Raw genomic sequence first — 46,101 nt, forward strand, 5'->3', positions numbered from 1 at the left:
ACCAGCTGATCACCGAACCGGGCACAGTCCTCCTGAAACGACATGATCGCCGCAACCTCTCATCGAGAGTGTTGCGACGATCATGTGAACCCGCCGTACCGTCAGGGGCCCTACGTATTTCCGCGACTCCGGTCTTGCATCGCCTGGCTCCTCGCCGTGCGGCTCCACAAAGGACGATTCTGCACGCCGAAGTGGCAGGGAGGGACGTATGGCTCGCGTCGATCACTACCGCGACCCAGCAGCGCCACCGGCCAACAGCATCGTTGTCGCGGCGACCGCCTTCGTGCTCGACGAGCACGGGCGGGTGCTGATGATCCGACGTACCGACAACAACCTCTACGCGATCCCCGGCGGAGGACAAGACATCGGCGAAACCATCTCGCAGACGGTCATCCGAGAGGTTCGCGAGGAGACCGGTATCGAGGTTGAGGTCGCTGGCGTGATCGGCATCTACAGCGACCCGGAACATGTCATCGCCTTCACCGACGGCGAGGTGCGCCAGGAGTTCTCCATCTGCTTCCGTGCCCACCCGACTGGCGGAAACCTGCGCACCAGCAGCGAAAGCAAGGAAGTCCACTGGATCGAGCCAGTGAAACTCGACGAGTTGAACATTCACCCATCGATCCGGCTGCGCATCACACACGGCCTCGAGCAACGTGCCGACCCGTTCTTCGCCTAGCCGCTCTGCTCCAGAACGCGGCGCACGGGCTGGTGCTCACGCGGTACCGGGTTCGATGACGACCTTACCGAGGGCGGCTCGTTCATCCAGCTGTGCGACGGCTTCCCCGGTCCGCGCGAGTGGGTACCGAGCGCTGATCGGCGGGTCGATGGCACCCGAGTCGAGGTAGGGGAGGAGCCTGTCCCACTCCTCGCGCAGATAACCAGGGCGAGGCATGGCATAGGCGCCCCAGCCGACACCCCGCACGTCAATATTGTTCAACAGCAACCGGTTCACCTTCACGGTCGGGATATCGCCAGCGGTGAAGCCAATGACCAGCAGGCGCCCCAACGGCGCCAAGCTACGCAACGAGTCGGTGAAGCGGTCACCGCCGACCGGATCGACGACCATATCGACGCCCTTGCCATCGGTCAGCTCCGCCACCCGATCCTTGAAGCCTTCGGCGAGCACGGTGTCCTGTGAACCAATCGATTTGACGAACTTCGCCTTGTCCTCAGTGGACACAACAGAGATCGTTCGTGCGCCCATGGCATTCGCCAACTGGATCGTCGCAGTGCCGATACCCCCGGCAGCGCCCTGCACGAGTACCGTTTCGCCGTGTTCCAGTTGCCCACGGGTTTGCAGCGCGAAGGTCATCGTCAGATAGTTCATCGGCAGCCCGGCGCCTGCCGCGAACTCCATCGAATCCGGTAGTGGGAAAACGCTCTGCGCGGGTACCGCGACCAGCTCGGCGAAGGCACCCGTAACACTGCTCGCCGCTACTCGATCTCCGGGCGAGAACTCCGAGTCCGATGGCGCGGCCACGACGACACCAGCGAGCTCGCCGCCAAGCGTGAACGGCGGATCCGGCTTGTACTGGTACATCCCCTTGGTGAGTAGCAGATCAGGAAAGTTCACCCCCGCCGCTTTCACCTCGATCAGCACATCACCGAGCGCTGGCACCGGATCCGGTACTTCCTGGACTTCCACCGATGCTGGCCCATCGGTCCGGGTGACCATCGCTGCGTGCATGATGTGGCTCCCTTCGGGGTTCCTAACCCGGCGCATCAGCTACGACGGATTCGGGACACCCTACCGGGCCTTGCCTGGTCTGGATGTGACCTCGGTTACCCTTCGTCGGTTGCCGACGTATGGCGGGCGACCCCGGCCTGCGGGTCACCCAGCTGCTCGAAGGCCGCGGCCGCGGCCTGCCGGTGTTTCTCCGCCTCAGCGGCATCTTCGGCTCGTCCCGTGCAGGTCAACGCATCGGCGAGCCTGGACTGGATCCTGGCGGTAGCCCGATGATCGCCGAACCGTGTGCTCAGGTCCATCGCTTCGCGGTAGTACCCGGTCGCCTCACTGTACTGCCCCTCGTCCTGGTGAATATCGCCAAGGCTGGCCAAGGTGTAGCGCAGTCCATTGTGGTCCTCCTGGCGGCGCTGCAGCTCCTGAGCGACCGCGAGGTGTTCGGCCGCGCGGCTCGGGTTGTTCAGCCTCCGTTGTGTATCGCCAAGGTTGTTCAGGCAGATGCCTTCGCCATACACGTCTTCGCAGTTCCGGAACAACGGCAACGCTTGCTGGAAGGTGTCGTCGGCCTCGTCCAGCCTGTTCAGATCTACCAGCACGACACCCAGATTGTTGAGGTTCCAGGCCATCCCGTGCTGGTCCGCGCGTTCGGTGAAGATCTCCTGTGCTTGTTCATGGCAGCGGATCGATTCGTCGAACTCCTGAAGATCACTGTGCAGTACGCCGAGCCCACGCAGGATCACCGCCTCGCCGTGCGGATCGGCCAGGCTGCGGGCCGCGGCGAGTGCGCTACGGTGCGTTACCCGCCAATCTTCCCAGTGACTGCGCAGGTAGTAGAAGCTGAGCAGCAACGCGGGCAGCTGCCAGGCAGCCGGAACCCCCATATCGGCCGACGCCCTGGTGCTGGCGACCAGGTTGTCCCGCTCCGCCTCACACCATGCCAGCGCTTCGTGGTGTGCGGTGAAGTACACCGGAGCGGTGCCATCACCGATCGGGCTACGCAATCGTGGTGCGAGCAGTCCGCGCGCGGCCCCGGCGCGTTCGATGTAGTGTGCGAACAACCGTTCCAGCGCCTCCTGGCGCTGCTCGGCATCATCCTCCGCATGTGTACTGCTGCGCGCGTATGGCTTGATCAAGTCGTGGAAGGAGTAGCGACCCGGGGTGAGGTGTTGCAGCAGATGCTCGTCGGCGAGATCTTCCAGGTAGGTCTCCGCCTCCGCGAAACCGATGCCGGCCAGCGCGGACGCGGCGTCCGCCGTGAAGTCCTTGCCGGGGTAGAGGCTCAGCAGCCGGAAGAGTCGACGGTGCTGCTCCGGCAAGGCAAGGTACGACAGGTCGAAGACCGCCCGTAGGCTTCGCGCCCCTGCCGACAACCGGTCCAGCCGCCGGTCCGCGTTGTCCAGCTGTTCCACCAGGTCCCGCGCCGTCCAGGTCGGATTGGCCCGCAACCGGCGCCCGGTTAGCGCCACGGCGAGTGGCAGATCGCCGCAAAGCTCGGCGATCCGGTCGGCGACCGTCGGGTCCTGGCCTATCTGCTCACCGGCGATCGTGCCAAGTAGCCCAATCGCCTGCTCGCGGTCGAACTCACTGAGCCGGACGACATGGGCACCGGTCAGCCCGACGAGGCTCCGCCTACTGGTAACCAGCACCAGACAGCCCGGTGTGGCCGGGATCAGTGGCCGAATCTGCGCTTCGTTCGCGGCGTTGTCCAACAGCAACAGCGCGCTCTTGCCGGCCAGCCGGTCGCGAAACAAGGCGCCGCGGGACTCCTCGTCGGTCGGAATCTCAGCGGCTGGCACGCCAAGGAACCGCAGGCATCGTTCCAGCGCCTCCGCCGGAGTCACTGGCTCGTGATCGGAGTCGAAACCACGGAGGTCCAGCCACAACTGCGCGTCGGTGAATTCACCATCCCGCAAGAAAGAATGCGCGCCATGCACGGCGAGCCGAGTTTTACCCACCCCAGCCATACCGGTAATCACGGCGACCGCCGTCGCCGTGCCATCCCGCTGATCGGCCACGAGCCGGCGCAGGCCGTCCAGTTCCTCGCGCCGACCGGTGAACTCTGCGATATCGGTCGGAAGTTGCGCCAGCGCGCGAACTCCCTCCACGTGCTGGCCGAGTGGTTGCTGGCCCTGTGTGAGGTCCTGTTCCGCCAGAACCTGTTGATGTACCTGGCGCAACTGTTCACCTGGCTCGACGCCCAGCTCGTTGACCAGCTGACGCCGCGTTCGTCGGTAGACCTCGAGCGCCTCGGATCGCCTGCCCGCCCGCTGCAGGGCGGACATCCACAGCGCCACCAAGCGTTCCCGCAACGGATAACGGGGAGTGAATTCTGCCAGTGCCGGAAGAATTCGCTCGTGCTCGCCGAGGCTCAGCGAGGCGGCGGCGTGGTTCTCCACGGCAAGTAGGTACTGCTCCTCGAACGCTGGGCCAACGTCCCGCGCGATCGGCAGATCGTCGAGTCCGGTGAACAGTGGCCCCCGCCGCAGCCCAAGCGCGTTGGTCAGGTGCGCTTTGACTGCCCGAGGGTCGCTAGTCCGTCCAGCGAGCGCGATCGAACGCTGGAACCGATGGAGATCAACGGCTTCGTGCGGGACACGCAGCAGGTAGCCTTCGGGCGCGGTCTGCACCAGGCCCGAATCGAGTGCCGTACGCAACCGCCGGACATAGTTGCGCAGCGTCGCGCGGGCGGTGGGTGGCGCCTCCGCGCCCCACAGATGTGAAATCAACCGTTCCGCGGTGACCACTTCACCTGGGCGTAGCAACAACGAGACCAGCACCGCGCGGAGCATTCGAGCGGCTAGCTCCACCTGTCGGCCGTTGCGACGAATCGCCAACGGGCCCAAGACGTCGAATTCCCAGTTATCCGGGTCGGCCGACCCCATTGTCGTCACTCGCTGCCACCCACTAGTACTGAATCGTAAAGGCGGCTTGACGTTACCCCCGGGACGCAACTCGCTCGGCCGACCTGGCGACCGTGACCTGGGCGGAATCCTGGTCGAACAGCCGTTTCCTCACCCGTTTGTGTGAAGGAAAGCGTCCGATGGTTCCCATCACCGATCGTGCCCGAAGTAGACAGTCTTCGACCAACTGTAAAACTCGGTCGCGGTTGGCCCCTGCTCGCGGAAGGTGTTCGTCGACGAGTCCTTGACTCCGCCGAACGGCACGTTCAGATCCAGCCCGGTCGTCGGCCGGTTCACCTTCACCACACCGACGTGGGTAGCTGCCGCGAAATGATGCGCGGCGGCCAGATCTCGCGTGCAGATACCGGCGGCCAGTCCATACGGTGAATCGTTCACCCTGGCGAGGCCCTCGTCGAGGTCGGCCACCGGGAGCACCGCCAACACCGGACCAAACACCTCCTGCCGGACGACGTCCGCGTCCTGCGCCATATCGGTCAACACCGTCGGCTCGAACCGCAGCCCGTCCGGATCCGCGCCGCCCGTAACCACGGTTGCCCCGTTATCAATAGCGGTTCGCACCGCGCCGACGTCGGTGGCCAACTGCTGCTCGCTGATGACCGGACCCATCGCGGTCCCCGTCGCCAAGCCGTCCCCCGGCTGGTAGCGCTTTGCCTCCGTGGCCAGCGCCGCGCTGAACTCCGCCCGCACACCAGGTGTGCAGTACACCCGTGAGGTGGCGGTGCAGGCCTGACCAGTAAGCCCGAACGCGCCGGCAGCCACCACCCGAGCCGCCGCCTCCGGTGCGGCGTCATCGAGCACCAGGTAGGCGTTCTTCCCGCCCATCTCGAGTTGGACCCGTCCGCGCCGCTCGGTCACGGTCCGCTGAATTCGCATGCCAACGTCGGTGGAGCCGGTGAACGACACGGCAGCCACCCGGTCGTCCTCGACAAGGGTCTTGCCGGCCACTTCTCCCGCACCGTGCACGACGTTGAGGACACCGTCCGGCAGGCCGGCGGCCAGCAGCGCGCGGGCGAGGTGGTCGGCGGAGGCGGGAGTGAATTCGGCTGGTTTCAGCACGACCGCGTTCCCGGCGATCAGCGCGGGGGCGAGTTTCCACGCCGGGATCGCGATCGGGAAGTTCCACGGGGTGATCAGGCCGACTACCCCCAGCGGTTCCTGCCGAGTGAGGACCGTGGTGTCCGCGGAAGCGCTGGGGAACACGCTGCCGTCCTGGTGCCAACCCCGGGCGCCGAAGTACCGGAGCACATCGATCGCGCGGCGGACCTCACCGGTCGCTTCGGCAAGTGTCTTTCCTTCCTCCCGCACCAGATCCCTGGCGATCTCGGAATGCTTGGTGCGCAACAGCTCTGCCGCATCCAGCAGGATGGCGCCGCGTGCCGGCGCCGGAGTCGACGCCCAGCCGGACGCGGCCTGCTCGGCCGCGGAGATGGCGTCATGCACGGTGCCCGCGTCCGCCGATGGCGAAGTGTTCACCACTTCCGTTTGATTGGCGGGATTTCGCCTGGCACGGTCTTCTTGACCACGCCAGGCGCCATCGATCAGGTGCTGTACCAACGTCACCATGTGCTCCTCGTTCTCGAGATCTCGACGATTGACTGTGCTATTCGGACAGCCATCCGGGCAGCGCGGACAGGTGTGTTGCCAGTTGCGCGCGCAGTGATTCCGGCAGCGACACGGCCGGCGGTCGCACCCACGATTCGGCGATCAAACCGCGCGACCGCAGGCACTCCTTGCGGATCGCCAGCGCGATGCCCGCCTGCTGTTCGAAGTTCACCAGCGGCAGGTACGGCAGCAGCGCCTCCCGTGCTGGCTGATATCCACCCCGGTGCCAAGCCCCGGTACAGGACAGCAACGCTTCCGGAAAGGAGAAGCCAGTCATGGCGCCGGCAGCACCCGCCGCGAGTTCGTCGAGCAGCCAGAGTCCGCCAAGACCGCCGAACACCGGCACACCCGATGCGCGCAGCGCGGCAACCGCGACCGGCGTCGGAGGCGCCTCGGCCTTGATCGCCACCACCCCGGGTACGACCGCCGCCGCCAGCTGTTCCTTCGCGATCGACACACCGCTGACCAGTGGGTAGTCCTGCACGACGAGATCGGCGCCGGTGGCCTCCCGTATCGCGGTCAGATGGGCGGCAAGCACCTCGGCACTGGCGGAGTTCGCCTGCACCATCACCGCGGCCAGCCGATCGCCGGCGAGCGATCGCGCCTGGTGCACTTCCTCGATCACCGGCGCCGTGCCCAGCGAACTCGCCCCGACCACCAGCGGCAGGTCGACCGAATCCAGCACTGTACGTAGCACGGTTGCCCGCTCGGCCATGGACAGCTGCGCGGCTTCGCCGAACACGCCGAGTACCGTGAGGCCGGTGACGCCGATATCCGCATAATGCCGCACCAGCCTGGCCAGGCTCGCGGTGTCCACATCCAATCCTGTCCCGCTGAACGGGGTCGCGACCACGCCCCACACGCCGGATGGCAATCCGTTCATCGACCCACCCACACCGGAGCTCGCTTCTCCTGAAACGCACGTACCCCTTCCGCGCTGTCCGCGCTGTCCAGCGCTTCGATCACCGCCGGCAGCCGGGCCGACTGTGCCTCGCGCGCGGAGAGTTTCGCCGTGTGTTGCACGAGATGTTTGATGGCGCGCAGCGAGCTTGGAGCGCAGGCAAGGAGGTCGGCCACCCAGCGCTCGACGGTCTCGTCCAGCTTGGCCGCCGGCACGACCTCGTTCACCAGCCCCATCCGGTGTAGTTCCGCCGCGGCCGCTTTGCGGCCGGTGAGCAGTAAACCCATCGCTTGGGTATGCGGGATACGGCGCACCAGCTGGGCGATACCACCGTCCAACGGCATGCGTCCCACGCGTGGTTCGGTCAACCCGAACTTCGCGGTGTCGGCCGCGATGACGATATCGCAGCCGAGCACCATTTCCATGCCGCCGCCGAGCGCGTAGCCGTTCACCCTGGCGATTACCGGCACATCGAGGGTATCCCGAAGGCTCAGCCCACCGAAGCCGTTCGGATCGCACTGGGCCCAGTACTGCAGCCCGGTTTGCTCCACGGCCGAGGCCGACATATCCGCGCCGACGCAGAATGCCCGCTGCCCACCGCCGGTCAGTACGACGGCGCGAACATCCCGATCCGTCTCGATCCTTGCCCAGATCTCGGTGAGCCGGGTATGCGTTCGGGCATCCACCGCGTTCAGCACGTTCGGCCGATCGATCGTTACCCAGGCGACGTGGTCGCTGATCTCACAACGCACCTCGTCGGTTGGTGTGGAATCAGTCATCCCAGCACCCCGTTTCGTCGCAGGGTCGCGATCTGCTCCTCGGTATAGCCGTGCTCGGCCAGTACCTCGGTGGCATGTTCACCCAGTCTTGGCGGCACTCGGCGAATACTCGCCGGTGTGTTCGACAGCCCGATCGGCGCGTTCAGCACCCGCACCGTGCCGGCGGTTGGGTGCTCCATCCGCACCACCATCTGGTTGACCAGTGTTTGCTTATCATCCAGTGCGGTCTCCAGACTGTGCACTGGCGCGCACAGCACGTCCCGGTCCTCCAGCCGTTTCACCCAGTACTCGGTGGTGTTGCTGGCGAAGCGCTCCCGGAAGATCCCCTGCAGCACCGGTCGCGCTTCGAACTGCTTGTCCAAGGTGCTGAACTCGGCCCGTTCGGACAGATCCTCGTCCAGCTCCAGCGCCACCGAGATATCCCGCAACGGGTTCTCCTTGAAGGCGCCCACCATGACCACGGCGCCATCGGTGGTGGTGAAGACGCCGGACAGTGGCATCGCTGCCCAGTTGATCTCCCGGCCCCGGTTGAGCTGCATACACGCTTCCTGCATCTGCATATGCAGCATCGAGTCGTACATGGTGACATCGACGCGCTGGCCGGTTCCGGTTCGCTCGCGGGCAAGTAACGCCAGCAGGATGCCCTGCATCAGATGCATCCCGGTGGTGTAGTCGCAGAGCGTCGTCGGATACACGTTCAGTGGAATATCCTCGGATTCCCTTCGCCACATCACGCCGGAATACGCCTGCGCGATCACATCCTGGCCGCCCTTGTGCCGGTACGGACCCCGATCACCGAAACCGGTACCGGATGCCCAGATGATGCGTGGGTTGTGTTCCCGAAGCTGGTCGTAACCGAAGCCGAGCCGCTCCATCACCCCGGATCGGAAATTGCTCACCACCACATCCGCCCTGGCGACCAGGTCATGGATCACCTGTTTGCCGTCGGCCGATCTGGTGTCCACCGTGATGCTTCGCTTGTTCCGGTTGATGGAAAGGAACACCGGATTGTCCATACCAGACTCGTCGGTGATCGAATTGCGGGAAAGGTCGCCGACCTTCGGTCGCTCAACCTTGATCACATCAGCGCCGTAGTCGCCGAGCAGCTGAGTGCAACTCGGCCCCATGTACACCTGAGTGAAGTCGATAACCGTGACACCAGCCAACGGCAGCGTGGTCATGCCGGTACCTCCGTGAGCTCGTCGATCGTCGCGTTGGCCGATGGCACGTCGCCAGGATCGGCACCCTGCGCCCGCATCTGCTGTTGTATCTGCGCGATCGGCACCTCCCGTACGAGCTCGTCGCGCCGCACGGCCAGCGCCGCCGCCGTCCCCGCAGCCTGGCCCATCGCCATGCACGGCGGGATCTCCCGCGATACGCGTTGCGCGTCCGGGGTGGCCGAGTAGTGGCGTCCGGCCACGAGTAACTGGTCCACCTGCCGTGGCAGCAGGGCACGGTAGGGCGTGTAGTAGTCCCGACCCCGGCATACCGAGTCCGCGAAATACCGGCGCTGGGTGATGTCGTCCTTGGTCACTACATACTCGCCGCGGAGCAGCCTGGTCTGCCGGACGCCCATCTGCTGTGCGACGTCGAGTAGATAACAGTTCTCGAAACCGGGGAGGTGTTCCCTGATGTAGTCGAGGACGGCGGCGATCCGGTCGCGGGCTTCGAACTCCGCCGCGGTGAGCGATTCGGGATCCGCGCCGTCGTATCCCGTCAGATGTGGACAGTTGCACCAGACGACGCCCGGTGAAGGGGTTTTCAGCCACCACAGCTCCCAAGCTCCGCCGAGTAGCCGTTTGACCTTCCGGTTGATGGCCCGCGCGGCGCGGGGATCTTCCTGCTCGAAGCGCTCAGCGGCCGCGGTATCCACTCCCGCTAGCCGGAATACCAGGGTTACCAGGTACTTGTCGTGTTCATAGGCGGCGCCGGACCGGGAAGCCACGTCGATATCGCCGGTGGTATCGATGACCACGTCACCGAGTACCGCCTGTGGGCCGGCCTTCGTCTCGCAGACGACGCCTTTCAACACACCGTCATCCACGATCGGTCGGGAGAACCAGCTGTGCAGCCGCAGGTGCACCCCGCTCTCGCGGATCAGTTCGTTCGACACTCGCTTCCAACCGTCGGGGTCGAACGCGACCGAATAGCAGATCGGCTTCAGCTTGTCGTGCGAGTGGATATCGTAAGCTCCCCAGCGGCCCCACCGGTTCCACATCTGTTGCGAGGCGAATCGATCCTCCGGCGGCGGATACACCGCCTGCCCGTCCTTGGCCAGACGGCTGACGTACTCGTCCACGATCCCGCCCACCGTGATCTCGTCCCCATTGCACATATCGTCGAGGACCAGCACCATGCCACCGGAGGCCAAACCGCCGAGCGCGGAGTACCTTTCCACGAGCGTCACCGAGGTCCCGGCGCGCGCGGCGGCGACCGCGGCGCTCACACCGGCCGGACCACCCCCGATCACGACGACGTCACTGCGGCGCACCACTGGCGCGGACAGCTCCGAGCTGTCGATCCGCAAGTCCTTCGTATCCAATTTGCACCCTCCTTATTCGCCCGCGTACAGGCCGGTCGTGCGTTTGGCTAGCAGGTAGAGCACCACGCTGATCAGCGACAGCGCGGCCAGATACACCGGGAACAGCCAGTCGATTCCCTGTTGCTGCAACCAGATCAGTAGGTACGAGGCGGTTCCACCGAAGAGCGCCACGGCGATCCCGTAGCCGAGCCCGACCCCGGTCGCGCGGCAGGTCTGTGGCATCAGCGAGGTGCTGATCACGTTGTACAGCGTCATGTTTGTCACCAGTACGAGCCCGCCGACCAGGAGCACGATGCTGAACCCGCCGATACCCGGTCCGGCGTAGGCGAGCATCAGGAAAGCGGCAGGCACCACGAGCAGCCGGGTCGCGACGAAGGTCCTGGACAGCTTGCGCCGATCCGCGAGCATGCCGACCAATGGCGAACCGACGAGCAGGATCAGGCCAAGCAAGGTGGTCAGCGCGAACACCGACGTGGAGTCCTCGCCGAAACCATTCGCCAGGTTCGGCAGGCCGACGTTCCACGCGTAGTTGTAGGCCTGCGCCGCGCCAACGACGAAGATAATCGCCAGCAGCGCCAACCAGTGCCGCCCTACCTGCCGCCACACCGGTGGTGGCGCCTGCGGCCCCGTGCCAGTAGCCGCCGGCAGCGACTCCGGCAGGTTGCGCCGCAGGTAGATCACCACTACGCCGAGTGCCGCGCCAACGAACATCGGAACGCGCCATCCGCCATCGGCCATGGCCGCGTCGTCAATCAACGCGCTCGTCGCGAAGCTCACCAGCGAGGCTCCGAGGATGCCAAGGTTCACGAACATGCTGAGCACACCGGCGGCGCGGCCTTCGCGCCCGGCGGGGGAGAGTTCGACCGCGTACGCCGTGGACAGCGGTGCCTCGATGCCGGCCGAGATGCCCTGGAAGACCCGGCAGACGAAGAGCAGTAGGCCGGCGAACACGCCAATGTCCTGATATGTCGGGCTGATGGCGATCACCAGGGTGCTGACAGCCATCATCGTGATGGAAAGCAGCAGCACCTTGCGACGACCGATCCGGTCCGCGAGGCGCCCGAGCAGTACCCCACCGAGTGGGCGGAAGGCAAAGCCGACCGCGAATACCGACAGGGCGCTCAGTGTCGACGAGACAGGGTCGGCGTTCGGAAAGAAGTTCGGCCCGATAAAGGCGGCCAATAGGCCAAATATCTGCCAATCGTACCATTCCAAGGTATTTCCGAGTCCGATGGCGGTCAGTGTCTTGGAATTCTTGGAATGATGAGGATCCTGCTTTTTGGTAGACATGGGTAAGGAAGCCACAACCATTACCTCCGATAGCACCGGAGTAATACGCCAGAAGTGAATACGGTCTTGATCGTCGGTTCTGGCGCGAATGGGATTCGTTTACGGCGTGCTAGCCGTGATCAACGCCTACCAGGTTGGCGGCGTGATCACCCAGATTGAATGACAGTCGACATCGCCGGGGTTCGCGTACCAATGCGGGATTGTGGACGAGTACCGAATGGAGTCGCCGGCCTCCAGACGGTGCCGCACGCCGTCTATAAACACATCCTTGCATCCGGAAAGCACAATGCCGAACTCTTCGCCATTGTGCCGGTACGGTGTTCCGCTCGTATCGTAACCGGGTGGGGTCTGCACCCAGGTGGCCTCGAGTGCGCCATTCAGATCCGGCGTGAGTAGTTCGAATGTCGCGCCGTCGTCGGATTCGAGGCCGTGCACATCGAGCCTGCGCCGATCCTTCTTGCGTACTACCGGCGAGGCCTGCTCGGTCACATGAAACAGCCTGCCGACCGGAATGTTGAGGCCATGACTCAGCTGGGCCAGTGTGGTGAACGATGGATTTGCCTTGCCTCGTTCGACCTGACTGACGATGCCGACGCTGACCCCGGAGAGCTCGCTGAGGCGTTCGATCGTGAGTCCGCGTTCCTTGCGCAGAGCTCGGATTCGCTCGCCAACCGCGCCGAGCAAGGAAGAAATCTCCTGCCCGTCATCCGTCCACTCGGCGGCGGCTTCGTTCAACGCTCTCACCTCGTTCCCGCGACGAGATTCAGCATAATGATGTTCTTCATTATGTCAACGGTTGCCTGCTGCTGGCCCGAGCCGCGTACGGCTCAGTCGGCGAGTTCCGCTTCGCGGGTTTCACCCAGGGACAGCCGAGTGACCTGGCCGCATGTCAAGCCGTCTGGTTTGGACACGGCCAGCTCCGCCGCACGGCCGGCGATGTGCACTGTCGCGACCGCGTTGTGGAAGTACGGCCCGCGCAGTCGGGTCCAGGACACCTCGGGCAAGGGCGCTCGCGCCAACCGGCGGAGCCAACGCGTCAGCGTGATCGCCGGCCGGGACCAGCCGATGCGTAGTACCGCCCGGAACGGCCCGGGTAACGCCTGATGTATCGGCGAGCAGACCAGCTGGTAGACGCTGGCATCCGGTACGACGCCGGGGAACTCGGCGCGCACGGCGTAACTGTGGTGCACATCCCCGGAGAGCACGCTGACGGTCGCCGGAGCGTCCGGGTCGGTCGCGATGTCGCGCAGCAGTGCGGTAAACCGGGCAAAGGAACGCTGAAATGCCGCCCAATGCTCAAGATCGGCCAGCTGTCTGGCTCGCTCGGCGAGCCCTGCGACCAGTCGGTTCCGCGATCCGCAGTACCTTTCATTCGCCGCTTGCGCATGATCGATCGCCGGTGGCAGCAGCCAGGGCAGCGAGCTTCCCACCAGCACGTGGTCGACATCGGCCAGATCCTCGCCCGCGCTGCGTTCCAGCCAGGCGAACTCGGTCTCGTCCAGCATCGAGCGGTGTCCCTCGGTGAGTACCCGTGCCGCCCGGGTATCAACCATGATCAGGCGCGTGCGGTCGAGGTCCCACCGGAAGCTCCAGCGGACGGCGTATGGGTTGCTCGCGGCGAGGTCGGCGGCCTCCGCGAGGATCGGCCACGTATCGCCGGTTGCCTCGCGGACTCGGGTCCACGTCGGGTCGGCGGCGCGTTCGTCCGGGGCGAGATTGCCGATGTGCTGGTAGATCCAGTACGAGACCAGTGCGGCTCGTAACCGTGTTTCCCACCAGGACTGCCGTCGAATATTGGCTAACCAGGCCTGCGAGGTGTTCCAGTCATCGCGCACATCGTGATCATCGAAGATCATCGCGGTCGGCGTGGTGGACAGCAGCCAGCGCAACTCGGAATCCTGCCAGGATTCGGTATACAACCGAGCGTACTCCGCGAAATCCGCGACTTCCTGCCACGGTGGTCGACGCACATCGCGCCGGGTGGCCAACCAGCGCCGGACCTGCGGTGTGGGATTGTCCGCGTAGACCTGATCGCCGAGCAGCAGTAGTGCATCCGGCGGGCGCGACGCGGGGTCGGCGGACAGCTCGGCCGCGTAGGCGTCGAGCGCGTCGCTGCCCAGCGCCCGGACGCGTTTGGGTTCGTCGGGCTTCGGGTAACGGCAGGAGCCGAACACCACCCGCAGCGGGTCGCCGCCACCCCGGGTGTGGATCACACTGGCCGGTTGCTTCGCATCCGGTAGCGGCCAACAGTGTTGCCCATCAAGGGAAACCGTGTACGGCGTCGCGCTGGCTGGGCTTAACCCATCGATGTCCACCAGTGCGTAGTGGTGACCAGCGACCTCGAACGTCCGGGCGTGGCTGTCGAGTACTCGCACCGTCGCCGGGCGGTCGGTCTGTACCCACACGGAGGCCGTGGTCGTACCAACATGGCGCAGCACCGGGCCGAGCAACAAGCGGGGCGAACCGGGGGGAGTCACCCCCCTTTACTACACCGGTTCGGCGTATTACGCGATCAGCCGCCCTCCATCATGCCGAGTTCGTGCGAGATCGCCCGGGTTCGTCCTAATTGCCCTGTCCGTCAGAGCTCGTCACGGCCGGCCACCGTGCGGTACCTCAACCCGGGTCGTCAGCAGCTTTCCTTCGCGCGCGTTCTTGCGGGCCTGTTCATGGAAGTCCGGCGCGGCACAGAGAAAGAGCGTCCGGCCGTCGGAGCCACCGAGCATGCAGGCGAAAACTCCGCCATCGACCGGTATCTCCGTGCTGATCTGGCCGCCCTCGTGTACTCGAAGAACGCGCCCGCCAACCGCGTCGGCTATCCACAGTGCCCCTTCGGCATCGAGGCAGCACCCGTCGGCGGCGACCACGACCTGGCCAAGCAACTGTTCGAAGTCCTTGTTCGTGGGCAGCTCGCCGAACTTCGCCCAAACCCGACGGTTGACCAGCGAGCCATCGCCAGCGATATCGAAGGCGGTCACCCTGTTGGCGAACGTTTCACAGACCAGTAGGACACCGTCGTCGGTAATGACACTGCCGTTCGGAAACCACAGATCGTCCGCGACGGTGGTCACCGTCCCGTCGGGGTCGACACGGAGCAGGGCAGCGGTTTGTAACGGCTGACCGGCCATGAGATCGAATCCGAACTCCCCGACGAAAGCTCTGCCCTGAGCGTCCACGACCAGGTCGTTGGGGTGCCCGTTGACATACGTGGACAGGTCGGCGTGGGTGTGCAGCGAGCCGTCCGGTTCCCTGCGCAGCAGCCGAGCGTCCCGCATCGACACGATCAGCAGCCGGTTATCCGGCAACCACCCCAGTCCGGAGGGTTGCGCGGCGACCTCGGCTTCGACACGGAGCTCGCCGCCGTCCTCAGCAGCCGAGTACACCCGGTGGGTGTAGAAATCGGCGAACCAGATCCGTTGCTCATGCCACCGCGGACCCTCCAGATAGGACATACCGTCGATGGCGGTGCGGACGTCATGGCTCATGATCTTCCCTTCGGGACTGTGGGTGAATCAGCTGGACGAGGCCTCGAGGAACCGTTCCAGCTCGCGCTGAATATCTGGTCCACATGGTTGGAAGACGACCTCGGTGACGCCGAGCGAACGGTAGTTGTCCAGCCGGTCGCGGATCTGCTCCCGGGTTCCGGTCAGCGTGACGTCCCGGAGCGTGCTGCTGCCGCCCGCGTCCCAGGCCGCCCGGTCCGCCGGGTTCAGCTCGACGCAGTGTCCCGAGTGGACGGCAAGATGTCGCTGCGCGGGCGGCGTTGTTTCCACGGACGCGAGCCATTCGGCCCCGCCGGGAAGCGCCCTGACTGCCTCCGCGCCACCAAACTCGTACGCGCCATGCAGGGAAAGTGCCCACCCGGGGCCCGCGGCCAAGCGGGCATGCTCCGAGTCGTTCTGCTCGGTCTCATCGAGCACGCTGCCCCATTCGAGATAGGCGACCCAGGAGTACTCGGGCATGAATTCCGGCGGTTGCAGCGTAGCGAAGAGCCCATCACCGAGCTCGTTGGCGACCTTGTTTCCTTTCGGGCCAAGGGCACTGATCAGAATCGGTACCTCGATCGGTCGATCGGGAGCGTGGCCATCCGGATGCAACATGCGCATCTCGGCGCCTTCCCAGTTGATGGTCTCGCCGCGCAGCAAGCTCCGATAGGCGCGAATGTAGGAATCCATAAAGGACCAACGGATCGCGCCATAGCCCATCGCGCGGCGCCCGGTAAAGCCAGTGCCGAAGGCGACGGCCACGCGCCCCGGCGCGAGTGCGGTCAGGGTGGCCGTCGCGGCGGCATTGACCATGGGGTGTCGCAGGCTGGGTACCAGAACACCCGGCCCTAGGCCGATGCGCTCGGTACGTTCCGCGGCGAGCGCCAGAGTCATCCAGACATCCGGGCTCTGCTGAGGTGTGTCATATACCCACGCGCGGTGATAGCCGAGTCGTTCGGCCAGCGCGATGTTGTCCGGAGAATCCAATGCGGTTGGAAACGCGCACGACACGTCCATGTGTCCACCTCTGGTCGGGTAGCGGCCGGATGGAAGTCCATCTACCTGCTGAAATAACTAAGCGCACAGTTATTTTTCGAGTGTGTGGCATAGTACACAGTTAGTCGTAGGTCGAGCAAGGTGCGTTGACGGAAGGGGAGACGGTTGATGTCAGTCAGGCAGTCCGCGCTTCTCGCGCTGGCTGATGACTCGCCGGACCTGTGGGATGCGGGATTCGGAGAGGTCGCCAAGCGGTTACTGACGGCAGGCGTGCGTTGCTTCGCCTCGACTGGCTTCCATGCGACGACGACGCGGGATATCACCAAGGCAGCGGCGCTCTCGCCTGCCGCGCTGTACGTCCACTTCGCCTCGAAGGAAGACGTGCTTTTCGAAATCACCCGGTCCGGGCATAGGCGGGTGCTCGAGGTGGTCCGATCGACCGAGGACGCCGATGATCCCTCGGTCTACCTGAAGGCGCTCGTCGCGCGGTTCGTCGCCTGGCACGCCCGACATCATGTGGCGGCGCGCGTCAGCCAGTACGAGCTCTCCGCGTTGACGGCGGAGCACTACGAGGTCATCGCCGGCCTGCGTCAGCAGACCACGGCCGTGTTCGAGGCTGCCATCCAGTGGGGCGTCGAGCAGCGGGCATTCGGTGTGGTGGATGCCCACCGCCTGGTGCGGGCAATCCTGTCCCTTGGCGTCGATCTCGTGCGCTGGTACCGGCTCGACGGAGCGGATTCGCCCGATCAACTCGGCGGTTTCTATGCCGAACTCGCACTGGGGATGGTGGCGGCCGCGACCAGCGCCGAAGCTACGTAGCCTCGCCTAGGGTTTCGTGGCCCGGATCGAGTACAACAGTGGTGCCCCTGGTTGCCCTGCCGGGTAGTAGTAGGCGCCGCCGCTTCGTTCCAGCACGGAAAATCGCTGCCAGAGCGAGAACTCGCGCTCGTGCAGGAAGTCGAGCCGCAAACCGGCCGTGATCAGCGCGGTCACCACCTCGCCGATGCCGTGCTGGAACTCCACGGTGTGGTTGTGTTGGAAGGTGGCCTCCGGATCGGCGTAGGTCCCCGCCTCCGCGTCATCGGCTTCGAACGGACCTCGGTAGAAGTAGTCATGGGCGATCTCGCGGCCCGCCACGTCCAGAATGTCCGCGAACGGGTGGAATTCCGCTAGGTAAAGAAAACCGCCCGGCCGCAGCAGCGCTGCCACGGTAGCCGCCCAGCGGTCGATATCGGGCAGCCAGCACAGGGCGCCGATACCGGTGTACACCACGTCGTAGGTCTCGCCCAGGACCTGCTCGGCCGCGTACACGTCCGCGGTGACGAACCGTGCGGGCAGGTCGACCTGAGCCGCGATCGAGCGCGCGGCCTCGATCGCCTTCTCGGAGAAGTCCAGCCCGGTTACTCGCGCACCGTGGCGTGCCCAGGACAACGTGTCCAAGCCGAAGTGACATTGCAGGTGCAGCAGGTCTTTCCCGCTTACCTCGCCGACTTCTGCCCGCTCGAAATCGCGGATCGCGTCCGCCCCCGCGAGAAACTCGCGCAAGCCGTAGAAGTCGCTGTCCAGATGGACCGGCACGCGCTCGTCCCAGCTCAGCCGGTTGAGCGTGTAATAGTCACTGGTTGTCATCCGTCGGTCCCCACCGGTCTACTCGATAACAGGTCTATTCGATAACAGGGCAAGACCCGTAGCTGTAGCACGGTGGCGCGCTGAACGTCAGCCGAATTTCCCCGTAACCGCATTCCTGAAGGGCATTGCGGTTACGGGGTGTGGCTGGCGATGCGTCATCCCTTGGCGTTCGGGCGATCCGGCGCCCAGTATTCGAGCATCTCCGCGAAGGTCTCGAAAGCTGGTTTGGAGTAACCATAGGGCGCTTCCAGATGCACGCTGAGCGGGAAACCCAAGTCGTGCACGCCGTCGATGACTCGCTGATACAGCTCGACGAGCTGTCGTTTGCGTTTCTGGAACGACGTTACGGCCAGATCCGCGACGAACTCCTGTTCCCTGGCCACGAGGTCGTTCCCACGGTCCTGGATCAGCCAGTTGATCAGCCCGACCCTGGACTCCGCGCTCGGTACGAAACCGAAGGAGAGCAGGATTTCCGGGCGGTGCTCGGTCCGGTGGGCGAACTCGCGCAGGAACCCGACGATCGAATCAGAGAACAACAGCTGGGTCATCCCGTAGGTGGCGCCGCGGTCACATTTGAAGGCGAACCGCTGATCCTCCGCCTCGCGGGTCGGGATCAGGATCACGCCACGGTGCGGCACGACATCCTGGAACTGTGACAACGCGTCGGTCGGTGCCACTCCGGGGCCGTCGCCATCGGCCATGGTCCGCGGCACGCCGACGAACGCGATGCCATCCATGCCGGCGCCGCGCAGCTCCTGTAGGCGCTCGGTCAGCTGCTGTTTGTCGTGGAAGGCGGTGACCTGGGTACACAGGCCATGCACGCCGTCGAGTTCTGGTCGCACGGCTTGCCAAAAGTCCAGTGTGTCCAGTTTTGGCTTCATCTCGACCGGGCGATCGTCGTCCTCGGCGATCATGCCGGGGATCATCACGTGCCGAATGCGGCCGGTCAGTCCGAACTCGCGGGTGCGCTCGGCGACTTTGCGCCCCTCCGCGACGGCGGCCGCGAGGCCGTCCTCGGTGTCGGTCGGCACCAGTTCGAGTGCGATGGTGTTCATGTCGGCCTCAGGTTTCCCTTCTGTCGACGTGTCACCGTCCAAGGCAGTATCCACGTGTACCCATGGACCTTACCTTGAGCAGGAACCCGTGCTGGTTGGCTGTAACGCGCACGGCCTCAGCCGCACGCGAATGGTCCGTACGGAGTACTACCATTGTTTCCGCGTCGTTGCCGTAACCAGGCACACGCACAATACCGTTTCCGCAGCGTATCGGCCGCTGCTGAATTTGCTTTGGCGGCGGATTCCGGCGCGGAACCGGTGCGGCTGTGGAAAACTTCGTTCCGTTGTGGTATGGCCACGGCCGGCGTGTGCATACGGTAAGGCTTGGAAATCCGTCTCTTCAACCGATCGCGCGTGTTCAATATATCCACAATAGACTGTCTAGTGTGGACTTCTAGGTATGATGCCGAACTGATTCGCGATGTTTCGGTTCCGGCGCGATCAGTTTGCGCCTACTGTGCCGATCGTGGTCGATCGCCTTGACCACACGTTCGACAACGGCATCCGCCACCGTGTCGACTTCCCAGCGATAAGTGGAAAGTGCGGGCGTCAGCAAGCGAGACATCGGGTGATCGTCGTAGCCGAGCACGGAAAGCTCGGTCGGGATAGCCAGATCGAGTTCCCGTGCGGCGGCGTACACGCCGTAGGCCATTGAATCGGCCAGGCAGAACACGGCGCTCGGTCGGGAGGATTCGGCGAGGGCGGTATACGCGACCTCGGCCGCGTCGTTGAGATTGTTCGGGCAAGCCTGTACTCGTAGTCGTAGGCCTCGCTCCTTGCCAATATCGTGCAGAAACTGCTCGGCGGGGCGGAACCGGGGTAGCCGCGGCCCAGGAGTGAGCACGAGAACTTCGGTATGGCCGGCCTCGCGGAGGGTGTTCACGGCGTCGGTGATGCCAAGGCTGTTGTCGAAGACCACCTCGGCCGCGGTGTTGGCCCCGGGTAACGGGTCACCGATCGCGACGAGGGCCGTCCGTTCCGCGGCCTCCGACCAGTACGCCGACGTCGGGTCGACGGGAATAGTGACCAGCGCGTCGACCCGTTGGTCCACGAGATACTTGGCCAGCATCGCTTCCCGCTCGGGATCCGCCGCGGCGTCCACGAACAGCAGGTTGCGCTCCACCGCGAGGAACTGGCGGCCAAGCGTGGCGATGAAGCTCTGTTGCCAGAGGTCCTCGAGTGAACTGCACAGCACGCCGATGGTGCCGGTGCGGCCGCTGGACAGTGCCCTGGCGATCGGGTCGACCTCATAGCCCAGCCGGTCGGCCACCTCGCGCACGCGCTGCTGGGTGTCGGGCGGGACCTGGAGGCCACGCAGGGCATAGGACACGGCGGCGGGGGAGAGGCCCGTCTCCGTCGCGATGTCCTTGATCGTGGGGCGCTTGCGGCGCTGCGACACCACAGCAGCCTAGCGCGACGGGCTGACAGTTTTGTCGCACGGAGTGAGACGTGTTGACGAATCGATTACTGATGCGGTTCACTGAAACCGTTCACTGAACCGCATCACTACTGGTCGCGAAGGAGGTCTGGGTGACCGAGCTGGTGATTGACGTACACCAGCATCTTTGGCCGGAAGAGCTGGTCGAAGCGCTGCGTGCTCGTGATACAGCACCGTTTCTGGATGGCTGGACACTGCGGCTGGCCGGTGAACCTCCCTACGATGTCGATCCGGCCGAGCATGACCAGGGCAAACGAGCCGCGGCCGAGGCGGACGCGGGCATCGACCAGGTGCTGCTGTCGTTGTCCAGCCCGCTTGGGATCGAGTGGCTGCCTCCGGACGAGGCCGCGCCGCTGCTCGACGCGTGGCACGACGGTGCGCTGGCGCTGGCGAAGCCGTTCCAGGTGTGGGCCGCGGCCAATATGCGCGAGCCGGATCCCGCCGCGCTGCGGGCGGCACTGGCCGCCGGTTGCATCGGCCTGCAGATACCAGCCGACGCGATGCAACGTCCTGCCGATCTGGAGCGGATCGCGCCGCTGTTTGCCGAGTGTGAACGACAGAACCGGCCGGTGCTGGTACACCCCGGCCAGGCCAGTTGTCCGGCGGAAGGCGTGCCGGGGTGGTGGGCACCGGTACTCGACTACGTAGGACAGCTGCACGCCGCCTGGTGGAGCTGGCATGTTGCCGGTCGCTCGGTGGCACCTGAGCTGCGTATTTGCTTCGCGGCCGGCGCCGGCCTCGCGCCGGTGCACTACGAGCGGCTGGTCGCCAGGGGTGGCACGGTCGGCCGGATCGACCCGAACTGTTTCGTCGACACCTCCTCGTACGGTCCGCGTGGCCTGGACGCGTTGATCCGGGTGCTGGGAATCGACCCCGTGGTCTTCGGCAGCGACCGGCCCTATGCCGAACCGACAGATCCCGGCATGGGGGCCGCCGCCACCCGTGCCATCCGTTGCAGTAATCCACGTCGTCTCTTGGAAGGAGGATTGCCGTGACCGTCAATCCGACCGCGGCACCCGAACCCGTCGCCCCGGCACCCGTCGCCGATGTGGTGCCAGCCAGACAGGCGAGCCCGGTGCGCGAGTCGTCCACGAGTCTCGGTCTGGAAACGTTGCCCGGCCGTGACCTCGACCAGCACGAGTTGCGTGAACTCGTCGCCGGCCTGGCGAATGATCCCGAGGTATGGCAGCAACATGTCGCGTTCAGCGACGATGAGCGGCACTACGTCTCGCTGCACCGGGACGCGCATGTCGATGTCTGGGTGCTGTGCTGGACCCCGCAGAACGACACGGGCTGGCACGATCACGACATCTCGTCCGGTGCGGTCGCGGTGACCCAGGGCCGCTTGGTGGAACACAACCTGGCGGTCGGCGGGCCGAGTGTGGAAACGGATGTGGCAGCCGGCCAGGTATTCAGCTTCGGCCCGGAGCACATTCACCGGCTGACTGGCAAGGACAAGGGTAGTGTGTCCATTCACGCCTACTCGCCGCCGCTGTGGCGGATGGGCCAGTACGCCGTAACCAGCAGCGGGGTTCTCAAGCGGGTATCACTGTCCTATGCGGACGAGCTGCGCCCGATCGACGATGTCGAGCCGGCCGCGAACGCCTGATCCGCACGCGCGCGGATAGCGGCCGGCGGATGCGAGCCGTGCCGGCGCCCTCGTCACCGAGGGGCCGGCACGGCGGCCTTTCCTAGCAGCTACCGCAGCAGCCACACCCTGGCCCGCTACAGGAACTGCAGCAGTTACATCCACCTGCGCTCGGTTGCATGACGGCCTCCTGATTCGCGGCAACACCACCGTCTGTCCACGTTAGGTAGCCGGTAGCGGCCCGGACACCGCTACGCGAGTGACGCATGCCGAACTCGCTATGTGTTCACTACGGCCGGTCAGCCCCGAGCCGCGTCATGCTCATGCGGCCGTGGCCAGTGTCAGTCGTGGCCGGGCGGCTTCCCCCGCCGCCTCGGCGTAGATCTCCTCAAACTCGTCAAGCGTGGCATCGATCGCGTGCCTGCCAACCAGTCGACGACTTCCCGCGCCGAGCCGCGCGCTTTCCCCTGGAGTCCCGAGTACCCTGCGCAGTCGTTCGGCCAAGCCGGCGATATCGCCTGGCTGGTAGAGCCAGCCGTTGACGTCCTCGGTAACCAGATGTGGCAAGGCGACCGCGTTGGCCGCGATGATCGGCTTTCCGGACGCCATCGCCTCGAGCGTGGCGATGCTCTGCAGTTCGGCGATACCGGGCATGCAGAACACCTCCGCGCGGGCATAAGCGGCCAGCAAGTCCGATTCGGACACGAAACCATGGAACTGGACGCGGTCGGCGATCCCGAGCCGGCGTGCCAGTTCGGTCAGCTCGGCGCGGCAGGCGCCGTCACCGACCAGCTCCACCCGGATCGGTTGCTCCGCGCTCAGCAGCGCGGCTGCCCGCAACAGTTCATCAACGTGCTTTTCCTCGTCGAGCCGTCCGACGAACAGGACGGTGCCCGGAACCTGCTGGCCATCACCGGGATAGCGGTCGGCGTCGATTCCGCAGGAGACCGGCCGGACTGGTAGTGGGAAACCGTTGTCCCGTAACAATTGGACCGCGCGTTGGGTCGGCGTGGTGACCACGTCCGCCTTCCCGTAGACCTTGCCGAAATCGCGCCAAGCCCACCGGCTGGCTCGCTCCGCGAGACCGGGTGGCATGGGCACGTAGCCAATCAGGTTCTCCGGCATGAAGTGGTTCGTAGCCACGATCGGGATCTCCTGCCGGGCGGCCTCGTTGACCAGCGCCCTGCCCACCAGGAAATGTGCTTGACTGTGCACCACGTCCGGGCGCAGCTCGCTGAGCAACCGGGCGGTGTCCTTGCGGGCGCGCCACGGCATACAGATCCGGAAGTCCGGATGTGCTGGCGTGCGGTGCGACGCGATCCGGTGCAACGTGGCACCGTGCCAGTCGAGCACCTGCGCCTTTGTCGTGGTACTCGGGCACAGTACGTGGATCTCATGGCCACGTCTGGCGAGCCCGGCTGCCAGTCGCTCCGCGAAGCGCGCGGCGCCGTTGACATTGGGCGCGAAGGTGTCCGCGCCGATAACGATCCGTTTGCGACGGTCAGCGGATATCGGTCGATGCGGCGACGCGGTCATGGTGGAACTCCTCGTGATTGTTGTGCGAAGTGCACCCGCTCGTCACGGATGTACTGATTGCTGCTTTCCCGGCGCGGTCCGGCCGAGCGGTGCGTAGCCGGGCGAGTGTGGCGATGCCGCCGACCGCCAGTGCCACGCTTGCTGCCTGGACGGGTGCCAACGCGGTGTTCGAGATCATCGTTTCGCCGAGTACCAGCGCGCCGGCGCCCACGGCGATCACCGGATCGCCCACGGTGAGGCAGGCGAGTACGGAATCGGGTGATCCGGCGGCATAGGCGTGCTGAATGAGCCAGCCGCCGAGTACGGCGGCCGCGATGATGCCGGCGACCGCAACCACTGATCCGGTGGATATCCCGGTCGATTCGAACTGAACAAGGGTGACCCTGGTGAGTACCGAGACCAGGCCGTAGCAGGCCGCGGCGGCCGTGGCGAAGCCAAGGCTGCGACCGATACCGCGACCGAGCGAGCCAACCAGGGCCAGGAGCAGCGCGGCGCCACCAACCAGCGCCGTCGCGTCGATCGCCTGCCCCCAGGCGATAGTCGCCGTATCCTCGACCGCGGGAACCGCCAGGAGCACGAAGCCGAGCACCCCGGCCAAGGTCATCCCCAGCGCGATTAGTTCGCCTGGCCACAGCCTGCGCTGCTGCGTGCGTGCGATGAACCAGGTCGAGCCGACCACCGCCAGCACGCCAATCGGTTGAATCACCGGTAGCGGCGCGAACGCAAGAGCAGCGGCGTGCAGGCCCGCACCCGCGCCGAGCCCCAGCATGCCGAGCAGCCACCGGCGGTTGCGTAGCAGGGCACGTACCCGTGGCTGGTTGGCGCTGTCCGCGGTCGCGTGTACGGCGCCGTGCTGGAGCTGCGCGGCCATCGCGAAGCAGCCGGCCGCGATGACCGCGAGGACGATTCCGACGGCTAGCAACGGGTCCTCCGCGCCATATGGGCTGGCAGGTAGGTGAGCATCGCCAGCACGCCGAGTTCAATGGCGAGCAGTAGGCGCTGGAACAGCCCACGCAGCGCCTGGAACCCTTCCGGCAGTGACCCGAAATGGCTGCCGAGGAACAGTACGAGCGCGCCGGCACTGATCGCCGCGCCCACGAACAACCAGCGCCTGGCCGTGTCGTACCGGCTGCCCCGCAAGGCGATACCGGTGAGCGCGGCCGCGATCGGCACACAGAAGAACACGACGCCAGCCGAGTAACGGTGGATCTCCGCGGCCATGGTGAGCGGTCCGCTGGCATTGGTCGGGAAAGTGCCAGCCAGTAGTGCGCCCACGATGGTCAGCACCAGCGCGAGTCGAAGTAGCCGGCTACCCAGGAGACCGACCCGGGCGAGGCCGATCCCGGTACCGATCGTCGCGACCGCGATCGCCAGTACGCTCGCGCCGAACGCCCAGCCCGAGCCGGGAACGTGGACGTAGTCCGACATCGTCCGGTCCAGCGGGTTGATCAGTCCACTCGCGACCACGTGGAGATAGGTCATCAGCAGTACCGCGATACCGAGCCCGCCGAAGCCGAGCGCGCCGCCGGTCGTGCCGATCGCGCCGTCGTGCGGGTTGGGCGCGACGAGCCGGGTTCTGCTGGGTGCTAGCGCGATGTTTGCCACGTCCATAACGGTGTCCTGCCGGACGGCTTCGAACCATCCGGAATGCTCCCGAAACTGACCGGGGGACACCCCTACCTTGGTGGTCGGGGTAATTCCCTGATCTTGGTCATGACCTGGGCGTATCGCGCTCGCTGGCGATCGACGGGCTCGGAGTCGGGGAGTGGCGCGCCGGTGGCCCGGTCCGCTCGGGTGTGCCCGCGACAAATAAAGCAAGCACGCTTGCTTGTTTTGGCGTCAGCTGCCAACCTACTGATATGGGTACGGACAAAGCAGCGTTGCTTGCGGACCTTGCCGCGGAATGCGGCGAACTCGACGAACTGGTCACCGGGCTTTCCGCGGCGGGTTGGGCAACGACCACGCCGGCACCCGGTTGGACGATCGCGCATCAGATAGCCCATCTTCGATGGACCGACGAACAGGCCCTACTCGCCGCGACCGATCCGGAGTCCTTTCAGGACCGACTGGCCACCGCGCTGGCCGCGCCGGAGCGGTTCGTGGATGATGCGGCACAGGCGGGTGCCGCCGAGCGGCCAGCCGAACTGCTTGCCGGCTGGCGCGGCGCGCGGTCCGAGCTGATCGACGTGTTGGCGAAGGTGCCGGACGGCACGAAAATACCCTGGTACGCCACTCCCATGTCGGCCGCGTCGATGGCGACGGCACGGCTGATGGAGGTGTGGGCGCACGGTCTCGATGTCGCCGATGCACTTGACGTCGAGCGGCAGCCGACCGAGCGGCTCCGGCATGTCGCCTACCTCGGCGTACGTACCAGGGACTTCGCCTTTCGGATGCGCCAGCTGACGCCGCCAACCACGGAGTTCCGGGTCGAGCTGCGCGGCCCTGGTGGCGAACTCTGGTCGTGGGGGCCGGCGGATGCGCTGGAAAGCGTCACCGGGTCCGCCGTGGACTTCTGTTACCTGGTAACGCAACGTCGGCACCGGGCAGATACCGATCTGCGGGCCACGGGCGAAGCCGCAAGCACCTGGTTGGACATCGCGCAGGCCTTCGCGGGACCGCGTGGAGTCGGTCGGCAACCTGGGCAGTTCCGGTGAGCCGGGCTATGGCGAACCAGCCAGGATCGAACGACACTGGTTCGAATCGCTTCGGGCCGGACGGCACACTCCGGATAGCCAATGCCTCCGGCTTCTACGGTGACCGGTTCAGCGCGTTCCGGGAAATGCTGGTGGACGGCCCGATCGACGTGCTCACCGGGGACTACCTCGCCGAGCTGACCATGCTCATCCTCGGCAGGGATCGACTCAAGGACGCGCGGCGCGGTTACGCGAAGACCTTTCTCCGGCAGCTCGAGGACGGGCTGGGGCTTGCCATGGAGCGCGGCGTGCAGATCATCAGCAATGCCGGCGGGCTCAACCCCGCCGGGCTGGCCGCCGATATCACCGAACTCGCCGCAGGGCTCGGCCTCGACGTCAACGTCGCTCAGGTATCCGGGGACGATCTGCTATCGCGTGCCGGCGAGCTCGGCTTCGGTGCACCGCTGACCGCGAACGCGTACCTCGGCGGCTGGGGAATCGCGGAATGCCTTCGAGCCGGCGCGGATATCGTCGTCACGGGAAGGGTGACCGATGCCTCGCTCGTGGTCGGCCCGGCAGCCGCCCGGTTCGGCTGGACACACACTGACTACGACGCGCTTGCCGGTGCGGTGGCAGCCGGGCACGTCATCGAATGCGGGGCGCAGGCGACCGGCGGCAACTACTCCTGGTTCACCCGCCATGATGTGCGCCGCCCGGGCTTTCCCATCGCGGAGCTCCGGCCGGACGGGTCGAGTGTGATCACCAAACACCCGGGCACCGGTGGCGCGGTGACCGTGGGCACGGTGACCGCGCAGCTGCTTTACGAGATCGCCGGTGCCCGCTACCCGGGGCCGGACGTGACCGCGCGGTTCGACACCATTGAACTGTCCGAACTGGACACCGACAGAGTGCAGATTCGCGGCGCGCGTGGCGAGCCGCCGCCCCCGGACGTCAAGGTGTGCCTGAACGAACTTGGCGGCTACCGCAACGAGGTGAGTTTCGTGCTCACCGGGCTGGACATCGAGGAGAAAGCGGCCTTGGCGCGCGCGCAGCTCACCGCCGCGCTGGACGCCGCGCCAGCGGAGATGCGCTGGCAGCTGGCTCGAACCGAACACGCCGACCCGGATACCGAGCAAGCGGCGAGCGCGGTGCTGCGGTGCACGGTCTATGACGCGGACGCGGACCTGGTCGGTAGGACATTCAGCGGAGCCGCCGTGGAACTCGCGCTGGCGAGCTACCCGGGGTTTCACCTGACCGCGCCGCCAGGCAGTGCCTCGCCATATGGCGTGTACACGGAAGGGCACATACCGGCCGCGGAACTGGCACAGGTAGCAGTGTGCCCGGACGGCTCCCGTGTGGACATAGCTCCGCCGGGCGGCGTGCGGCCGCTGGAGCCGGTCCCCGAGCCCGTCCTGCCGGCCGCGCTCACCGCTGGCGCTACCCGCCGGGTGCCACTTGGCGCCGTAGCCGCCGCGCGGAGCGGGGACAAGGGTGGTAACGCGAACGTGGGCGTCTGGGTGGAGACCGAGGAGGCATGGCGCTGGTTGGTGCACACCCTGACGACGGCGGAGTTCCAGCGGCTGCTACCGGAAACGGCGGAACTGGCCGTGACAAGGCACCTGCTGCCGAACCTCTATGCGGTGAACTTCGTGGTTGCCGGCCTGCTCGGCAGGGGTGTCGCCGAGCAGGCCAGGTTCGACCCACAGGCGAAGGCGGTCGGCGAATGGCTACGCGCCCGGCTGGTGGACATCCCGGAGGTACTACTGTGACCACGGATCGTTTCGAGACGGCGGATCCTTTTCAAACGGCGGATCCTTTCGAAACGGCGGAGCGCGATGCGCTACGAGATACCGTGCGCCGCTTCGTCGCCGACGAAGTACTCGACTCGCTGGACAGCTGGGAAGCCGAGGGCGAGGTTCCGCGCGCGTTGCATCGCAAGGCCGCTGAGCTCGGCCTGCTCGGGGTGAGCTTCCCAGCAGATGTGGGCGGCGGGGGCGGCGACGTGATCGACGCGCAGGTGGTGACCGAACAGCTGCTGTATTCGGGGTGTTCTGGCGGGCTGATCGCCGCGCTACTCACCTCGGGAATCGCGTTGCCACATATCGTGACGGCCGCCGACCCGGCACAGCTCGACCGGTGGGTCCGGCCGACGCTCGCCGGCGAGGCCATCGGATCGCTCGCGGTCACCGAGCCCGATGGCGGCTCTGATGTTGCCGGCTTGCGCACGACCGCGCATCGGGACGGCGACGACTACGTGGTCAACGGCGCCAAGACGTTCATCACCTCGGGAGTCCGCGCCGATTTCGTGACCACCGCGGTGCGCACCGGCGGATCGGGTGCCGAGGGAATATCACTGTTGGTCATCGAGCGAGGCACGCCAGGTTTCACGGTGAGTCGCAAGCTGGCCAAGATGGGCTGGCTGTGCTCGGACACCGCTGAACTGTCCTTCGTGGACTGCCGGGTGCCCGCGGCGAACCTGGTTGGCGCGGAGGGAACCGGGTTCGCGCAACTAGCCCAGCACTTCGTCAGTGAGCGCTTGGGGCTTGCCGTGCAGGCCTATGCCGGTGCGCAGCGTGCCCTTGACCTGACCGTGCGGTGGTGCCGGGACCGGCAGACGTTCGGCAAACCACTGATCGCCCGCCAGACGGTGCGGCACACGCTCACCGAGATGGCTCGCAAGGTCGATGTCGCGCGCACCTACGCGCATGATGTGGCCCGCCGATACCTCGCTGGTGAGGATGTGCTCGCGCAGGTCTGCTTCGCCAAGAACACCGCGGTCGAAGCTGGTGAATGGGTGGTGGATCAAGCGGTCCAACTGCACGGAGGGCTCGGATACATGCGGGAGTGCGAAGTGGAACGGCAGTACCGGGATATGCGGATTCTGGGGATCGGCGGCGGTGCCACGGAGATCATGACCAGCCTCGCTGGGCGAGCACTGGGGTACACGGCATGACCGCGCTGGAGACCGGAGTTGACCAGAGCGCGCCCGAGTTCGCCGGCAACCGCGCCGCGATGCTGGACAAACTGGCCGAACTGGACGCCGAACACGCCAAGGCGGTAGCCGGTGGCGGTGAGAAATACACCGCACGGCACCGAAAACGGGGCAAGCTGCTGGCGCGGGAACGTATCGAGCTACTGGTTGACGCGGACGCGCCGTTCCTCGAATTCTCCCCGCTGGCCGCCTGGGGTACCGACTACCAGGTGGGTGGCAGCGTGGTCACCGGTATCGGGGTGATCGAAGGCGTCGAATGCGTGCTCGTGGCCAGCGATCCGACGGTGCGGGGCGGTTCGAGTAATCCGTGGACCCTGAAGAAGAACCTCAGGGCGATGGAGATCGCGATGGGCAACCGGCTGCCGCTGGTGAACCTGGTGGAATCCGGCGGCGCCGATCTTCCCGCGCAGAAGGAGATCTTCATCCCTGGCGGGAAGATGTTCCGCGAGTTGACCCGGCTGTCCGCCGCGGGGATCCCGACCATCGCGCTGGTGTTCGGCAACTCGACGGCCGGCGGCGCCTACGTGCCAGGAATGTCCGATCACGTCGTGATGATCAAGGAACGGTCCAAGGTGTTCCTGGGTGGGCCGCCGCTGGTCAAGATGGCGACCGGGGAGGAGTCGGACGACGAATCGCTCGGTGGCGCCGAGATGCACGCCAGGGTCTCCGGTCTTGCCGACTACTACGCGCTGGACGAGCAGGACGCGATCCGCATCGGTCGAAGGATCGTGGCCAGGCTGAACTGGCGTAAGCACGGCCCAGCACCGAGCGCGCCGGCCCCTGAGCCGTTGTACGACGCCGAGGACTTGCTCGGCATCGTGCCAACGGATCTCAAGGTGCCGTTCGATCCGCGCGAGGTGCTTGCTCGAGTGGTGGACGGTTCGGACTTCGATGAGTTCAAACCGGGCTACGGGTCGAGTTTGGTGACCGGCTGGGCGCGGGTGCACGGTTATCCGGTCGGGGTACTGGCCAATGCTCAGGGCGTGCTGTTCAGTACGGAGTCACAGAAAGCGACCCAGTTCATCCAGCTGGCCAACCAGACCGACACCCCCTTGATTTTCCTGCACAATACGACCGGTTACATGGTCGGCAGGGAGTACGAGCAGGCCGGGATGATCAAGCACGGCGCGATGATGATCAATGCGGTGTCGAACAGCACCGTCCCGCATATTTCCCTGCTGATCGGTGCTTCCTACGGCGCGGGGCATTACGGCATGTGTGGTCGAGCCTATGACCCGCGATTCCTGTTCGCTTGGCCCAGTGCGAAGTCGGCCGTGATGGGGCCACAACAGCTGGCCGGGGTGTTGTCCATCGTGGCCAGACAGGCGGCCGAGGGCGCCGGCAGGGAGTACCGCGACGAGGACGATGCGGCCATGCGAGCTGCCGTGGAGCAGCAGATCGAGGCCGAATCGCTGCCGATGTTCCTGTCCGGGCGACTTTTCGACGATGGCGTGATCGACCCACGGGACACCAGAACGGTGCTCGGTATCTGCCTTTCCGCGATCCACAATGGCCCGGTCGCGGGGTCGAACGACTTCGGCGTCTTCCGGATGTGAGGGACGGGATGATCACGAGACTGCTGGTGGCCAACCGGGGTGAGATCGCCCGCAGGGTATTTCACACCTGCCGGGAACTCGGGATCGAGTGCGTTGCGGTGTACTCCGACGCCGATGCCGAACAGGACCATGCCCGCGAGGCGGATCTGGCTGTCCGGCTGCCGGGCACCGCCGCCGCGGACACCTACCTCAGTGCGGATGCGCTGATCGCTGCCGCGCGGTCGAGTGGCGCGGACGCGATCCACCCCGGCTATGGCTTTCTCTCCGAGGACGCGGACTTCGCGGCCAAGGTGAGCGCGGCCGGCCTGGTGTGGATTGGACCCGCGGCACAGGCAATCGAGGCGATGGCCGCGAAGGTTCCGGCGAAACAGCTGATGGCCGAGGCAGGGGTGCCAGTACTGGGCGAACTCGATCCGGAGCGGCTGACATCAGCGGATCTACCGGTTCTGCTCAAGGCATCCGCTGGTGGCGGTGGCCGTGGTATGCGCGTCGTCCGCGCGCTCGACGAGCTCGATTCCGCGCTGGAGTCGGCACGTCTCGAGGCGGCAGCGGCGTTCGGGGACGCCACAGTGTTCTGCGAGCCGTACCTGGAAGCCGGCCGGCATATCGAGGTGCAGGTGCTCGCCGATACGCACGGCACGGTGTGGGCGGTCGGCGAGCGCGAGTGTTCCATCCAGCGTCGGCATCAGAAGGTGATCGAGGAGGCGCCCGCGCCACTGGTACAACGGCAGCCCATGCTGCGCGAGCAGTTGTGCGCGGCCGCGCGTGATGCCGCGAAAGCGATCGAGTACGTGGGCGCCGGAACCGTCGAGTTCCTTGCCGATGAACAGGGCCGGTTCTTCTTCCTGGAGATGAACACCCGGCTACAGGTGGAACATCCGGTGACCGAATGCACGACCGGTCTCGATCTGGTGCGCTGGCAATTGCGTATCGCCGAGGGCTGGTCGTTACCGGCCACGCCTCCGGAGAGTACCGGCCATGCGATCGAAGCGCGGCTCTACGCGGAGGATCCGGCGCGCGAATGGCAACCGAGCAGTGGTCCACTTTATCTGTTCGATGTGGATGGTCGGGAACGGGAGTTCCAGGTGCTTGCCGATCCGGCGATAAGGCTGGATTCCGGTGTTCGCACCGGGTCAGAGGTGAGCGTGCACTACGATCCGATGCTGGCCAAAGTGATCTCGTATGCGCCGACAAGGACGGAGGCCGCTCGCGCGCTCAGCGCGGCGCTCGGCCGGGCCAGGGTGCACGGTCTACGCACCAATCGGGATCTCCTGGTCCGGACCCTCCGGCATCCGGCGTTTCTCGCCGGTGACACGGACACCGCGTTCTTTGACCGGCATGGGTTGGCAGCCCTCGCCGCCCCGCTCGCGGATACCACCATCGAGAGGCTGAGCGCGCTCGCCGCGGCACTGGCCGACGCAGCGGAGAACCGGCGCGGCGCGACGGTGCTGCGCGCGATCCCCAGTGGCTGGCGCAACATCGTCTCGCAGGACCAGCTCAAGTGCTATGCGAGCGATCGCGCCGAACACGCGGTGCGGTACCGGTTTACCCGCGATGGTCCGCATGCGCCGGACTATCCGGATGTGCTTGTGGGTTCGGCGGGGCCGGATCTGGTCGAGCTGCTCGTCGACGGAGTACGGCACGGCTTTGCCGTCGCCAGGTACCCGGACCGGGTGTGTGTGGACTCGGCCATGGGCGCGGTGGATCTGGTTCCGGTGCCCAGGTTCACTGATCCGGCCAAGGTGCGGGCGCCGGGTTCGCTGCTGGCGCCGATGCCGGGCAACGTGGTGCGGATCGCGGTATCCGTTGGCGATCAGGTAGCCGCCGGTCAGCCGCTGCTGTGGTTGGAGGCGATGAAGATGGAGCACACCATCGCGGCGCCGGCCAGCGGTGTGGTGGGCGAACTCCTGGTCGCCAGCGGGCAGCAAGTGGCTCAGGACGCCACGCTCATCGTGATAGCTGAGCCGGAGGCGGATCAGCCGCAGGTCGAGGAAGGCAGGTCGACATGAGCTTCGTGGAAAGCGATGAACGCAAGGCGCTGCGCGCCGCGGTGTTCGAACTGGCGACGGGTTACGGGCACCAGTACATCGCGCGCAAGGCACGGGCAGGAGAACACGCCGACGAACTCTGGGCCGAGGCTGGCAAGCTCGGTTATCTCGGCGTGAACCTCCCGGAACAGTACGGTGGCGGCGGGGGAGGAATGGCCGAGCTCGCCACGGTGCTCGAGGAACTTGGCGCTGGTGGTTGCCCGCTGTTGATGATGGTGGTCTCGCCGGCCATCTGCGGCACGATCATCAATCGCTTTGGTACCGAGGAGCAGCGTTCACGGTGGCTGCCGGGCCTTGCGGATGCTTCGACGATCATGGCTTTCGCGATTACCGAACCGGACGCTGGTTCCAATTCGCATCGGATCACCACGACCGCGCGCAGGGACGGGGACGATTGGGTGCTCTCCGGCCAGAAGGTGTTCATCTCCGGTGTGGACTGGGCGGACGCGGTGCTGGTCGTCAGCCGCACCGCGGATGCCAAGACGGGCAAGCTCAAACCGGCGCTGTTCATCGTGCCCACGGACGTGCCCGGGTTCGAGTATCGGCCGATCGAGATGGATCTGGTGAGTGTGGACCGTCAGTTCCAGGTGTTCCTTGACGAGGTGCGGCTGCCCGCCGAAGCGTTGGTCGGTTCCGAGGACGCCGCACTGGCGCAGCTGTTCGCTGGATTGAATCCGGAGCGGATCATGGCCTCGGCGTTCGCGTTGGGCATAGCGCGGTACGCGCTGGACAAGGCGGTGACGTACGCGAATCAGCGGCAGGTGTGGGGCACCGCGATCGGAGCGCACCAGGGCGTGTCCCATCCGCTTGCCCAACTCAAGATCGAGATTGAGCTGGCCAAGTTGATGACCCAGAAGGCCGCCTACCTGTACGACATGGGGGACGATTTCGGTGCCGGTGAGGCCGCGAACATGGCGAAGTACGCGGCAGCCGAGGCGAGCGCGCGGACGGTCGATCAGGCGGTGCAGGTGCACGGGGGGAACGGACTTGCCAGCGAGTATGGGCTCGGCACGTTGATCGCGGCCTCTCGGGTAGGCCGGATCGCACCGGTGAGCAGGGAGATGATCCTCAACTTCGTCGCACAGAACTCCTTGGGTCTGCCCAAGTCTTACTAGCATGGCTGGGTGATCATCGAGGCCGGTGAGGAGGTGGTCGTATGGGCGAGCCGGTGCTCCGCGAACCGCGACAGGAGCGCAGCAGGGTAACGAGGCAGCGACTGCTCGAGGCAGCGGTGAGCTGTCTGGCCGAACTCGGCTGGGCAGGCAGCACGGTGGGACTGGTCGCCCATCGGGCCGGGGTTTCCAGAGGAGCCGCGCAGCACCACTTCCCGACCAGGGAAGAGTTGTTCGGCGCGGCCGTCGAGTACATGGCGGAGATCCGTTCGGCGGAAATCCGTGCGCGGTTGGCGCAGCCTCCCTCGGCCGTATCGCGGACCGAGCTGGTCGTGGACGCCATGGTGCAGATGTATGCCGGCCCGCTGTTCCGGGCCGCGTTGCAGTTGTGGGCCGCCGCCTCCTCGGATGCCGCGCTCAAGGAGCGGGTGGTTCCGCTCGAGGTGCGAGTGGGCAGGGTCGCGCACCGGACCGCGGTTGAGCTACTCGAGGTGGATGAATCCAAGCCCGGCGCGCGCGAGGCCGTGCAGGCGACGCTCGATCTGGCGCGCGGTCTGGGGTTGGCGAACCTGCTCACCGACGACGGCAAACGGCGCGCACGGGTGGTCCGAGAGTGGGCGCGGATGTTGGATCGGGAGCTGGCCGAAGCAGGCACGAGACCGGGGTGAGATAGGCCACCCATGCGGATCGTCGCCCGTGCACAGAAATAGTCAAGCGTTCAAGTAAGTTGTTTCGTGGTGTACGCACGACCACGGAACCGAAGGATGAGCCGATGACTATCCATACGGAGCTGACCGATTCGCTGACGTTGTCCGAAGATGCGCAGGATCTGTTGTTCCGGACGGCACGGACCGCCAATACGTTCTCCACCGAACCGGTGTCCGATGAGCAGCTACGGGCTATCTACGAGCTCGTCAAATGGGCGCCCACGTCGATGAACAACCAGCCGTTGCGCATGGCCCTGATCCGTTCGGCCGAGGGCAGGCAGCGGCTGTTGCCGCACATGGCCGAGGGAAACCGCGCGAAAACCGAGTCAGCGCCGGTGAGCGTCATCCTCGCCGCTGACACCGAGTTCCACGAGACGCTGCCCCGAGTCTTCCCACACGCGCCTGGCGCGAAGGATCTTTTCGCCGATGCCGGCGGTCGTGCCGCAACCGCCCGGCTCAACGCTTCTCTACAGGTCGGCTACTTCATCATGGGCGTGCGCGCCGCTGGCCTCGCGGCCGGTCCGATGACCGGTTTCGACGCGGCCGGAGTGGACCGGGAGTTCTTTCCCGACGGTGCCTGGCAGTCGCTGGTCGTGGTGAACATCGGTAAGCCAGGCGAGAACCCGTGGCTCGAGCGCCTGCCCCGGCTGGACTACAACGAGGTCGTCAGTACGCACTAGCTAGGGCTGGTTGGCACGCCAGGCGGAGCGGCGCAACATCCGCAGGCCGTTCAGCGCGACGATGATGGTGGACCCCTCGTGTCCGGCCACACCGACCGGCAACGGCAGCGTGCCAACCAGATCCCAGGTCACCAGCACCGCGATGAATGTCCCCGCGATCACCAGGTTCTGCTTCACCAGGCGACGCGCCCGCCGGGAGATCGCGATCGCGGCGGGCACCGTGCTGAGCTGATCGTGCACCACCACGGCGTCCGCGGTTTCCAGCGCCAGATCCGAGCCGCCCTTGCCCATCGCCATGCCGATATGCGCGGCGGCGAGCGCGGGCGCGTCGTTGATCCCGTCGCCAACCAGCAGTACCCGGTCGCCGTCCGCCGTGGCCCGGTTGATCTGCTCGACCTTGTCCTCGGGAAGCAGCCCGGCCCGCACGTCGGTGATCCCGACCTCGGCGCCAAGTCGCGCGGCCGCACGCTGGTTGTCGCCGGTCAACAACAGCGGGTCGCGGTCGGTGAGCTGACCGAGCCCACCGATCGCGGCGCTCGCGTCCTGCCGCGCGCGGTCTCCGATGCCCAGTACACCGAGGGGCTGCCCGTCCACGGAGACCAGGACCGCGGTATGCCCGGCCGTCTCCAGTTCGGTGACGAGTTCGGCTGCCTGGCCGGCATCGGCATGCCGCGGATTGCGCACCGTGACCGTGCGCCCCGCGACCACGGCCGTCACGCCGATACCTGGCAGCGCGCGGAAGTCCCGCGCTGGCGGCACGGTCGTCCCCGCGGCCCGCGCGGCGCGCACGATAGCCCTGCCGAGCGGATGCTCGCTGGATTGTTCCGCGGCGGCGGCGAAACCGAGTAGCTCGGCAGTCGAACCGTCCACCGGACGGATATCGGTGACCTGGGTGGCCCCTTCGGTGATGGTTCCGGTCTTGTCGAAGGCGACCCGGTTCACGGTGCCGAGCTGTTCCATGACGACGGCCGATTTCACCAGGACGCCGTGCCGCCCGGCGTTGGCCATAGCGGAAAGCAGCGGGGGCATGGTGGCTAGCACGATGGCGCAGGGTGACGCGACGATCATGAAGGTCATCGCGCGCAACAGGGTTTCCCGTAGGTCGGCGCCGAAGGACAGGGGAATGGCGAACAGCGCGAGGGTGCCGAGCACGACGCCCACCGAGTAGCGCTGCTCGATCTTCTCGATGAACAGCTGGGTCGGCGCCTTTGTCGCGGAAGCCTGTTCTACCAGGGCGACGACGCGTGCCAGCACGGATTCCCGTGCCGCGCGGGCTACGCCGATGGTGAGCGAACCGGAACCGTTGAGCGTGCCGGCGAAAACCTCGTCGCCGATGGCCTTGTCCGCGGGCAGCGGTTCACCGGTGATGCTGGATTCATCCACCTCGCTCACCCCGTCCAGCACGGCGCCATCCGCGCCGACGCGTTCGCCGGGACGTACCAGGATCCGATCGCCGACCTCCAGCGCCGCCGCGTCGACAAGCTCGGTAGCGCCGTCCGATCGAATTCGCGTGGAGCTGGTCGGCGCGAGTTCGAGCAGGCTGCGGACCGAATCCGCGGTGCGCTGGGTGGCGTATGCCTCGAGCGCGCCCGAGGTGGCGAAGATGACGATGAGTAGCGCGCCGTCGAAGATCTGTCCGATCGAGGCCGCGCCGATCGCGGCGAGCACCATCAGCAGGTCCACGTCGAGCGTGCGTTCCCGCAGCGCGCGCATTCCATCGAGTGCTGGTTGCCAGCCGCCCGCCGCGTAGCAGCCCAGATACAGCGTCCACCACAGCCACGGGGCGGTGCCGGCCAGCTGGGCCGTGCCGCCGAGCAGGAACAGTAGTAGCGCGCAGCCGGCGAGCCGGGCTTCGGTCAGTGCCCAGAGCGGCGTCCGGGCGCTGCGTACCCGCTGGGGTGATCCAGTGGACCTCGTACTGCCCAGCTCAGGGGCGGTTTCAGTAGACACGTGTCGGAATAATACAGGAACAAGTGAAGAGCTATTCATGTATATGGGTTGATAGTCTTCCACCGTGGGACATGGGGTACCGGGACGCTCGACGCCTGCCGCGCGGTTGAACAGCGCCGACGCCGCGGCGGTCGCCAGCACGCTGCAGGCGCTGGCGACGCCGAGCAGGCTGCTGATCCTGACCCGGCTGCGCGAAGGTGCTTGCTCGGTCAGCGAACTCGCGGATTCGGTCGAGATGGAGCAGTCCGCGGTATCGCACCAGTTGCGGCTGCTCCGCACCTTGGGGTTGGTGACTGGCACCCGGCAGGGCCGAAGCATCGTGTACAGCCTGTATGACAACCACGTGGCGATGCTGCTGGACGAGGCCGTTTACCACATCGAACACCTCCGGCTCGGCACGCGCGACGCGCCGATCCCGTAACCGGCGGGTGAGTACGTAGGTCCCCCGTCGCGATGACCAATGTGGGCTTTGCGGTGCGCCGTTGTGAGGGAATAGTGGGTACATGATGCGAGTGTTGGTGGCGTATGCCTCGAAGATGGGGTCCACCCAGGAGATCGCTACGGAGATCGGCAAGCGGTTACGGGCCGCCGAGCTGGACGTCGATGTCCGCTCCGCGGGCGAGGTCTACGGTGTGGACAGTTACCAGGCCGTGGTGCTTGGAAGCGCGCTGTACAACGCGCGGTGGCGCAGGGAGGCGGTCCGAGTGCTGAAACGGCACTCGAAGCAGCTGGCCGACCGGCCAGTGTGGCTGTTCCAGAGCGGGCCGATCGGCCCGGAGGCGGCTGGTAAGCAGCTTGACCTGCCGGTGAACGTCGCCAGGCTGGCGAACCGGATCGGCGCGGTGCCGGCGGTGACGTTTGATGGCAAACTCGATCCGGCGACGGCCAGTGGCTTACTCGCGCGGCGGTTGGCGACGGGCTCGCGTGCCGGCGATTTTCGCGACTGGGAGCGGATCCGGTCCTGGGCGGAGACCATCGCCACCGAGATCGCGGGCACCTCGACCGAGGCATCCGGCTCGGTGGCCTCGGAGTCGTAGGTCAATATCCGGGGACGGGTACGGCTTGGAGTAAACCCGGGGTCGGCCAGGCTGGACAACTCGATAGCATCGACGCCTGCCCTAATTCGTGCGTCGCGGTGAGCAGGAGCGGCGCGGTCGTCGAGGAGTTGTCGTGTCCCAGCCGGTGTCCACTGTTGCCCAGTCCGTCCCACCCGTCGTGGTGCCGGCGGGTACGACGGCCGGCACCGCGCTGCGCGAGGCCGGGCTGCCTGGCAAAGGCCCCGAGGCGATCGTGGTGGTCGCCGACGGCGACGGCGCGTTGCGGGATCTGTCCTGGGCGCCAATGGTGAACTCCGAGGTGCGACCGGTGCCGGCGAACTCGCCGGAGGGGCGCAGTGTGATCCGGCATTCCTGCGCGCATGTGCTCGCGCAGGCCGTACAGGAGCTGTATCCGGAGGCGAAGCTCGGTATCGGGCCGCCGATCACCGATGGCTTCTACTACGACTTCGACGTGCCCCGGCCGTTTACGCCGGAGGATCTGCAGGCGTTGGAAAAGCGCATGAAACAGATCATCAAGAGCGCACAGCGGTTTTCCCGCAGGGCGGTTGATTCGGTCGAGGACGCCAAACAGGAGCTCGCGGCCGAGCCGTACAAGCTCGAACTGGTCGACCTCAAGAGTGACGTGGATACCAGCGAGGTGATGGAGGTCGGCGGCGGCGAGCTGACCATCTACGACAACCTCGATCCGCGCAGCGGTGAGCGAGTCTGGGGCGATCTGTGCCGTGGCCCGCACCTGCCGACCACCAAGCACATTCCAGCCTTCACGTTGATGCGCAGCGCGGCGGCCTACTGGCGGGGCAACGAGAAGAACCCGCAGCTGCAGCGGATCTACGGGACCGCATGGGAGTCGGCCGAAGCGCTCGACGCGTACCTCGAACTGTTGGCCGAGGCGGAGCGCAGGGATCACCGCAAGATCGGTGCGGAGCTGGACCTGTTCAGCTTCCCCGAGGAGATCGGTTCCGGTCTCGCGGTCTTTCATCCCAAGGGCGGGATCATTCGCCGGGAGCTGGAGAACTACTCGCGCCAGCGGCACGAGCAGGCCGGCTACGAGTTCGTGAACTCCCCGCATATCAGCAAGAGCGGGCTGTTCCACACCTCGGGACATCTGCCGTACTACGCGGACACGATGTTCCCGCCGGTGCAGTTCGAGGGCGAGGATTACTACCTCAAGGCAATGAACTGCCCGATGCACCACCTGATCTACCGCTCGCGCGGGCGGTCCTATCGGGAGCTTCCGCTACGGCTGTTCGAATTCGGCACCGTTTACCGCTACGAGAAATCCGGTGTGGTGCATGGCTTGACCAGGGTGCGCGGGCTCACCATGGACGACTCGCATATCTACTGCACCAAGGAGCAGATGCCGGGCGAACTACGTTCGCTGCTGCGCTTCGTGCTTGATCTGCTCGCTGACTACGGTCTCGCCGACTTCTACCTCGAGCTGTCCACTCGGGACGATTCACCGAAGTTCATCGGGGATCCACAGCAATGGGAGGAGGCCACCGAAGCGCTGCGGGCGGCTGCCGAGGATTCCGGGCTCGAACTGGTACCGGACCCGGGCGGTGCCGCGTACTACGGACCGAAGATTTCCGTACAGGCCAAGGACGCCATCGGCCGCACCTGGCAGATGTCCACAGTGCAGGTCGATTTCCAGCACCCACAGCGGTTCGAACTCGAGTACCAGGCCGCGGACGGCACCCGCAAGCAGCCGGTGGTCCTGCACCGCGCGCTGTTCGGCTCGATCGAGCGGTTCTTCGGCGTGCTGACCGAGCATTACGCGGGCGCGTTCCCCGCCTGGCTCGCTCCGGTTCAGGTTGTCGGGATCCCGATCGCAGCCGAGCACGCTGCCTATCTGGCCGACGTGGCGACCGCGCTGCGCGCCAAGGGTATCCGGGTCGAAGTGGACGCTTCGGACGATCGGATGCAGAAGAAGATCCGTAACCACACCACCCAGAAGGTCCCGTTCCTGGTGCTCGCCGGCGGCAAGGACGTCGAGGCCGGCGCGGTGTCCTTCCGGTTCAGGGACGGCAGTCAGATCAACGGCATTCCGGTCGATCGTGCCGTTGCCGAGATCGCCGACTGGGTGGCCCGTCGGGAGAACGACTCGCCAAACGCGGAGAACTTCAAGGTGGGTGGATGACCGAACATCCCGAGTTGGTCCCGCAGGACGGTGTCGGGATTCCGGACGCGCTGCAACGGTTGTGGACTCCGCACCGGATGGCCTACATCCAGGGAGAGAACAAGCCGGCGACGGAGGAGCAGGCCGGTTGCCCGTTCTGTCGACTGCTCGAGCTGTCCGATGCGGACGCGCTGATCATCGCGCGCGGCGAGCTGGTTTACGCGGTACTGAATCTGTACCCGTACAACCCCGGCCACCTGATGATGGTGCCGTACCGGCATGTGGCCGACTACACCGAACTAACCGATGCGGAAACCGTAGAGCTGGCCGAGTTCACGCAACGTGCCATGCGGGTGACCCGTGCGGTCTCCGCGCCGCACGGGTTCAACATCGGGATGAATCAGGGCGTGATCGCTGGCGCTGGTATCGCCGCGCATCTGCATCAGCATCTGGTGCCCCGCTGGGGTGGGGATTCGAACTTCATGCCCGTGATCGGGCACACCAAGGTGCTGCCGCAGTTGCTCGGCGAGACCAGGCAGCTGCTTTCGGACGCATGGCGGGCCAACTGACCCCAGTGCTCGGATCAGTTCTTCGTCGCTTCGATGTCCAGTTCGATCTTGATCTTCTCGCCGAGCATGGCGCCAGCGGCGCCGCCGGTGACGCCGAAGTCCTTGCGGTTGATCTCGGTGCTGGCGGAGAGGCCGAGCACCGGCTGGCCGGCGGGCCCTTCTGGCGCGAAGCCGCCTAGCTCAACCTCGAGGTCGACCGTCCGGGTGATGCCGCGAATGGTCAGCTCCCCGGAAAGCACGTAGTCCTCACCGTTCTGCTTGATACCCGTCGACTGGAACGTCAGCTCCGGGTGCGCCTCGGTGTGCAGGAACTCTTCGGTGCGCACGTGCGCATCGCGCTGCTCGTTGTTGGTGTCGATGCTTGCCGTCTTGAGTACGGCGTGCACCGAGGAGTCGAACGGGTTCTCCGCGGTGATGACCTCACCGGCGACGTCCGCGAAGCGACCGCGAACCTTGGAGACGCCGAGATGCCGAACCGTGAAGGTGACATCCGAGTGTGCGGGGTCGATCGTCCACGTGCCGGTGGTGTACCCGGGAATCTGGGTAGCCGTGGTCATAGCGGGTCCCTTCTGTCTCGTTGAGTGGCGATGTAATTGAGCCTTCAATCGAATTCTAGCAAAAGAAGTTGAGTTCTCAACAACAGGTATACTCGGTCGAGTGGACGAGGTGCGGTGGTTGACGGAGCGGGAGCAGCGAGTCTGGCGGGCATATCTGCAGGCCACCTGGATGCTCTCGGAGCATCTGGGGCGCCAGCTCCAGCAGGAGTCCGGCATCCCGCATACCTATTATGAGATCCTCGTCGCATTGTCCGAGGCGCCGAACCGCACCTTGCGGATGAGTGACCTGGCTAGTGCCTGTCGGGCCTCGCGGAGTCGTCTCTCTCATGCCGTGGCGAAGCTGGAGCGCACCGGTTGGGTCCGGCGGAGCACGTGTGACGAGGACAAACGAGGTGCCTGGGCGTCGCTGACCGAAGCGGGATTCGCGGCGTTGGAGCGGGCGGCACCCGGCCATGTCACGGCCGTTCGAGAGTATCTGTTCGACGTACTGACCGAGGAGCAGGTCGATGTGCTCGGGCAGATTGGCCAGGCGATCCAGGACGGGCTGTCCGGGGAATGCGCCAAGGCGCTGGAGCAGGTCGAGGAGGTCTACGCGGCGGACTCGGCAGAGCTGCCCGAGGTCGTCCCGAGCGCCGCGGAGCGCGCGACCGACCCGGAGAGCGCCTGAACCAGGTGAGCCGGAGTTGACCTCGCCTCGATTGGTTTGCCCGCGAACAGCTAGGCTGCGCTGACCAGCGACAGACAAAAAACCAGTGACGGACACAGAGGTAGGGCTACCCGGCTTGCGGCAATGCTGAACATATTCGCTCGCGCTTCCGTCTCGCGCGTCACCGATCCGATCGGCGCATGGTTGGTGCGGCTCGGGCTGACCCCGAACGCGATGACGTTGATCGGCACCGCATGTGCGGTTTTGTGCGCCCTCTGGTTTTTCCCGCGCGACCAGCTACTCGCCGGCACGTTCACGGTGTGGGGCTTCGCGATGTTCGACCTGCTCGACGGCGCGATGGCGCGCGCCAAGGGCGGGTCCTCGACGTTCGGTGCGGTACTGGACTCGACCTGCGACCGGGTTGCCGATGGTGCGCTGCTCGCCGGCGTCGCCTGGTGGGCCTTCACCGTGGACGAGAACGAACCACTCGCCGCGGCCACCCTGTTGTGCCTGGTGCTTGCCCTGCTCACGTCGTATGTGAAGGCCCGCGCGGAAGCATCCGGCCTGGACGGCGACGGTGGCCTCATCGAACGGGCCGAACGTCTGATCATCACGCTGGTCGGCACGGGCCTGGCTGGTTTCGGAGTGCCCTACGCGGTGGACATCGCGATCTGGGTGCTCGCGGTGCTTTCGGTACTCACCGTACTGCAACGAATCGTTGCCGTACGACGCTCGGCCAACGAGATCGCCAGAGGATCGCGGGAATGAGCGGGCGGCTCGGCGAGCGGATCCAGGACCACGGCTACGGCCTCGGTTGGCGGTTGGTGCGCGCCTTGCCAAAGGGGATCGCCTCCGGAGCCTTCCAACTGGGCGCCGACCTCGCCGCCTGGCGCGGCGGGCCGCGGGCCGCGCAGCTGCGGCGCAACCTCGCCAGGGTGGTGCCGCAAGCCGGCCCCGCGGAACTGGACGAGCTGGTCCGGGACGGGCTGCGCTCCTACGCCCGGTACTGGCGGGAAGCTTTCCGGCTGCCCGCCATGGATCTCGGCGCGACCTTTCGCCAGGTGCATTCGGTCGCGACCGGGATGGAATACGTCGACGCCGCACTCGAAGCCGGTAACGGCGCGGTGCTCGCGCTGCCGCATTCAGGGAACTGGGATATCTCCGGTGTCTACCTGGTCGGCTATTCCGGACAGTTCACCACCGTTGTCGAGCGCCTCGAACCCGAGTCGGTGTATCAACGGTTCGTCGCCTACCGGGAATCGCTTGGCTTCGAAGTGATCCCGCATGACGGCACCGGAGGCTCACCCACCCGGTTACTGCTCAAGCGGCTGCGGCAGAACCGGCTGGTCTGCCTGCTCTCCGACCGGGATCTGTCGCCGAGTGGCATGCCGGTGAGCTTCTTCGGGGAACAGGCCAGGATGCCCGCGGGGCCGGCCAAACTTGCCGCCTACACCGGAGCGGCGCTGCTGCCCGCGCACACCTGGTTCACCGAGGACGGCTGGGGGTTGCGGATTCACCCGCCGATCAGGGTGAACGCCAAGGAGGAAGTTCCCGCGGCGATGCAGACGCTGGCGGACGTGTTCGCGGCCGATATCGCCACCCATCCGGCAGACTGGCACATGATGCAGCCGCTATGGGACCGGGACCTACCCGGCGACGATCGGGCCGCGGGACCACAACGATGACCGGGCGGGGTTCAGCATCCCGGAGCGCCCGATGAGAATCGGAGTGGTCTCGCCGTACTCGTTCAGCGTGCCGGGCGGAGTTCAGGAGCATATCGTCGATCTCGCCGTGGCCATGCGCAAACTAGGCCACCAGGTCGACGTGCTCGCGCCCGCCGACGACGATGACGAGCTGCCGGATTTCGTGACCTCCTCGGGGCGCGCGGTCGGCATTCCCTACAACGGATCGGTGGCCAGGCTGTCGTTCGGCCCGGTCTCCTACGCGCGGGTGCGTCGCTGGATCCGCGAGCATGATTTCGATGTGGTGCACCTGCACGAACCGACCGCGCCCAGCCTGTCGATGCTGGCGCTGGTGCTCGCCGACGGTCCGATCGTCGCGACTTTCCACACCTCGACGCCGCGGTCACGGGCGTTGAGCGCGTTTCACGGTGTGCTGCAACCATTTCTGGAGAAGATCACCGCGCGGATCGCGGTGTCCGCGCTGGCAAGGCGAGTGCAGGTGGAGCACCTTGGAGGCGACGCCGTAGAGATCCCGAATGGGGTCGACGTGCCGTTTTTCGCCAATGCTCGTCCGCTGGACGGGTACCCGCGCGCGGGCGGCACGATCGGCTTTGTTGGTCGTTATGCCGAACCCCGCAAGGGCATGCCGGTCTTGTTGGACGCACTGCGGCCGTTGTTGGCGGACCTACCCGAGTTGCGGCTGCTGGTCGTCGGTAGGGGTGCCGCCGAGGAGCTGCGCAGGCTCGCTGGTCCCCGGTTGGCCGAACGGCTCGATCTGCTCGGCCAGGTGGACAACGAGACGAAGGCGCGGGCCCTGCGCAGTGTCGACGTCTACTGCGCGCCGAACACCGGCGGCGAGAGCTTCGGGATGATCCTGACCGAGGCGATGGCGGCCGGCACACCGGTCGTTGCCAGTGAGCTGGACTCGTTCCGCAGGGTGCTCGACGGTGGCAAGGCCGGCGTGCTGAGCCCGACCGGCGACTCCGAGGCGCTTGGTAGCCGGTTGCGGGAGCTGCTCGCCGATCCAGCGCGGCGCGCCGAACTCGCCGAGGCGGGTAGCGCGCGGGTCGCTGGCTATGACTGGGCGGTGCTCGCCGAGCAGGTCCAGCGGGTGTATGAGACCGCGATCGCGGCATGCCCGCGTCAGGTGCGCGAAGCTGGCGATCCGTAAATGACCGGTCAGCCCATGCTCACGATCATCGCCGCGGTTCTGGTCTGTGCTTTGCTGCTCGGCGCTTGGCTGATCGGTACCGCGAACCGGCTGATGCGGCTGCATGTGCGCACCGACGCGGCATGGGCGGCGGCCGAAGCGGCGCTTGGCAGACGCGCGGTGGTGGCTCGGGCCGTTGCCGCCGCCGGACTGCTTCCGGAAACCGAGGCGGATGCCCTGCGCGCGGCGGCGGAACGGGCGGAAAGCGTACCCCGCGAGGAGCGTGAGCAGGCGGAGAACGAGCTGACCAGGCTGCTCGGCCTGGTACAGCGAAGCGCGCTGCCGGCCGAACTCGTCGAGGAGTTGGGTGACGCGGAACAGCGGGTCGTGATCGCGCGCCGGGTGCACAACGATGCCGTGCGGGACACGCTCACCCAACGACGCAGGCGGGTGGTGCGCTGGTGTCGGCTAGCCGGAACCGCGGCACAGCCCAGCTATCTGGAGATCGCCGAGCCGGAGCTGACTGGACAGCTGGCAAGGTATCGGCGGTCGGCAAGGGTGTTGCTGGTGGACGCCGGCGCCAGGGTGCTGCTGTTCAACGGGCATGATCCGGCCAGGAAAGACGCCGGTATCTGGTTCACCGTGGGCGGCGAGGTCGAGGCGGGGGAGGAGCTGCGCGGCGCCGCCTGTCGTGAGCTGCGCGAGGAAACCGGTCTGGAGCTGAGTGGTGACCGGCTGGTCGGTCCAGTCTGGCGGCGCCGTGCCCAATTCCCGTGGGACGGCGAGCTGATGGCCAGTGACGAGTGGTTCTTCCTGGCTCATTTGCGGGACACGACGGGGGAGACCGTCCCAGCGGAGGCCCTGTCGGCGCGGATCGACACCTCGGGCTTCACGGCGATGGAGCGCGACAGCATCGATGGACACCGGTGGTGGACGCTGCCGCAGCTGCGGGACACCGACGAGACCGTGTATCCGGAGCAGCTGGCGGTGTTTCTGCCGCCGTTGCTCGACAACGGGTGGGACGGGCGACTACGCGCGATCAGCTAGGTGAGCCGCTGGTCCCTCAATCGCAAGATCCCTAAAGATTGCGGTGTGTGTGGGGGGGGTGGGGGGTGTCCCTATGGAGTTGTCAAGCGGGGGATTCCATGGGGTGTTGGTAGTGGGTTTTGTTGCGGAGCATGGCGTAGAGGACGTCGCAG

The 46,101-nt window shown here is 66.1% G+C and carries 41 protein-coding genes; 21 read left to right on the plus strand and 20 right to left on the minus strand.

Annotated elements, in window-relative coordinates; all coding sequences use genetic code 11:
• Positions 1–208: 208 nt before the first annotated feature.
• Positions 209–679: an NUDIX hydrolase gene (locus EV191_RS28350; protein WP_132880981.1), complete on the plus strand. Its 471-nt coding sequence runs from the start codon at positions 209–211 to the stop codon at positions 677–679.
• Between the two features lie 36 nt (positions 680–715).
• Here EV191_RS28350 and EV191_RS28355 read toward each other — a convergent pair whose 3' ends face one another.
• The 12 genes from EV191_RS28355 to EV191_RS28410 all read right to left on the minus strand — a co-directional run bounded on the left by EV191_RS28355 (position 716) and on the right by EV191_RS28410 (position 16,221).
• Entirely contained in the window at positions 716–1,690 is a 975-nt protein-coding gene (locus EV191_RS28355) for an NADPH:quinone oxidoreductase family protein (RefSeq protein WP_132880983.1), read from the minus strand.
• A 95-nt stretch (positions 1,691–1,785) separates the two neighbouring features.
• Positions 1,786–4,569 carry an AfsR/SARP family transcriptional regulator gene (locus EV191_RS28360; protein ID WP_243659305.1) on the minus strand — a complete coding sequence of 928 codons (2,784 nt, stop codon included), beginning with the start codon at positions 4,567–4,569 and terminating at the stop codon, positions 1,786–1,788.
• A gap of 168 nt (positions 4,570–4,737) precedes the next feature.
• On the minus strand, positions 4,738–6,171 hold the full coding sequence (locus EV191_RS28365; RefSeq protein ID WP_132880987.1) for an aldehyde dehydrogenase family protein: 1,434 nt from the start codon (positions 6,169–6,171) through the stop codon (positions 4,738–4,740).
• A gap of 37 nt (positions 6,172–6,208) precedes the next feature.
• Complete coding sequence (locus EV191_RS28370; RefSeq protein ID WP_132880988.1) at positions 6,209–7,093, minus strand: dihydrodipicolinate synthase family protein; 885 nt, start codon at positions 7,091–7,093, stop codon at positions 6,209–6,211.
• Positions 7,090–7,890 carry an enoyl-CoA hydratase-related protein gene (locus EV191_RS28375; RefSeq protein WP_132880990.1) on the minus strand — a complete coding sequence of 267 codons (801 nt, stop codon included), beginning with the start codon at positions 7,888–7,890 and terminating at the stop codon, positions 7,090–7,092. The genes EV191_RS28370 and EV191_RS28375 overlap by 4 nt, the downstream gene beginning before the upstream one ends.
• Positions 7,887–9,071, minus strand: a complete 1,185-nt coding sequence (locus EV191_RS28380) for a CaiB/BaiF CoA transferase family protein (RefSeq protein ID WP_132880992.1) — start codon at positions 9,069–9,071, stop codon at positions 7,887–7,889. The genes EV191_RS28375 and EV191_RS28380 overlap by 4 nt, the downstream gene beginning before the upstream one ends.
• On the minus strand, positions 9,068–10,432 hold the full coding sequence (locus EV191_RS28385) for an FAD-dependent oxidoreductase (RefSeq protein WP_132880993.1): 1,365 nt from the start codon (positions 10,430–10,432) through the stop codon (positions 9,068–9,070). Before EV191_RS28385 ends, EV191_RS28380 begins: the two co-directional genes overlap by 4 nt.
• Positions 10,433–10,444: 12 nt before the next feature.
• Positions 10,445–11,647, minus strand: coding sequence for an MFS transporter (locus EV191_RS28390; protein ID WP_243659302.1), 1,203 nt, complete (start codon positions 11,645–11,647; stop codon positions 10,445–10,447).
• Positions 11,648–11,848: 201 nt separating this feature from the next.
• Positions 11,849–12,457, minus strand: coding sequence for a helix-turn-helix domain-containing protein (locus tag EV191_RS28395; RefSeq protein WP_132880997.1), 609 nt, complete (start codon positions 12,455–12,457; stop codon positions 11,849–11,851).
• A 92-nt stretch (positions 12,458–12,549) separates the two neighbouring features.
• Positions 12,550–14,199, minus strand: coding sequence for an alkaline phosphatase D family protein (locus tag EV191_RS28400; protein ID WP_132880998.1), 1,650 nt, complete (start codon positions 14,197–14,199; stop codon positions 12,550–12,552).
• 111 nt (positions 14,200–14,310) lie between these two features.
• Positions 14,311–15,204 (minus strand): SMP-30/gluconolactonase/LRE family protein, encoded by an 894-nt coding sequence (locus EV191_RS28405; RefSeq protein WP_132881000.1) that lies wholly within the window; start codon positions 15,202–15,204, stop codon positions 14,311–14,313.
• A gap of 27 nt (positions 15,205–15,231) precedes the next feature.
• Positions 15,232–16,221: an LLM class flavin-dependent oxidoreductase gene (locus EV191_RS28410; protein WP_132881002.1), complete on the minus strand. Its 990-nt coding sequence runs from the start codon at positions 16,219–16,221 to the stop codon at positions 15,232–15,234.
• 147 nt (positions 16,222–16,368) lie between these two features.
• Between EV191_RS28410 and EV191_RS28415 the strand changes: the two genes are divergently transcribed.
• Complete coding sequence (locus tag EV191_RS28415; protein WP_132881003.1) at positions 16,369–17,019, plus strand: TetR/AcrR family transcriptional regulator; 651 nt, start codon at positions 16,369–16,371, stop codon at positions 17,017–17,019.
• A 6-nt stretch (positions 17,020–17,025) separates the two neighbouring features.
• Here EV191_RS28415 and EV191_RS28420 read toward each other — a convergent pair whose 3' ends face one another.
• The 3 genes from EV191_RS28420 to EV191_RS28430 form a co-directional block, all read right to left on the minus strand.
• A complete protein-coding gene (locus EV191_RS28420; protein WP_132881005.1) occupies positions 17,026–17,829 on the minus strand; it encodes a class I SAM-dependent methyltransferase in 804 nt (267 codons plus the stop codon).
• A gap of 155 nt (positions 17,830–17,984) precedes the next feature.
• Complete coding sequence (locus tag EV191_RS28425) at positions 17,985–18,884, minus strand: mycobacterial-type methylenetetrahydrofolate reductase (RefSeq protein WP_132881007.1); 900 nt, start codon at positions 18,882–18,884, stop codon at positions 17,985–17,987.
• Between the two features lie 394 nt (positions 18,885–19,278).
• On the minus strand, positions 19,279–20,283 hold the full coding sequence (locus EV191_RS28430; RefSeq protein WP_132881009.1) for a LacI family DNA-binding transcriptional regulator: 1,005 nt from the start codon (positions 20,281–20,283) through the stop codon (positions 19,279–19,281).
• Between the two features lie 131 nt (positions 20,284–20,414).
• Here EV191_RS28430 and EV191_RS28435 point away from each other — a divergent pair, with 131 nt between their 5' ends.
• The gene (locus tag EV191_RS28435) at positions 20,415–21,317 is read left to right on the plus strand and encodes an amidohydrolase family protein (protein WP_243659303.1); all 903 of its coding nucleotides are present in this window, start codon (positions 20,415–20,417) and stop codon (positions 21,315–21,317) included.
• A complete protein-coding gene (locus EV191_RS28440) occupies positions 21,314–21,931 on the plus strand; it encodes a cysteine dioxygenase (protein ID WP_132881010.1) in 618 nt (205 codons plus the stop codon). Before EV191_RS28435 ends, EV191_RS28440 begins: the two co-directional genes overlap by 4 nt.
• A 300-nt stretch (positions 21,932–22,231) precedes the next feature.
• Here EV191_RS28440 and EV191_RS28445 read toward each other — a convergent pair whose 3' ends face one another.
• Genes EV191_RS28445 through EV191_RS28455 form a run of 3 tightly spaced genes read right to left on the minus strand, consistent with a single transcriptional unit; the run spans position 22,232 to position 25,057 of the window.
• Positions 22,232–23,446, minus strand: a complete 1,215-nt coding sequence (locus EV191_RS28445) for a glycosyltransferase (RefSeq protein WP_132881012.1) — start codon at positions 23,444–23,446, stop codon at positions 22,232–22,234.
• Positions 23,412–24,368, minus strand: a complete 957-nt coding sequence (locus tag EV191_RS28450; RefSeq protein ID WP_132881014.1) for a DMT family protein — start codon at positions 24,366–24,368, stop codon at positions 23,412–23,414. The genes EV191_RS28445 and EV191_RS28450 overlap by 35 nt, the downstream gene beginning before the upstream one ends.
• Positions 24,362–25,057, minus strand: coding sequence for a DUF998 domain-containing protein (locus EV191_RS28455; protein WP_132881015.1), 696 nt, complete (start codon positions 25,055–25,057; stop codon positions 24,362–24,364). The genes EV191_RS28450 and EV191_RS28455 overlap by 7 nt, the downstream gene beginning before the upstream one ends.
• 248 nt (positions 25,058–25,305) lie before the next feature.
• Here EV191_RS28455 and EV191_RS28460 point away from each other — a divergent pair, with 248 nt between their 5' ends.
• From EV191_RS28460 to EV191_RS28495, 8 genes are all read left to right on the plus strand, one after another.
• Entirely contained in the window at positions 25,306–26,100 is a 795-nt protein-coding gene (locus tag EV191_RS28460; protein ID WP_132881017.1) for a TIGR03084 family metal-binding protein, read from the plus strand.
• 8 nt (positions 26,101–26,108) lie between these two features.
• Positions 26,109–27,848: an acyclic terpene utilization AtuA family protein gene (locus EV191_RS28465; protein ID WP_132881019.1), complete on the plus strand. Its 1,740-nt coding sequence runs from the start codon at positions 26,109–26,111 to the stop codon at positions 27,846–27,848.
• The gene (locus EV191_RS28470; protein ID WP_243659304.1) at positions 27,845–29,032 is read left to right on the plus strand and encodes an acyl-CoA dehydrogenase family protein; all 1,188 of its coding nucleotides are present in this window, start codon (positions 27,845–27,847) and stop codon (positions 29,030–29,032) included. Before EV191_RS28465 ends, EV191_RS28470 begins: the two co-directional genes overlap by 4 nt.
• Positions 29,029–30,627, plus strand: coding sequence for an acyl-CoA carboxylase subunit beta (locus tag EV191_RS28475; protein ID WP_132881023.1), 1,599 nt, complete (start codon positions 29,029–29,031; stop codon positions 30,625–30,627). Before EV191_RS28470 ends, EV191_RS28475 begins: the two co-directional genes overlap by 4 nt.
• 8 nt (positions 30,628–30,635) lie before the next feature.
• Complete coding sequence (locus EV191_RS28480; RefSeq protein ID WP_132881024.1) at positions 30,636–32,636, plus strand: acetyl/propionyl/methylcrotonyl-CoA carboxylase subunit alpha; 2,001 nt, start codon at positions 30,636–30,638, stop codon at positions 32,634–32,636.
• Entirely contained in the window at positions 32,633–33,790 is a 1,158-nt protein-coding gene (locus tag EV191_RS28485) for an acyl-CoA dehydrogenase family protein (protein ID WP_132881026.1), read from the plus strand. Before EV191_RS28480 ends, EV191_RS28485 begins: the two co-directional genes overlap by 4 nt.
• 41 nt (positions 33,791–33,831) lie before the next feature.
• Entirely contained in the window at positions 33,832–34,455 is a 624-nt protein-coding gene (locus tag EV191_RS28490) for a TetR/AcrR family transcriptional regulator (RefSeq protein WP_132881028.1), read from the plus strand.
• A 104-nt stretch (positions 34,456–34,559) separates the two neighbouring features.
• Complete coding sequence (locus EV191_RS28495) at positions 34,560–35,174, plus strand: malonic semialdehyde reductase (protein WP_132881030.1); 615 nt, start codon at positions 34,560–34,562, stop codon at positions 35,172–35,174.
• Here the strand turns inward: EV191_RS28495 and EV191_RS28500 are convergent, their stop codons facing one another.
• On the minus strand, positions 35,175–37,124 hold the full coding sequence (locus tag EV191_RS28500) for a heavy metal translocating P-type ATPase (protein WP_424565510.1): 1,950 nt from the start codon (positions 37,122–37,124) through the stop codon (positions 35,175–35,177).
• Between the two features lie 64 nt (positions 37,125–37,188).
• On the opposite strand from EV191_RS28500, the gene EV191_RS28505 reads away from it, so the two are divergent.
• The 4 genes from EV191_RS28505 to EV191_RS28520 all read left to right on the plus strand — a co-directional run bounded on the left by EV191_RS28505 (position 37,189) and on the right by EV191_RS28520 (position 40,867).
• Complete coding sequence (locus EV191_RS28505) at positions 37,189–37,545, plus strand: ArsR/SmtB family transcription factor (protein WP_132881034.1); 357 nt, start codon at positions 37,189–37,191, stop codon at positions 37,543–37,545.
• An 82-nt stretch (positions 37,546–37,627) separates the two neighbouring features.
• Positions 37,628–38,161 carry a flavodoxin domain-containing protein gene (locus EV191_RS28510; RefSeq protein WP_132881035.1) on the plus strand — a complete coding sequence of 178 codons (534 nt, stop codon included), beginning with the start codon at positions 37,628–37,630 and terminating at the stop codon, positions 38,159–38,161.
• A 133-nt stretch (positions 38,162–38,294) separates the two neighbouring features.
• On the plus strand, positions 38,295–40,319 hold the full coding sequence (thrS, locus tag EV191_RS28515; protein WP_165913148.1) for a threonine--tRNA ligase: 2,025 nt from the start codon (positions 38,295–38,297) through the stop codon (positions 40,317–40,319).
• Positions 40,316–40,867: an HIT family protein gene (locus EV191_RS28520; RefSeq protein WP_132881039.1), complete on the plus strand. Its 552-nt coding sequence runs from the start codon at positions 40,316–40,318 to the stop codon at positions 40,865–40,867. Before thrS ends, EV191_RS28520 begins: the two co-directional genes overlap by 4 nt.
• A 14-nt stretch (positions 40,868–40,881) precedes the next feature.
• Here the strand turns inward: EV191_RS28520 and EV191_RS28525 are convergent, their stop codons facing one another.
• A complete protein-coding gene (locus tag EV191_RS28525; protein ID WP_132881041.1) occupies positions 40,882–41,424 on the minus strand; it encodes a YceI family protein in 543 nt (180 codons plus the stop codon).
• Positions 41,425–41,524: 100 nt separating this feature from the next.
• On the opposite strand from EV191_RS28525, the gene EV191_RS28530 reads away from it, so the two are divergent.
• The 5 genes from EV191_RS28530 (at position 41,525) to EV191_RS28550 (ending at position 45,949) form a co-directional block, all read left to right on the plus strand.
• Positions 41,525–42,091, plus strand: coding sequence for a MarR family winged helix-turn-helix transcriptional regulator (locus EV191_RS28530; protein ID WP_132881043.1), 567 nt, complete (start codon positions 41,525–41,527; stop codon positions 42,089–42,091).
• 123 nt (positions 42,092–42,214) lie between these two features.
• Positions 42,215–42,838, plus strand: a complete 624-nt coding sequence (gene pgsA / locus EV191_RS28535) for a phosphatidylinositol phosphate synthase (RefSeq protein ID WP_132881044.1) — start codon at positions 42,215–42,217, stop codon at positions 42,836–42,838.
• Positions 42,835–43,755: a phosphatidylinositol mannoside acyltransferase gene (locus EV191_RS28540; protein ID WP_132881046.1), complete on the plus strand. Its 921-nt coding sequence runs from the start codon at positions 42,835–42,837 to the stop codon at positions 43,753–43,755. The genes pgsA and EV191_RS28540 overlap by 4 nt, the downstream gene beginning before the upstream one ends.
• 31 nt (positions 43,756–43,786) lie before the next feature.
• Positions 43,787–44,923, plus strand: a complete 1,137-nt coding sequence (locus tag EV191_RS28545) for a glycosyltransferase family 4 protein (protein ID WP_132881048.1) — start codon at positions 43,787–43,789, stop codon at positions 44,921–44,923.
• Positions 44,924–45,949 carry an NUDIX hydrolase gene (locus EV191_RS28550; RefSeq protein WP_132881049.1) on the plus strand — a complete coding sequence of 342 codons (1,026 nt, stop codon included), beginning with the start codon at positions 44,924–44,926 and terminating at the stop codon, positions 45,947–45,949.
• Positions 45,950–46,101 lie beyond the last annotated feature (152 nt).

Source organism: Tamaricihabitans halophyticus (assembly GCF_004340875.1).
GTDB lineage: Bacteria > Actinomycetota > Actinomycetes > Mycobacteriales > Pseudonocardiaceae > Tamaricihabitans > Tamaricihabitans halophyticus.

Bases quoted from the DNA above. Each gene is read 5' to 3' on its own strand.
- EV191_RS28350 (WP_132880981.1), top strand. From the start codon at position 209: ATGGCTCGCGTCGATCACTACCGCGACCCAGCAGCGCCACCGGCCAAC.
- EV191_RS28355 (WP_132880983.1), bottom strand. From the start codon at position 1,690: ATGCACGCAGCGATGGTCACCCGGACCGATGGGCCAGCATCGGTGGAA.
- EV191_RS28360 (WP_243659305.1), bottom strand. From the start codon at position 4,569: ATGGGGTCGGCCGACCCGGATAACTGGGAATTCGACGTCTTGGGCCCG.
- EV191_RS28365 (WP_132880987.1), bottom strand. From the start codon at position 6,171: ATGGTGACGTTGGTACAGCACCTGATCGATGGCGCCTGGCGTGGTCAA.
- EV191_RS28370 (WP_132880988.1), bottom strand. From the start codon at position 7,093: ATGAACGGATTGCCATCCGGCGTGTGGGGCGTGGTCGCGACCCCGTTC.
- EV191_RS28375 (WP_132880990.1), bottom strand. From the start codon at position 7,890: ATGACTGATTCCACACCAACCGACGAGGTGCGTTGTGAGATCAGCGAC.
- EV191_RS28380 (WP_132880992.1), bottom strand. From the start codon at position 9,071: ATGACCACGCTGCCGTTGGCTGGTGTCACGGTTATCGACTTCACTCAG.
- EV191_RS28405 (WP_132881000.1), bottom strand. From the start codon at position 15,204: ATGAGCCATGACGTCCGCACCGCCATCGACGGTATGTCCTATCTGGAG.
- EV191_RS28410 (WP_132881002.1), bottom strand. From the start codon at position 16,221: ATGGACGTGTCGTGCGCGTTTCCAACCGCATTGGATTCTCCGGACAAC.
- EV191_RS28415 (WP_132881003.1), top strand. From the start codon at position 16,369: ATGTCAGTCAGGCAGTCCGCGCTTCTCGCGCTGGCTGATGACTCGCCG.
- EV191_RS28420 (WP_132881005.1), bottom strand. From the start codon at position 17,829: ATGACAACCAGTGACTATTACACGCTCAACCGGCTGAGCTGGGACGAG.
- EV191_RS28425 (WP_132881007.1), bottom strand. From the start codon at position 18,884: ATGAACACCATCGCACTCGAACTGGTGCCGACCGACACCGAGGACGGC.
- EV191_RS28445 (WP_132881012.1), bottom strand. From the start codon at position 23,446: ATGACCGCGTCGCCGCATCGACCGATATCCGCTGACCGTCGCAAACGG.
- EV191_RS28455 (WP_132881015.1), bottom strand. From the start codon at position 25,057: ATGGACGTGGCAAACATCGCGCTAGCACCCAGCAGAACCCGGCTCGTC.
- EV191_RS28460 (WP_132881017.1), top strand. From the start codon at position 25,306: ATGGGTACGGACAAAGCAGCGTTGCTTGCGGACCTTGCCGCGGAATGC.
- EV191_RS28465 (WP_132881019.1), top strand. From the start codon at position 26,109: ATGGCGAACCAGCCAGGATCGAACGACACTGGTTCGAATCGCTTCGGG.
- EV191_RS28475 (WP_132881023.1), top strand. From the start codon at position 29,029: ATGACCGCGCTGGAGACCGGAGTTGACCAGAGCGCGCCCGAGTTCGCC.
- EV191_RS28480 (WP_132881024.1), top strand. From the start codon at position 30,636: ATGATCACGAGACTGCTGGTGGCCAACCGGGGTGAGATCGCCCGCAGG.
- EV191_RS28485 (WP_132881026.1), top strand. From the start codon at position 32,633: ATGAGCTTCGTGGAAAGCGATGAACGCAAGGCGCTGCGCGCCGCGGTG.
- EV191_RS28490 (WP_132881028.1), top strand. From the start codon at position 33,832: ATGGGCGAGCCGGTGCTCCGCGAACCGCGACAGGAGCGCAGCAGGGTA.
- EV191_RS28495 (WP_132881030.1), top strand. From the start codon at position 34,560: ATGACTATCCATACGGAGCTGACCGATTCGCTGACGTTGTCCGAAGAT.
- EV191_RS28510 (WP_132881035.1), top strand. From the start codon at position 37,628: ATGATGCGAGTGTTGGTGGCGTATGCCTCGAAGATGGGGTCCACCCAG.
- EV191_RS28520 (WP_132881039.1), top strand. From the start codon at position 40,316: ATGACCGAACATCCCGAGTTGGTCCCGCAGGACGGTGTCGGGATTCCG.
- EV191_RS28525 (WP_132881041.1), bottom strand. From the start codon at position 41,424: ATGACCACGGCTACCCAGATTCCCGGGTACACCACCGGCACGTGGACG.
- pgsA (WP_132881044.1), top strand. From the start codon at position 42,215: ATGCTGAACATATTCGCTCGCGCTTCCGTCTCGCGCGTCACCGATCCG.
- EV191_RS28540 (WP_132881046.1), top strand. From the start codon at position 42,835: ATGAGCGGGCGGCTCGGCGAGCGGATCCAGGACCACGGCTACGGCCTC.
- EV191_RS28545 (WP_132881048.1), top strand. From the start codon at position 43,787: ATGAGAATCGGAGTGGTCTCGCCGTACTCGTTCAGCGTGCCGGGCGGA.
- EV191_RS28550 (WP_132881049.1), top strand. From the start codon at position 44,924: ATGACCGGTCAGCCCATGCTCACGATCATCGCCGCGGTTCTGGTCTGT.